The organism is Prauserella alba (genome assembly GCF_024171735.1).
In the GTDB taxonomy this organism is placed as follows: Bacteria; Actinomycetota; Actinomycetes; order Mycobacteriales; family Pseudonocardiaceae; genus Prauserella; species Prauserella alba.
Genome location: NZ_JAMTCH010000004.1, coordinates 916,991 through 973,936, shown reverse-complemented (window position 1 = coordinate 973,936; position 56,946 = coordinate 916,991). Strand labels below are relative to the sequence as shown.

Annotated in this window: 49 protein-coding genes, 2 tRNA genes and 3 pseudogenes (1 of these 54 running past the window's edge); 30 read left to right on the top strand and 24 right to left on the bottom strand. The window is 70.2% G+C overall.

Going from position 1 to position 56,946, the window contains the following annotated elements; translation table 11 throughout:
* Both LY12_RS13365 and LY12_RS13360 read left to right on the top strand, forming a co-directional pair.
* On the top strand, positions 1-1,587 hold the 3' portion of the coding sequence (locus tag LY12_RS13365) for an alkaline phosphatase D family protein (protein ID WP_253856487.1). The gene continues 39 nt to the left of window position 1, outside the view; 1,587 of the gene's 1,626 nt are visible here — the last part of the coding sequence; its start codon lies off the left edge, out of view; its stop codon occupies positions 1,585-1,587.
* A gap of 115 nt (positions 1,588-1,702) precedes the next feature.
* On the top strand, positions 1,703-2,311 hold the full coding sequence (locus tag LY12_RS13360) for a CGNR zinc finger domain-containing protein (protein WP_253856486.1): 609 nt from the start codon (positions 1,703-1,705) through the stop codon (positions 2,309-2,311).
* A 40-nt stretch (positions 2,312-2,351) separates the two neighbouring features.
* On the opposite strand, the gene lexA is transcribed toward LY12_RS13360, so the two are convergent.
* Positions 2,352-3,023, bottom strand: coding sequence for a transcriptional repressor LexA (gene lexA / locus LY12_RS13355; protein ID WP_301302496.1), 672 nt, complete (start codon positions 3,021-3,023; stop codon positions 2,352-2,354).
* Between the two features lie 640 nt (positions 3,024-3,663).
* On the opposite strand from lexA, the gene LY12_RS13350 reads away from it, so the two are divergent.
* Together LY12_RS13350 and LY12_RS13345 are read left to right on the top strand one after the other, a co-directional pair.
* The gene (locus LY12_RS13350) at positions 3,664-4,866 is read left to right on the top strand and encodes a DUF6292 family protein (RefSeq protein WP_253856484.1); all 1,203 of its coding nucleotides are present in this window, start codon (positions 3,664-3,666) and stop codon (positions 4,864-4,866) included.
* A gap of 909 nt (positions 4,867-5,775) precedes the next feature.
* Entirely contained in the window at positions 5,776-6,930 is a 1,155-nt protein-coding gene (locus LY12_RS13345; RefSeq protein ID WP_253857369.1) for a DUF222 domain-containing protein, read from the top strand.
* A 363-nt stretch (positions 6,931-7,293) separates the two neighbouring features.
* Here LY12_RS13345 and fgd read toward each other — a convergent pair whose 3' ends face one another.
* Entirely contained in the window at positions 7,294-8,298 is a 1,005-nt protein-coding gene (fgd, locus tag LY12_RS13340) for a glucose-6-phosphate dehydrogenase (coenzyme-F420) (protein WP_253856483.1), read from the bottom strand.
* A gap of 133 nt (positions 8,299-8,431) precedes the next feature.
* Positions 8,432-9,340, bottom strand: a complete 909-nt coding sequence (locus LY12_RS13335) for a LuxR C-terminal-related transcriptional regulator (protein ID WP_253856481.1) — start codon at positions 9,338-9,340, stop codon at positions 8,432-8,434.
* Here LY12_RS13335 and LY12_RS13330 point away from each other — a divergent pair.
* Together LY12_RS13330 and LY12_RS26260 are read left to right on the top strand one after the other, a co-directional pair.
* Positions 9,339-10,678 (top strand): annotated as a pseudogene (locus LY12_RS13330) (AMP-binding protein); the annotation flags it as partial. The gene LY12_RS13335 and the pseudogene LY12_RS13330 sit on opposite strands and share 2 nt — an antisense overlap.
* A 75-nt stretch (positions 10,679-10,753) precedes the next feature.
* A complete protein-coding gene (locus LY12_RS26260) occupies positions 10,754-11,206 on the top strand; it encodes an AMP-binding enzyme (protein ID WP_344072002.1) in 453 nt (150 codons plus the stop codon).
* Positions 11,207-11,251: 45 nt separating this feature from the next.
* Here the strand turns inward: LY12_RS26260 and LY12_RS13320 are convergent, their stop codons facing one another.
* A complete protein-coding gene (locus tag LY12_RS13320) occupies positions 11,252-12,733 on the bottom strand; it encodes an amidase (RefSeq protein ID WP_253856478.1) in 1,482 nt (493 codons plus the stop codon).
* Between the two features lie 266 nt (positions 12,734-12,999).
* Between LY12_RS13320 and LY12_RS13315 the strand changes: the two genes are divergently transcribed.
* The 4 genes from LY12_RS13315 to LY12_RS13300 all read left to right on the top strand — a co-directional run bounded on the left by LY12_RS13315 (position 13,000) and on the right by LY12_RS13300 (position 20,102).
* Entirely contained in the window at positions 13,000-17,472 is a 4,473-nt protein-coding gene (locus LY12_RS13315; RefSeq protein ID WP_253856474.1) for a WD40 repeat domain-containing serine/threonine protein kinase, read from the top strand.
* A gap of 147 nt (positions 17,473-17,619) precedes the next feature.
* A complete protein-coding gene (locus LY12_RS13310; protein ID WP_253856472.1) occupies positions 17,620-18,075 on the top strand; it encodes a hypothetical protein in 456 nt (151 codons plus the stop codon).
* Positions 18,076-18,081: 6 nt separating this feature from the next.
* The gene (locus LY12_RS13305) at positions 18,082-18,912 is read left to right on the top strand and encodes a hypothetical protein (RefSeq protein WP_253856470.1); all 831 of its coding nucleotides are present in this window, start codon (positions 18,082-18,084) and stop codon (positions 18,910-18,912) included.
* A 26-nt stretch (positions 18,913-18,938) separates the two neighbouring features.
* Entirely contained in the window at positions 18,939-20,102 is a 1,164-nt protein-coding gene (locus LY12_RS13300; RefSeq protein WP_253856465.1) for an outer membrane protein assembly factor BamB family protein, read from the top strand.
* Positions 20,103-20,337: 235 nt separating this feature from the next.
* Here the strand turns inward: LY12_RS13300 and LY12_RS13295 are convergent, their stop codons facing one another.
* Complete coding sequence (locus LY12_RS13295; RefSeq protein ID WP_253857365.1) at positions 20,338-20,874, bottom strand: hemerythrin domain-containing protein; 537 nt, start codon at positions 20,872-20,874, stop codon at positions 20,338-20,340.
* 176 nt (positions 20,875-21,050) lie between these two features.
* On the opposite strand from LY12_RS13295, the gene LY12_RS13290 reads away from it, so the two are divergent.
* Positions 21,051-21,518: a MaoC/PaaZ C-terminal domain-containing protein gene (locus tag LY12_RS13290; RefSeq protein ID WP_253856463.1), complete on the top strand. Its 468-nt coding sequence runs from the start codon at positions 21,051-21,053 to the stop codon at positions 21,516-21,518.
* Positions 21,519-21,750: 232 nt separating this feature from the next.
* Here LY12_RS13290 and LY12_RS13285 read toward each other — a convergent pair.
* Positions 21,751-21,823, bottom strand: a tRNA-Arg gene (locus tag LY12_RS13285).
* A 167-nt stretch (positions 21,824-21,990) separates the two neighbouring features.
* Here LY12_RS13285 and LY12_RS13280 point away from each other — a divergent pair.
* The 8 genes from LY12_RS13280 (at position 21,991) to LY12_RS13245 (ending at position 29,557) form a co-directional block, all read left to right on the top strand.
* Positions 21,991-22,641 (top strand): response regulator, encoded by a 651-nt coding sequence (locus tag LY12_RS13280; protein ID WP_183782855.1) that lies wholly within the window; start codon positions 21,991-21,993, stop codon positions 22,639-22,641.
* 120 nt (positions 22,642-22,761) lie between these two features.
* Entirely contained in the window at positions 22,762-23,451 is a 690-nt protein-coding gene (locus LY12_RS13275; protein ID WP_253856461.1) for a response regulator transcription factor, read from the top strand.
* Between the two features lie 101 nt (positions 23,452-23,552).
* Entirely contained in the window at positions 23,553-24,890 is a 1,338-nt protein-coding gene (locus tag LY12_RS13270; RefSeq protein WP_253857363.1) for a HAMP domain-containing sensor histidine kinase, read from the top strand.
* Positions 24,891-25,044: 154 nt separating this feature from the next.
* Positions 25,045-25,842 (top strand): DeoR/GlpR family DNA-binding transcription regulator, encoded by a 798-nt coding sequence (locus LY12_RS13265; protein ID WP_253856459.1) that lies wholly within the window; start codon positions 25,045-25,047, stop codon positions 25,840-25,842.
* Entirely contained in the window at positions 25,839-26,966 is a 1,128-nt protein-coding gene (gene galT / locus LY12_RS13260; protein WP_372493508.1) for a galactose-1-phosphate uridylyltransferase, read from the top strand. Before LY12_RS13265 ends, galT begins: the two co-directional genes overlap by 4 nt.
* Positions 26,967-27,044: 78 nt before the next feature.
* Complete coding sequence (locus tag LY12_RS13255) at positions 27,045-28,595, top strand: S1C family serine protease (protein ID WP_253856458.1); 1,551 nt, start codon at positions 27,045-27,047, stop codon at positions 28,593-28,595.
* 130 nt (positions 28,596-28,725) lie between these two features.
* Entirely contained in the window at positions 28,726-29,226 is a 501-nt protein-coding gene (locus tag LY12_RS13250) for a MogA/MoaB family molybdenum cofactor biosynthesis protein (RefSeq protein WP_253856457.1), read from the top strand.
* Positions 29,227-29,245: 19 nt separating this feature from the next.
* Positions 29,246-29,557, top strand: a complete 312-nt coding sequence (locus LY12_RS13245; protein WP_253857455.1) for a hypothetical protein — start codon at positions 29,246-29,248, stop codon at positions 29,555-29,557.
* A gap of 24 nt (positions 29,558-29,581) precedes the next feature.
* On the opposite strand, the gene mscL is transcribed toward LY12_RS13245, so the two are convergent.
* Together mscL and LY12_RS13235 are read right to left on the bottom strand one after the other, a co-directional pair.
* Positions 29,582-29,989, bottom strand: coding sequence for a large-conductance mechanosensitive channel protein MscL (gene mscL / locus LY12_RS13240; protein WP_253856456.1), 408 nt, complete (start codon positions 29,987-29,989; stop codon positions 29,582-29,584).
* Between the two features lie 33 nt (positions 29,990-30,022).
* On the bottom strand, positions 30,023-30,697 hold the full coding sequence (locus LY12_RS13235) for an SAF domain-containing protein (RefSeq protein WP_253856455.1): 675 nt from the start codon (positions 30,695-30,697) through the stop codon (positions 30,023-30,025).
* Between the two features lie 297 nt (positions 30,698-30,994).
* Here LY12_RS13235 and LY12_RS26115 point away from each other — a divergent pair, with 297 nt between their 5' ends.
* Complete coding sequence (locus tag LY12_RS26115; protein ID WP_308292130.1) at positions 30,995-31,234, top strand: hypothetical protein; 240 nt, start codon at positions 30,995-30,997, stop codon at positions 31,232-31,234.
* A gap of 14 nt (positions 31,235-31,248) precedes the next feature.
* Here LY12_RS26115 and LY12_RS26110 read toward each other — a convergent pair.
* Positions 31,249-31,389 (bottom strand): annotated as a pseudogene (locus tag LY12_RS26110) (FmdB family zinc ribbon protein); the annotation flags it as partial.
* Between the two features lie 142 nt (positions 31,390-31,531).
* Positions 31,532-32,143, bottom strand: a complete 612-nt coding sequence (locus LY12_RS13225) for a 5-formyltetrahydrofolate cyclo-ligase (protein WP_253856446.1) — start codon at positions 32,141-32,143, stop codon at positions 31,532-31,534.
* A gap of 166 nt (positions 32,144-32,309) precedes the next feature.
* Between LY12_RS13225 and LY12_RS13220 the strand changes: the two genes are divergently transcribed.
* The 4 genes from LY12_RS13220 (at position 32,310) to sepX (ending at position 36,372) form a co-directional block, all read left to right on the top strand.
* Positions 32,310-33,212, top strand: a complete 903-nt coding sequence (locus LY12_RS13220) for a UTP--glucose-1-phosphate uridylyltransferase (protein ID WP_253856444.1) — start codon at positions 32,310-32,312, stop codon at positions 33,210-33,212.
* Positions 33,212-34,495 (top strand): molybdotransferase-like divisome protein Glp, encoded by a 1,284-nt coding sequence (gene glp, locus LY12_RS13215; RefSeq protein ID WP_253856442.1) that lies wholly within the window; start codon positions 33,212-33,214, stop codon positions 34,493-34,495. Before LY12_RS13220 ends, glp begins: the two co-directional genes overlap by 1 nt.
* Positions 34,496-34,514: 19 nt before the next feature.
* Positions 34,515-35,183: a GNAT family N-acetyltransferase gene (locus tag LY12_RS13210; protein ID WP_253856440.1), complete on the top strand. Its 669-nt coding sequence runs from the start codon at positions 34,515-34,517 to the stop codon at positions 35,181-35,183.
* A 199-nt stretch (positions 35,184-35,382) separates the two neighbouring features.
* On the top strand, positions 35,383-36,372 hold the full coding sequence (sepX, locus tag LY12_RS13205) for a divisome protein SepX/GlpR (RefSeq protein ID WP_253856438.1): 990 nt from the start codon (positions 35,383-35,385) through the stop codon (positions 36,370-36,372).
* Positions 36,373-36,454: 82 nt separating this feature from the next.
* Here the strand turns inward: sepX and LY12_RS13200 are convergent, their stop codons facing one another.
* From LY12_RS13200 to LY12_RS13165, 8 genes are read right to left on the bottom strand one after another with little or no spacing between them, the layout of a single operon-like run.
* The gene (locus LY12_RS13200) at positions 36,455-37,702 is read right to left on the bottom strand and encodes an MFS transporter (RefSeq protein WP_253856436.1); all 1,248 of its coding nucleotides are present in this window, start codon (positions 37,700-37,702) and stop codon (positions 36,455-36,457) included.
* 34 nt (positions 37,703-37,736) lie between these two features.
* The gene (locus LY12_RS13195; RefSeq protein WP_253856434.1) at positions 37,737-38,747 is read right to left on the bottom strand and encodes a pyridoxal-phosphate dependent enzyme; all 1,011 of its coding nucleotides are present in this window, start codon (positions 38,745-38,747) and stop codon (positions 37,737-37,739) included.
* Positions 38,668-39,660 (bottom strand): GHMP family kinase ATP-binding protein, encoded by a 993-nt coding sequence (locus tag LY12_RS13190; protein ID WP_253856432.1) that lies wholly within the window; start codon positions 39,658-39,660, stop codon positions 38,668-38,670. The genes LY12_RS13195 and LY12_RS13190 overlap by 80 nt, the downstream gene beginning before the upstream one ends.
* Entirely contained in the window at positions 39,657-40,454 is a 798-nt protein-coding gene (locus LY12_RS13185) for a Rossmann-like domain-containing protein (protein WP_253856430.1), read from the bottom strand. The genes LY12_RS13190 and LY12_RS13185 overlap by 4 nt, the downstream gene beginning before the upstream one ends.
* A complete protein-coding gene (locus tag LY12_RS13180; protein WP_253856427.1) occupies positions 40,451-41,173 on the bottom strand; it encodes a methyltransferase in 723 nt (240 codons plus the stop codon). Before LY12_RS13180 ends, LY12_RS13185 begins: the two co-directional genes overlap by 4 nt.
* Before the next feature lie 57 nt (positions 41,174-41,230).
* Positions 41,231-42,223, bottom strand: a complete 993-nt coding sequence (locus LY12_RS13175) for an ABC transporter substrate-binding protein (RefSeq protein ID WP_253856425.1) — start codon at positions 42,221-42,223, stop codon at positions 41,231-41,233.
* Positions 42,220-43,017, bottom strand: a complete 798-nt coding sequence (locus tag LY12_RS13170) for an ABC transporter ATP-binding protein (RefSeq protein ID WP_253856423.1) — start codon at positions 43,015-43,017, stop codon at positions 42,220-42,222. Before LY12_RS13170 ends, LY12_RS13175 begins: the two co-directional genes overlap by 4 nt.
* A 1-nt stretch (position 43,018) precedes the next feature.
* Positions 43,019-44,125, bottom strand: a complete 1,107-nt coding sequence (locus LY12_RS13165) for a FecCD family ABC transporter permease (protein WP_372493507.1) — start codon at positions 44,123-44,125, stop codon at positions 43,019-43,021.
* Between the two features lie 351 nt (positions 44,126-44,476).
* Here LY12_RS13165 and LY12_RS13160 point away from each other — a divergent pair.
* Positions 44,477-44,549, top strand: a tRNA-Ala gene (locus LY12_RS13160).
* Positions 44,550-44,644: 95 nt separating this feature from the next.
* Here the strand turns inward: LY12_RS13160 and LY12_RS13155 are convergent.
* From LY12_RS13155 to LY12_RS13140, 4 genes and pseudogenes are all read right to left on the bottom strand, one after another.
* Positions 44,645-46,246, bottom strand: a complete 1,602-nt coding sequence (locus LY12_RS13155) for a succinic semialdehyde dehydrogenase (RefSeq protein ID WP_253856422.1) — start codon at positions 46,244-46,246, stop codon at positions 44,645-44,647.
* A gap of 113 nt (positions 46,247-46,359) precedes the next feature.
* Positions 46,360-47,328, bottom strand: a pseudogene (locus LY12_RS13150) (alpha/beta hydrolase).
* A gap of 74 nt (positions 47,329-47,402) precedes the next feature.
* Complete coding sequence (locus LY12_RS13145) at positions 47,403-48,110, bottom strand: type 1 glutamine amidotransferase domain-containing protein (protein ID WP_253856420.1); 708 nt, start codon at positions 48,108-48,110, stop codon at positions 47,403-47,405.
* Positions 48,111-48,149: 39 nt separating this feature from the next.
* The gene (locus tag LY12_RS13140) at positions 48,150-49,067 is read right to left on the bottom strand and encodes an acetoacetate decarboxylase family protein (RefSeq protein WP_253856418.1); all 918 of its coding nucleotides are present in this window, start codon (positions 49,065-49,067) and stop codon (positions 48,150-48,152) included.
* A gap of 392 nt (positions 49,068-49,459) precedes the next feature.
* On the opposite strand from LY12_RS13140, the gene LY12_RS13135 reads away from it, so the two are divergent.
* Complete coding sequence (locus LY12_RS13135; RefSeq protein ID WP_253856416.1) at positions 49,460-50,419, top strand: NAD(P)H-quinone oxidoreductase; 960 nt, start codon at positions 49,460-49,462, stop codon at positions 50,417-50,419.
* Positions 50,420-50,451: 32 nt separating this feature from the next.
* Here LY12_RS13135 and LY12_RS13130 read toward each other — a convergent pair whose 3' ends face one another.
* Positions 50,452-51,324: a MurR/RpiR family transcriptional regulator gene (locus tag LY12_RS13130; protein WP_253857357.1), complete on the bottom strand. Its 873-nt coding sequence runs from the start codon at positions 51,322-51,324 to the stop codon at positions 50,452-50,454.
* A gap of 148 nt (positions 51,325-51,472) precedes the next feature.
* Here LY12_RS13130 and LY12_RS13125 point away from each other — a divergent pair, with 148 nt between their 5' ends.
* Both LY12_RS13125 and LY12_RS13120 read left to right on the top strand, forming a co-directional pair.
* Positions 51,473-52,708, top strand: coding sequence for a metal-dependent hydrolase family protein (locus LY12_RS13125; protein ID WP_253856414.1), 1,236 nt, complete (start codon positions 51,473-51,475; stop codon positions 52,706-52,708).
* A gap of 111 nt (positions 52,709-52,819) precedes the next feature.
* Positions 52,820-54,196, top strand: a complete 1,377-nt coding sequence (locus tag LY12_RS13120) for a sodium:solute symporter family protein (RefSeq protein ID WP_253857355.1) — start codon at positions 52,820-52,822, stop codon at positions 54,194-54,196.
* 160 nt (positions 54,197-54,356) lie between these two features.
* On the opposite strand, the gene LY12_RS13115 is transcribed toward LY12_RS13120, so the two are convergent.
* Positions 54,357-54,962 carry a TetR/AcrR family transcriptional regulator gene (locus LY12_RS13115; protein WP_253856412.1) on the bottom strand — a complete coding sequence of 202 codons (606 nt, stop codon included), beginning with the start codon at positions 54,960-54,962 and terminating at the stop codon, positions 54,357-54,359.
* Positions 54,963-55,026: 64 nt separating this feature from the next.
* Here LY12_RS13115 and LY12_RS13110 point away from each other — a divergent pair, with 64 nt between their 5' ends.
* Together LY12_RS13110 and LY12_RS13105 are read left to right on the top strand one after the other, a co-directional pair.
* A complete protein-coding gene (locus LY12_RS13110; protein WP_253856410.1) occupies positions 55,027-56,316 on the top strand; it encodes an NADH:flavin oxidoreductase/NADH oxidase family protein in 1,290 nt (429 codons plus the stop codon).
* A gap of 305 nt (positions 56,317-56,621) precedes the next feature.
* Positions 56,622-56,795 (top strand): hypothetical protein, encoded by a 174-nt coding sequence (locus tag LY12_RS13105; RefSeq protein ID WP_253856408.1) that lies wholly within the window; start codon positions 56,622-56,624, stop codon positions 56,793-56,795.
* The last annotated feature ends 151 nt before the right edge of the window (positions 56,796-56,946 follow it).

The following is a 56,946-nucleotide window of genomic DNA, read 5'->3' as shown; positions in this document are numbered from 1 at the left end:
AGCAACCGGCCGGCTGCCTCGGGGCCGGTCTCCCGCCGCGGCTTCCTCGGCGGCATGGCCGGTGTCGGCGCCGGTGCCGTGCTGCTCGGCACGGGCACGTCCGCCGGGCCCGCCGCCGCGGCGTCGTCCCGCCGCGTGACCGATCCGTTCCAGCTGGGCCTCGCCTCGGGCGACCCGCTGCCCGACGGCGTCGTGCTGTGGACGCGCCTGGCGCCCAAGCCGCTCGACTTCGACGGCGGCATGCCCGGCCGCATCGTCCCCGTGGAGTGGGAGATCGCGCTGGACGAGAAGTTCAGCAAGGTCGTCGACCGTGGCACGGAGCGGGCTCTGCCGGAGGAGGCGCACACGGTGCACGCCGACGTGCGCGGCCTCGAACCGCACCACGAGTACTTCTACCGCTTCCGCGTCGGCGGGGAGATCTCGCAGACCGGCCGCACGCGTACCGCGCCCGCCCCTGGCACGTCGCCGGAGCTGCATTTCGCGTTCGCGTCGTGCTCCAATTGGGAGCAGGGCTACTTCACGGCGTACCGGCACATGGCCGAAGAGCGGCCGGACCTGGTGTTCCACCTCGGTGACTACCTGTACGAGTACGCCGCGGGTGTGAACGGTGACGTGCGCACCCACGCGGGCGACGAGATGAACGAGCTGGGCGAGTACCGGCAGCGGCACGCGCAGTACAAGACCGACGGCGACCTGCAGCTGGTGCACTCGGTGTCGCCGTTCGTCGTCACCTGGGACGACCACGAGACCGACAACAACTACGCCGACCTCGTCCCGGAGAACGACGACCCGGACCAGGGCAACGGCAGCCGGAAGGCGTTCGCCGAGCGGCGCGCCGCCGCGTACCAGGCGTACTGGGAGCACATGCCGCTGCGCCGGTTCCGCAAGCCGGTCGACACGCACCTGCCGCTGTACCGGCGCTTCCGCTACGGCGACACGGCCACGTTCAGCGTGCTCGACTCCCGGCAGTACCGGGACGACCAGCCGTACAACGACACCTCGCAGGTGTCGGGGCCCGACCAGTGGAAGACGAACATGCTCGGCGACGAGCAGCACACCTGGCTGGAGAAGGGCTTCGAGAACTCGCGGTCGACGTGGAACGTCGTGCCGCAGCAGATCTATTTCGCCAGCATGGACGAGGTGGAGGGCGAGGACCCGGGCGGCTACAACGACGGCTGGGACGGCTACCGCGCCTCCCGCGACCGCATCCTCGGCTACGTCGAGGAGCACGGCATCGACAACGTCGTGGTGCTCACCGGCGACGTCCACAAGCACTGGGTCAATGACCTGCGCCGCGACTTCGAGAAGCCCGACACCCCGGTGGTGGCCAGCGAGTTCGTCACCACGTCGATCACGTCGAACGGCGACGGTACCGGCAGCAACGACCCGGGCGACGTGATCACCGCCGAGAACCCGCACACGAAGTACCACTGCGATCGCCGCGGCTACGTGTCCTGTCACGTGTCGAAGGATCGCTACGTGGCCGACTACCAGGTGGTCGACTTCGTCTCGAAGAAGGACGCGGCGCTGCGCACCGATGCGTCCTTCGAGATCGAGGCAGGTACGCCGGGCGTGCGGCGGCGCTGACTCGGGCCGGTGGCGGCCGCTGTCTGCCTCCCCCTGCACGGCAGACAGCGGCACCGGAGAAGCCACGTTAGCCGCCGGCAATTAACGGGTCAATTCCGATATGTAGCATTATCGGATGGGCGAGCTGGGGCCGTTGGTGGGAGAACCACTGGCACTGGATCTGGTCAACACCCGCGCCCGGTTGCCGGACCAGGAGTTCGACTTCCTGGCGGATCTGGCCGCCATGCGGCACTGGCTCTCGTGTGAGCAGGACCTACCGGCCCACGGCCGACTGACCACAGTGGCCGAGTCGCACCTCCGATCGCCGACGCGTGCGGATCTCGAGGCGGTCCGCGACCTCAGGGATCACGCCGCGTCGGCGATCGCGCGTGCTCGCCGCGGTGACCCACCGGCGACGCGTGACCTGCGCGCGATCAACGACGCGATGCGAGCCGCTCCGCTGCGACGTGAGCTCGTCAGGGACGGCGAGGGACGGCCCAGGCTCTCGGTCGCACACGACGGACCGCGCGGCACGCGTATCGCCGCGGCGCTGGCCGAATCCGTCGCGGAGCTGCTCGCCGACGAGCGGGTGGAGACCGTACGCAACTGCGAGGCGGACTTCTGCATCCTGCTGTTCCTGCCCGCGCACCCGCGACGCCGTTGGTGCAACCCGGCGATCTGCGGCAACCGCGTGCGCGTGGCCCGGTTCCACGAACGCCGCAGGTCTCGCTCCGGTCAAAGCTGACCCGTGACCGGGTTGCCGGGTCCCGGACGCCGCGGGTTCGTCAGACGTTACGCAGCACCGAGACCACGACGCCGAGGATCACGGCCTCGTCGCCGTCGATGACGTCGTAGTCGGCGTTGCGCGGTTCGAGGAGCACGTGGCCGCCCCGGTTGCGGTACACCTTCACGGTCGCCTCGTCATCGAGCATGGCGGCGACGATCTGCCCGGAGTGGGCCTCGTGCTGGCGGCGGACCACGACGATGTCGCCGTCGCAGATCGCAGCGTCGATCATCGACTCGCCGCGTACGCGCAGGCCGAACACCGTGCCGCGGCCGGTGAGTTCCCTGGGCAGCGAGAGCATGTCGTCGGCGTGCTCCTCGGCCAGGATCGGCGTACCCGCGGCGATGTCGCCGACGACCGGCACGGGCACCGAGGCTTCTGCGGACTCGGGTTCCGCGGTGCCGCGCAGGAACGTCCGCACGTCGATGGGGCGCGACACCGACGGGCTGCGGCGCAGGAATCCCTTGTCCTCCAACGCCGCGAGATGTTTCGAGACCGAGGACGACGACCGCAATCCGACCGCCTCGGCGATCTCCCTGGTGGTGGGTGCGTAGCCGTCGGCCACGACGCGGTCGCGAATGGTGGCCAGGATGTGCTGCTGCCGTTCGGGTAGCGCGGACGCGTCGAGGTCGCCGAAGAGGTCGTGGTCGCCGTGGGTCGTCACGCGCCGCATCGTAACCGCCGGTGATCGCGTCCGGACGTGCCGCCGTCGACATCACGGGCGATACCAGGGACACGTGCCCGCCGCGTGGAGCGTCCGAGTAACTACCCAGTGTTGCTGGTGTGCATTCTATGCGCCGGGGTGAAATGTAAAGACCGATGCTTGATCGATGGTGACCGAACACCGTCCAGAAGGTTCATAATCGAACTGAAGAAGTTTCTTCCATCGCGACTTCCGGTGATTTCTCAACAGTTTGACTTAGTGCACACTGCGGTGCCTCACCTGCGAAAACTACTCGCGAGATACGTCTGAACGGGTGATGCACGACCGGGCGAATCCGACTATCTTGAACGAGGCGTGGCTGCTGTGGTGTCAGCGGCCAGGCGAACGTATACCGGCCGAACGTTGATCGATTGTCGATCGAATGAGTCGGCTTTCGAAGGGGCGTCGTGGGTAGCCGTTCACTCGTAGGGGGCTGTTCGGTTTCACGACACTTCATGGCCCGAGGGGGAGCAGTACATCTATGAGTCATGAGATCGTGATCGGCTCGGGGCGCGGCAACGCGGAGCAGGGGATTTCAGGGAACGCCAGGCAGGGGTACACCAGGCCGGAAAGCACGGAGCCGAGGCACGACGAGGTGTCACGCCTTCCGATGCCGGGGCATCGGAAGGCGGGGCGCGGAGCGGCGGCGCCGCTCGACAGGGCGCTCGAGCGGACACCCCACGAGCGTGCGCTGCACGAGACAGCAGCGCACGACACGGCGCTGTATGAGACGGCGCTGCATGAGACGGCGCTGCACGGGACGGAGCTGCACGGGACGGAGCTGCACGGGACGATGCCGTACCAGGCTTCGCGTCACCAGGCGGCTCAGAACCAGACGGCCCAGAATCAGAAAACCCAGCACCAGACGGCCCGGCACCAGAAATCGGAATATCGGAACTCCCCGAGGGCGCAGTACCGGAGTTCGGAGTGCGGCGACGGCGAGCCGGTGGGACAGTCCGTGCGGGTTCGTCGGGTCCGGCACGGGCAGGGCGTGGAGATCTGTGAGATCGGCGGGGAGCTCGACCTGCTCACCGTGCCGATCGTGCGCCGGGAATTGGACAGTGCCGCCGACCAGGGCGGGTACCGGCTGGTGGTCGACATGTCGGCGGTCGAGTTCTGCAGTGTGGCCGGTGTCGAGCTGTTGCTGCGTGCGGCCCGGCGTGCGACCGACGGGCGCGGCAGTGTCGCCGTGGTCGCGGGCAGGCAGGTGCGCCGGGTCGTGCAGCTGGTCGCACCCGAAGGGCCGATCGTGTGGTTCGACTCCGTGTGCGATGCCGTGCACCATGCGGCAGGCGACCGGAACATGGCCACGAGCGGGTTGGCCGGCATCGACCTCGACAGCACCCAGCGTGGGCTGCGCCGGTACGTCGAGGTCGTCGCAGCGGGGCTCGGGCTCGAAGCGGCCGCGGCGTGGTCCGACGTCGACGATCTCACCGCCACGGCCTACATCGCGCTCGACGGGGAGCTGCCCGGTCTGGAGGGTCGCGAGGTGGCGCTCGTCTGGGACGGTCGCACCGGCTGGGCCGTGGGTGCGGAGACGCACTCCGGCGAGGATCTCGTGATCCGCGCCTGGTACGGCACCGAGCTGCTGCCGGAGCCGGACGCGGTGGTGCGTTTCGTGAAGGACCTGACCGCGGACAGGCGGGTCGGCCTCGACGTGCCGCCGGAGCCCAGCGGGCATCCGCACTCCGCTCAGATCGTGCGAGCCCGGTTGCAGGCCGCCGCATGGTCGGATCGGGAGCCGCACCTTCCCGATGTCGACGTGCCGGCACAGGGGTCTGCGTCCCCGCTGTGGCCGGAGGGCATCGGCTGACGCGTGGATGTCGGCCGGTATGTCGTGTCCGCCGACGACGATCCGCCGAAGCGGAATCGGTCACGGGGATGAACGGTCGGATGCCGCCCGGGTGAGGAGCACACGGGCCGCGTCTCCTTGGATAGCAACGCCCCACGGCAGGTCTGTGGGATCGGTACCCCTCGACGTCGGCTGCCTCCTGTGCCGGCGTGACCTGTATCCGGCACGTATCCGCTGTCGCCGGACGGCACGTCGCTGTTCGCAGTCAGGCTGCAGCCGGTTCGGGTCTCGGGGTTCGCAGGCGAGGTACCCACACAGCTCCGTCTCGTGGTGGTGTGGTGTTCACTCCGGTACTCGAAACGCCCCGCCGTTCGGTGGTAGACGGCGAACGGCGGGGCTCGGTGGTAGACGGCGAACGGCCGGGCGTGTTCGGCCGGTGATGAACTCCGGAATCGACTCGCGTTTCCCCGTGCTCGCGGACGAACGGCATGAGCGTCGCGCGGATCTCGGCCGCGGTCGCGTGGTCGACAATGCCGTTGCCGTGCTTGCGTAGCTCGGCGAAAGCTTCCTGGTCGGTGACGATGTGCCCTTTGGTTCAAGTACGTACCGCGGTCCGTGGCGCATTCCGTGGGATTTTGGCCAACGGGGTCGAACCGAGGTGGTCGACCTTCGTCGCGGCCTTTTCGCTGCCAGGGCCAGCCACACTTCCGGAGCGCGTTGTCGGGCCGGTGTTCAGGTCGAGGTGTAGGTCGCGGTGCAGGTCAATCTGTAGGTCGAGGTGTCCGGCGCCGGATCGATCGGCCACGCGCTGGGCCGGACCGGAGTTGTCGCTTCAGTCGAGCTTTCGGTTCGGGTGACCGGCGTCGGTTCACTCCATCGTGTCCTGGTGTATTCGATCATGGGTTCGATAGTGTGGGTGTTGTGGATGGCATGGGGGACGACAGAGTTGGTGACGGCGGTGTTGGTGACAGGATCGAGCAGTTGCGGGGCTTGCGGGTTCGGCGGGCGGGTCTCGACGCTGAAGAGCTGGCTCTACTGGCCGACCTCTCGGCGGTGGTGGGTGACGATCGTGGGTTGGCGGAGGAGCTGACCCCGGTGTTGCGGGTCTCGATCCGTGAGGTCGAACGTCGTATCGCCGACGGCAAGTCGTTGACGCGGCGGATGCCGCAGCTGCTCGCATCGATGCGCGCCGGCGAACTCGGGGCGTACGGAGCGCGGCGGGTGTTGACCGTGGTCGATCCGCTCGATGATGACGCGGCCCGGCAGGTCGACGGTCTGCTGGCCGACAAGCTGGCGGAGGCGCCGGAAACGGCGTGGCAGCCGGGAAACCTGGCCCAACGGGCACGCCGGTTGGTGGAGAAGGTCGACCCCGGCGGGCACACCGAACGGGCGCGGCGGGCGCGGGTGGAGCGGAAGTTGGAGCTCACGCCGGGCGAGCATGCGATGTCTACGTTGGAGGCGAGCCTGCCCGCGGAGGTTGCGGCGGCCTGCTATTCGCGGGTCGATGGGATGGCACGGTCACTGCGTCATGGTGGCGACGGGCGCACCCTGGAACAACTGCGTGCGGACGTGACCGCGGATCTGCTGCTGGGGCGTCATCCGGGCGTGACGGCGCCGGAGGCGGCGGCCATGGTCTATCTGCACCTTCCGGTGGATACGGCCCTGACGATGTCTGATGAGGGGTGCGAGCTCGACGGCTACGGACCGATTCCGGCGCCGATCGCGCGGGAGATCATGACCAACGCCCGCAGCACCTGGCGGGCCGTGCTGTGCGACCCCGGCACGGGTGAGCCGGTCGATCTGGGTCGTACTCGGCGGCGGCCCAGTGCGGTGATCCGGGATCTGGTGCGGGTGCGAGACCGGGAATGCGTCATGCCCTGGTGCCACCGACCCGCCCGGCTGGAACACCGAGTACGACCCGGCCCGCGGCATCAGCCGGGTCACGACGCCACACGGAGCGACCTACACCGGCCGCCGCGAACCCGTCCTCACCCCGCCACGACCACACCAGGCGAACGCACAGCCCGCCCACCCCGGCGACTCCAACCGCCCCGCCGATCCCAGTCGCCCCGATGGTCCCGGTAACCGCGGCGACGTCGGCCGCCGTGGTCACCCCGCCGATCCCGGTCACGCCGGCGACCCGGCGCCGTTCCGCGCCCAACCGGAGCGGCAAACCACCGGCCCGGAACGGCGGAACGACGACAGCCCACCGTTCTAGGAACAGCCCGGAAACGGGTACCGATGTTCGGATGCGGAGGAGTTGTGTGTCGCCGGCAACGTGTGGGCGGGAATCCGGGCCCGACCCTCATGTCGCCGATGCCGATGCCGATGCCGATGCCGTTGCCGATGCCGTTGCTGTGGCTGTGGCCATGGGCGTGCGCGTCGGCGTGCGCGGACTCGTGCGATCGATATCGACCGCCCGTGGTGTGCTGTTGCCGGCTGTGGAACTCAGGCCAGGGCGCGTAGCCGTGGCAGGACGTCCTCGCTGAGCTGGCCGAGGAAACGTTCCTGGTCGTGGCCGGGCCCGTGGAACACGAGGTGGTTGAAGCCGGCGTCGAGGTAGGGCCGGATCTGCTCGACGGCATGGTCGGGGTTCGACGCGACGATCCAGCGCTTCGCGATCTGCTCGATGGGCAGCTCGTCGGCCAGCTGTTCCATCTCCTCGGACGAGGTGACGCTGTGCTTCTGCTCCGGGGTGAGCGACAACGGGGCCCAGAACCGGCAGTTCTCCAGTGCCCGGTCCGGATCGCGGTCGTAGGACATCTTGATCTCGATCATCCGGTCGATGCCGGCCGCGTCGCGTTCGGCGGCTGCCGCGCCGTCGGCGACGGCGGGCTGGAGCTTGTCGGTGTAGAGCTCCATGCCCTTGCCGGAGGTACAGATGAAGCCGTCCCCCGCGCGGCCCGCGTACTTGGCCACGACCGGTCCGCCCGCCGCGATGTAGACCGGGACGGGAGTGTCCGGCCGGTCGTAGATCTTGGCGTCGACGAGCGTGTAGTAGTCGCCCTCGAACGAGACGTTGTCCTTCGTCCACAGCTCACGGATCAGCCGCACCGACTCGCGCAGCCGGGCGAAACGCTCCTTGAACTCGGGCCACTCGCGCCCGGACACGGCGATCTCGTTGAGCGCCTCGCCCGTACCCACCCCGAGGATGACGCGGCCGTTCGACAGCAGCGACATCGTGGCGAACGCCTGCGCGATCACGGCGGGGTTGTAGCGGAACGTGGGCGTCAGCACGCTGGTGCCGAGCTGCACGCGATTCGTGCGCTCCGCCACCGCCGACATCCACGACAGCGCGAACGGCGCGTGCCCACCCTCGTGCCGCCACGGCAGGAAGTGGTCGGACACCATCGCCGAATCGAGACCCAGCTCCTCGGCGCGTACCGCGAACTCGACCAGGTCCCGCGGCCCGAACTGCTCCGCGGACGCCTTGTAACCGACTTTCAGATCCATCGAGAGCCTTTCGACCTAGACCACCGCACTGCTGACACCGTCCAACGTAATGATCTTCGCGGCACCGTGCGCGAAACGCACGTCACAGAGCCGCCACTCCCCGCAGGCACGGCTGCCTCGGTGCGCCCCGCCGTCACGGCAGCAACCCGGCGTCCCGCGCGAGCGAGACGGCGTGGGTGCGGTTCGCGGCGCCGAGTTTGCGGGCGATGCTGCGCAGATAGGCCTTGACGGTGTTCGGCCGTAGTCCGAGCTCGGCGGCGATGTCGCCGTTGGCCGCCCCGGTGGCCACGAGCCCCAGCACGTCGAGTTCCCTGGCCGACAGCACGTCGGCGGTCGCAGGCTGTGGTGCGCCGTCGTCGTCGCCGGCCGTGATGCGGTGCAGCCGCTGCGAGACCTGCCGGAGCCGGGTGCGGGCGTGCGGGTCGTCGACCATCGCGATCGCCTCGTCCAGGTCCCTGCGCGCGTCGGCGACCGCGCGCTGATCGCGGGCCGCGGCCTCGTCGTAGGCGGCCGTGCGCCTCCGTACCTCGACGCCGACGGCCAGATCGCGTTCGATACGGCGGGTGTGTTCGACGGCCCGCGCCACGACGCGGTCGCCGATCGCCACGTCGTCGCGCTGCGCCAGATACAGCAGACCGACGACCATCGCCTCCGTCCGGATGGGCACGGCGAACACGGTCTCGATGCGTTCCGGTGCGACGGCGCGGTCGTAGGCGTGCACGATGTGGCCGGTGTTGAAGTAGTCGCGCACGACCAGTGGCCTGCCCGTCGCGAACACCTTGCCCCCGAGGCCGTATCCCGCGCGGACCTGCAGGTCACGCAGGGTGTGGCCGAGGTGTCCGTCGAGGTGCCGGATGGTGATCGCGTCCCGCGACCCCGGCGCGAGGCTGCCGCCGAAGGTCAGGTCCACCGCGCACGAGCGACGCAGCGAGCGCACGCTGGGTGCGAGCAGCCGGTCGAGTTCGGCCAGCAGGTCGCCGGGGATCGCCGCGGGGCCCGCCCCGTGGCCGCCACCGGGGAGGGCGGGATACGTGCCGGGCATGGTCACCACCCTTCCTCGCACGAGCGTCGTCGGGGCGCGGGCCCCGTTACCCACAAAAGAACGTAGCCCGAACCGCCCGTTGTGGCGATCGTCTGGTGACACCGGGAAGCGCCCGGCCTCGCGCCTGCCACGGCGCACCCCGCACGGAACGCGCAGCGCACCAGCAGTGCAGCGCACGACAACGGAGTCGAGGAGAAACATGGGCACCACACCTGCGACGACCGAACCGGAAGACCGGCAGGCAGAGCACCGGCAGGCAGAGCACCGGGAGGCGCAGTACCGCGCCGGCGACGCGTGCGCGGCGGAGCTGCTCTGCGACCGGCATCCGGCCGATGCGATCGCGTTCCGGGTGGTCGAAGCGGACCTGACCACCCGGGACCTCACGTTCGGCGAGCTGACCGAGCGGTCGCAACGGGTCGCCGCGATGCTGGCGGACCTGGGCGTAGGGCGTGGCGACGCCGTCGGGGTGCTGATGAGCAAGTCGGCGGAGCTGCCCGCGGTGCTGCTCGGCATCTGGCGGCTCGGGGCGGTGCACGTACCGCTGTTCACGGCCTTCGCCAAGCCCGCAATCGACATGCGGCTCGACGGCAGCGGTGCCCGCGTGGTCGTCGCCGACGCTGATCAGGCACCGAAACTCGCCCAGGAGGACCCGAGGCTGCCCGCCGAGCGGCGGGTCGTCCAGGTCGGTGGTGAGCCGCCGGCGGCGCCGGGCTGGTACCGGTTCGAGGACCTCGTGGCCACGGCGTCCCCGGAGCCGGTCGAGCCGGTCCGCGTGGGAGGTGACGGCACGCTGATCCTGCTGTTCACCAGCGGCACGACCGGAACGCCGAAGGGTGTGCCCGTGCCGGTGCGGGCGCTCGCCTCGATGGAGCGGTACCTGCTCGACGCGCTCGACGTGCGGCCCGAGGACGTCTTCTGGAACGCCGCGGACCCGGGCTGGGCGTACGGGCTGTACTACGCGATCCTCGGACCGCTGGCGCTGGGCAGGTCGAGCATCCTGCTGCACGCCGGGTTCTCGCCCGCCCTGACGTGGCGCGTCCTCGACCGGTTCGGGTCACGAACTTCGCCGCGGCGCCGACGATCTACCGCGCGCTGCGGGGCGAACCGCCGGAGCAGACCGCCCCGGTGCGGCTTCGCTGCGCGTCGTCGGCGGGTGAACCGCTGACGCCGGAAGTGGTCGCCTGGGCCGTCGACACGCTCGGGGTCGAGGTGCGTGACCACTACGGGCAGACCGAACTGGGCATGGTCATCGGGAACGCGTGGCGGCAGGAACTCAGGACCGAGGTCACGCCGGGGTCGATGGGTTACCCGCTGCCAGGCTGGGCGTGTGGCGTGCTCGCCGACGAGGTCGACGAGGTGGTGCCGGACGGCACGGTCGGCAGGCTCGCCGTCGACACGCACGCCAGCCCGTTCATGTGGTTCGACGGCTACGCGAACGCCCCGGAGCGCACGGCGCAGCGGTTCAGCGCGGACGGGCGCTGGTACATCACCGGCGACACCGCCTACCGGGATTCCGACGGCAGGCTGTACTTCTCGTCCCGCGACGACGACGTGATCATCATGGCCGGTTACCGCATCGGACCGTTCGACGTGGAGAGCGTGCTGGTCGGCCACGAGGCGGTGCTGGAGGCGGCCGTGATCGGCGCTCCCGACGAGCTGCGAGGTGAGGTGCTGGAGGCCTACGTGGTGCTCAAGCCGGGCACCGAACCGTCGCCGGAACTGGAGCAGCAACTGCAGCAACGGGTCAAGCGCGAGTTCGCGGCACACGCCTACCCGCGCCGCGTGCACGTCGTCGGCGAGCTGCCGAAGACGCCGAGCGGCAAGATCCAGCGGTTCAAGCTGCGGCAGGAGCGAGCAGGGAACTGACGGTCGAGCCGGGCCCGCCGGTCGGCGGGCACGCGGCCCGGCGGATCAGCGCAGGCGCGGCAGGTGGCCGTCCCACGGTGCGGCGACCTCGAGCGTGCGGGCGAGCCGGAGCAGCAGCCCCTCGCTCGCGAGCCTGCCGACGAACTGCACGCCCAGCGGCAGCCCCTCGGGGGTGAGGTGCAGTGGCAGGCTGATCGCCGGACGGCCGGTCATGTTGGCCAGCTGCGTGTAGGGGACCCAGCCGAGGTTGTTGCGGACGACCTGGTCGACGATCCCCGTGCGGCGCAGCACGCCGAAGCTCTTCGTGCGCATCATCGCCTCGGCCAGCCACTGCATCGGCGCCGGCATGTTCAGCGAGCCGGTTCGGATCGGCGGTTCACCGAGCGACGGGGTGAGCAGCAGGTCGTGGCCGGTGTGGAAGCGGGCGAGCGCGGCGACGTGGTCACGGCGGCGTTCCTGCGCGGCCTGCAGTTCGGTGGCGGAGAACCCGCGGCCGAGCTCCGCCATCATGCGGGTGTCCTGTTCGAACGCATCGTCCCCTGCGCCGGTCTCCCGCTTGATGCGGGCGATCTCGTTGGCCTGGCGGACGAACCACACGGTGAGGAAGTCCTGGCCGAGCTGCCGGTCGTCGTAGGGCGGCTCGACCTCCTCGACGTGGTGGCCGAGGTCGGTGAGCAGCTGGGCGGCGTGTTCGACGGCCCGCACGGCCTCGGGGTGGACGTCGTCGCGCAGCGAGGAGGCGGCCGTGTAGCCGATCCGCAGCGGCCCCGTCGGCTCCTCCAACCGCGAGAGCAGCGGCCGGTCCGGGACTGCGGGGTCGTACGGGCTCATGTCGTCGGGGCCCGCCAGCACGTCGAGCATCGCGGCGGTGTCCCGCACGGTGCGCGAGACGACGCCCTGGGTGGCGAGACCGCCGAGCGGTTCGCTCTCGTCGGGACCGGAGGGGACCATGCCGCGGCCGGGTTTCAACCCGACGAGGCCGGTGCACGCCGCAGGGATGCGGATGGAGCCGCCGCCGTCACTGGCCCCTGCGACGGGGACGATCCCGGCCGCGACGGCCGCGGCGGAGCCGCCCGACGAACCGCCGGGGGTGCGGTCCAGTGCCCACGGGTTGCGGGTGGGGCCGAACAGCACGGGTTCGGTGACGCCCTTGGCCCCGAACTCCGGCGTGTTGGTCTTGCCGAACACGACCAGGCCCGCGTCGAGCCACCGCTGCACCACAGTGTCGTTGCGCTCGGCCTTCGTCCCGGCGAGCGAGCGGGAGCCGTCCGCCGACGGTTCGCCCGCGAGCTGCTGGTGGAGGTCCTTGAGCAGGAACGGCACTCCGGCGAACGGCCCGGACAGCTGTTCGGTGACGCGCCGGTCGGCGTACTCGTCGAGCCGGGTGCAGATCGCGCCCACCCGCGGGTCGACCGCGTCGGCGCGGCTTCTCGCCGCGGCCAGCAGGTCGTCCGGTTTCACCTCGCCCGAGGCGACCAGTTCCGCGAGGCCCAGCCCGTCGTGTGCGAGGTAGTCCTGCTCGTCCACGGCTTTCTCCTTCTGCTGTCCTGGGGTGCCCACCGGCGATCATGCACCGTCGGCGCGGGTGGCCACCGCCGACCCGAGGCAAGGGTCTCAGGATCGCGTGCCGATGTACTCCGCAGTACACGTCGGGTGGTGCGGTTCGCCGTGATCGAGACGGAGCCGTGATGCAACGGTCGTTCCGATCGATACGCCGACTCGGCCCCGGGATGTCCCCGGTCCCGCTATCGTACAAATCCGACTGTCGTGATCATGGCGAACGAAAGGTGCACGTGGAGCTGTGCGGGGGCCGTTACCGGGTCGGTGAGCTGCTCGGCCGGGGCGGGATGGGCGAGGTGTACCGGGCCGTCGACACCGTGACCGACCGGCCGGTCGCGTTGAAGCTGCTTGCGGCCTCGGCCGACGAGCACCACGCGGCCCGGTTGCGGCGGGAGGCGGAGCTGGCGGCGCGGCTGGCCGACCCCCACATTGTCGAGGTGTACGGCACCGGGTCCGACGACGACGGTCGCCGGTACGTCGCCATGCGCCTGGTCGAGGGAACGGACCTGCGGCGGCTCCTCGCCCACGGCCCGCTCGAACCCCGCCGTGCGCTGCGGCTCCTCGAACAGGTGGCCGCCGCACTCGACACCGCCCACGCAGCGGGGATCGTGCACCGGGACGTGAAGCCGTCCAACATCCTGATCGGTGCCGGCGACGGCGCCCACCTCACCGATTTCGGTATCGCGCGGCAGTTGGAGTCCGACGACAGCAGGCTCACCCGCACGGGCAGCTACGTCGGCTCGCTCGACTACATCGCCCCGGAACAGCTGCGGGGCCAGGACGTCACCGGCGCCGCCGACGTCTACGCGCTGGCCTGCGTGCTGTACGAGTGCCTCACCGGCAAGGTGCCGTTCCCCGCCGACGATCCGGCCGAGAAGCTGGCGGCGCAGCTGAACGACCCGCCCGCCGCGCCGTCGGTGTTCGACCCGACCGTCCCACCGGCGCTCGACATGATCGTCGCCACCGGGATGGACAAGGACCCGTCCCGACGGTTCGCGACGGCCGGTGAGCTGCTGGCCTCGGCGATCGCCGCGTTCGCCGGCGACGAGCCCGCCGACCCGGCGCCCGGTGCCGACGTCACCGCGCCCGGTGGTCCGGCGGACCCTGCGCGCGAGGCGCTCATGCGGGCGATCGTGACCGTGTCCGCGAGGCGCAGGGAACCCGCTGTAACCGGCACCTCCGATTCCCCGGACCCGATCGAGGTGTGCCCGTATCCGGGGTTGCGCAGTTTCGGCACCGGCGAGTCCGCCTGGTTCCACGGCCGCGACGCCGAGATCACCGACCTGCTCGTCCGGCTGACCGCCCACGGTCAGGGCCCGGGGCCGCTCGTGATTGTGGGTGCGTCGGGTGCCGGCAAGTCCTCACTGCTGCGCGCAGGCCTGTTCCCCGTGTTGGACGAGGAGCGGGTGCCGTGGCAACGCATCGTGCTGACGCCGGGGCAGCAGCCGGTCGACACGCTCGCCGTCCGGACCGCCGCGGTGACCGGTGCCGACCCGGCAGCGCTCGCCGCGTCGATCCGGCGGCACCCGGAGTCCTTCGGGCGGCACTGCGGTCCGGACGCGGCCGGAGCGCCGCCGATGATCGTGGTCGACCAGCTGGAGCAGCTGTTCACCGACGGGGCGAGCCACTCCGAGCAGGTCGCCTTCGCGACGGCGCTGGCCTGCGCGGGGCCCGCCGTGGTGCTGCTGGCCGTGCGGGCGGATCACGTGCCCGACTGCATCGCGCTGGAACCGCTGCGGAACTCGCTCGACCACCCGTTCGTCGTCGGTCCGCTCGGCATCGCGGAACTGCGGCAGGCGATCACGGCGCCGGCCAGGGACGCCGGGCTGACGGTGGAGACCGGGCTGGTGGAGCGGCTCATCGCCGACGCGGGCGCGCGGGACGGTTCTCCCGGTGAGCACGGTGTGCTGCCCCGGTTGGCGCACGCGTTGCGGGAGACGTGGCACAACCGGTCGGGCGGAGAACTGACGCTTGCCGGCTATCAGGCCACCGGTGGTGTCGACCGCGCCGTCGCGGTGAGCGCCGACCGGCTGTACCAGCGCTCGGACGCGTCTCGGGCGGAGGCGCTGCGGACGACGTTGCTGCACCTGGTGAAGGTGCAGTCCGACGGCGGTCTCGCGCGGCGCCGCGCCGATCGCGCCGACGTGGACGAGCAGGCGCTGTCGGACCTGCTCGCCGCTCGGCTGGCCGAAGTGGACATCGAGGGGGTGCGGCTTTCCCACGACGCCCTGCTGACGGCCTGGCCACGGCTGCGCGAGTGGGTAGAGGCCGAGCGGCAGGACATCCTCGTCCGGCAGCGGCTCGACGAGGCCGCAGCCAACTGGCGGGACGGCGAGCAGGACCGCGGCGATCTGTACCGCGGAGCCCGGCTGGCCACCGCGCTCGAATGGGCCGACGGCCGGGAGTTGACGGAGAACCAGCGGGCGTTCCTGCACGCGAGCCGCCGCGAACAGCAGCGGTCGACGCGACGGTTGCGGGGCGCGGTCGCCGGGCTCGCCGGACTGCTGGTCGTCGCGCTCGTCGCGAGTGCGCTGGCCGTGAGCGGGTGGAACGACGCCGACCGGCAGGCGCAGGTGGCCTCCTCCCGGCAACTCGCCGCCGAATCGCGAGCACTGTCCGAATGGGACCCGGTCGGGGCGCGCCAGGCCGCGCTGCGCGCATGGCGGGCGGCGCCGACGGCCGAGGCCCGCGGTGCGCTGCTGTCGGCCGACGGGCTCACCCGGCTCTCCGGGTTCGACTCCGGTCTCGACCCCGCCACAGCCGTGGACGTGAGCGGCGACGGCGAACGCATCGCGGTCGCCGGAACGGGCGGCGAGTCCGGCGCAGGGGAGGTTGTCGTTCGCGACACCGCGTCCGGTGAGCAGACGACGCTCGACACGAACCTCGAAGAAGGGACAGTGCAGACGGTGCGCTTCTCGCCCGACGGCTCGATGCTGGCCGTGGCCGCATTCGGCGACGGCGTGCGCGTGTGGGACGTGGCGAGCGGCGAGGCGGTCACGCCGATCCTGGCCGAAGCGGGCACGGTGAGCGGGCCCATCGCGTGGCATCCGGACGGCAGCGGTCTCGTGGCGCAGGCGATCGACGAGACCTCCCGGATCGGCGTGTGGGACCCGCGCACCGGCCGGCACCGCGGCTGGCTCGGCGAGCCGGCGGACGAGTTGGCCTACTCACTCGCCTACGACGGGTCCCGTCTGGCCGTCGGCCGCATCGACGGCAGCGTCGTGCTCTGGGACACCGCCTCGGGGAAACGCCTGCTTCGCAGTACCGCGCACGGCGACGCCGTGGGAGACACCGACGGCGGCATGCCGGTCGTCGTCGCGTTGTCGGACGAGCTGCTGGCGTCGGCGAGTCAGCACGACGACGTCATCCGCCTCTACGACCGTGGCGACGGCTCGGCGGCGGGCCGCATCACCGATCGCACCCGATCGTCCGAGGATGCGGCGCAAGGGCCGTCGATCATGACGTTCTCCGGTGATGGGACGGGACTGCTCACCGCCACGGGCGGGCGGGTGATCGTCTGGGACCCGGTGGAGCGCACCCGGCTGGGCGAACTCGCCTCGGGGAAGGGCGGCGGCACCACCGGCGGAATGACCGTTTCCGCGCTGGCGGTCACGGCCGATGCGGCGGAGACCGTCGCGGTGCGCAACGAGGGCCGCGTCGTCACGTGGCGGCGCAGTACACCCTCGTACGAGGCGCCCCGCGGCGCGGTTCTCGATGTCGCCTTCGACCCGGCTGGCCATGAGGCCACTGCGGTCGACGGGGCCGGTCGAGTGCACGTGTGGGACCGCCGGACCGGCCGCGCGGCAGGTGACCCGCGCGCGCTGGAGTCGGCGGGCATGGCGGTGGAATACGCGCCCGACGGCACCCGCGTCGTCGGGGATGTCGACGGCACACTCACCGTCACACCGCCCCACGGGCGGCAGGCGACGCTCGACCTGGGCAGGCACTGGTTCGGCGGCGAGCTCGCGATCTCGCCGGACGGCTCGCTGCTGGCGGCGGCGAGTGAACACCCGAGTGGTCCGAACAACCCGGGCCGCGTCCACGTGTGGGACCTGCACAGCCGCGAACCGGTCGCGGTGCTCGAACTCGACGCGGGCACGGCGTCGGCGCTCGCGTTCAGCCCGGACGGCGGCCGGTTGTCGGCGGTCAGCAGCAGCTCGGCGCTGCCGGGCGACGTCGAGGGTGCCGGCGCCGAGGGGGACGGTGCGGGCACGGCCGTGACGTTGACGACCTGGAGCACCGGCGACTTGGACGCGGCCCCGGACACGGCGCGCATGGCGGACGACATCGTGGATGCCGTCTACGCGCCCGGTGGACGGAACCTCGTCGCGGCGTCGGTGACCGGCCGTATTCAGGTTCGGGACGCCTCGGACGGGACGTTGCGGCGGGAGTTCGGTACGCACCCCTCCGCCGTGCGGACGCTCGCGCTCTCGCCGGACGGCACCACGGTCGCGACCGCGGCCACCGACGACAGCGCCGTCCGGCTGTGGAACCTCGACGACGGCGAACTCACCGCCAGGCTCACCTCGGGCCGGGGCTTCGAGGTCAACGCGCTCGCGTTCTCCCCGGACGGTTCGATGCTCGCGCGGGCGGGCACGGACACCGCGGTGGCGGTGTGGCGGGTCGACGCAGCCGCCGCGGCCCGCCGGATCTGCCGTGACCTCGGCGCAGCGGGATCGGCCCCAGACAGCTGCCGCAACGACTGAAGCAGCACAGGTGAACAGCAGGAACGCCGTGGGTCCGGAACGTTCCGCTTCCGGCGGACCGCCGGTTCGGCGATCGTTTGCCCGGCGATGGAACACCGCGGCGGCGCAGGGCCGCCCGCGTTGTCGGGTGATGGAAGGCGGGTCGAGATGACAGGCGAAGGCGAGCTCCAGGGCCGGCGCGAGGAGTCGCGGTGGGATCAGCTGCGGCGGCAGCATCGGTTCACCCCGGCGCTGGTGATCGCACTGGTGGTGCTCACGGTGTTCAACGGCTACGCGTTGGTGGCGAGCGTCGTGTCCGTGGCGGACGAGTTCGAGCACGGCAGGGAGCTCGACGACCTGATGACCCAGCTCGGCCTGCTCGCGCTGGTCGAGGCGGTCGTGTGCCTGGGTGCGCTGGCCGCCGTGTGGCTGCGCCGGATGCGCGGCGTGCACGTCTACGTGGGGGCCAAGGCCGTGGTCCTCGTGATCGGTGTCGCGCTCGCCCCGGAGGCCATCACGATGTTCGTCGTGGTGCCGCTGCTGCTGGGCGGTGTCCTGTGGGTCGCTGCGAGCCAGGCGGGCTGGCGTGCCGACGGGTTCGGCCGTCCGGTCGACAGGGCGTGACGCCGCATGCGGGTCATCGTGCGCTCGCCGGAGCTGCACCCGGTGGCGCTGTCCGCGGGTGAGCGGCTGGTGTTCGGCCGTGCTCCGCACCGCGGCGGCCGCAGGCCGGGCCGGTACGCGGTCGCCGTGCCGGGATGCGGGCCGCACGTGTCGCGGGTGCTGGGCGATGTGCTGGTCGAACCGGCGGGGGCGCGGCTCACCTGGCGGGGCGGGAACGAGGCGATGCTGTCGAGTCTGTTCGACGCGCCGGGCGGTGCGCGCCGGGTGGCGCTCGTCGACGGGATGTCGGTCGTCCTCGACGAGGGGAAGAACGAACTGATCGTGTTCGCCGGACTCGACGCCGCGGGCGGGCCGAAGGACCTCACCCTCACGTTCGTCGTGTCGGCCGCCGGACGAACCAGGGAGCTGACGGAGTTGTCCGGCAGTGACCTGCCGGTTCCCGAGGCCGCGGTGCCGACGGCGGAGGCGCCCGAGGTGCTGAGCCGCTACTCGAAGGTCTGGTACGTGGCGCTCGCGTTGACCGAACCGCTGCTCGCGGGCACCGATGACGAGCAGAGCGTGCCGACGCATCAGGAGATCCACCGGCGGATCGGCCACTGGCGGGGTGGCGACGCCTGGAATCTCGCCGACCCCAGACGGGTCGACGAGGCGATCAAGAAGGTCTCCCGTATCGCGTTCGGCGAATCGCTCGATCCGTACGGGGCCGCGCGGGACGGCAGGTTGTTCAACGCCCGGTTCGCCGTTGCCAAACGGGCCGCTCAGCGCAGGCTCGTGACCTCTGAAGATCTCGACGAAGTGGAGCGCGCGGCGCGGCGACGCTCCGACGGGCGGCCGTGACCGCCTGTCCATACGGAAGGAACCTCATGGGAATCGCTAGCTGGGGCCGCCGCGGTGCGGCGGGTGTGTTGGGGGCGGCGCTGCTCGTCGCGGCCGGGTGTTCGGGCGAAGGGGGAAGCAGTGGCACTGCGGCCGAGCCGGTCACGTTCGAACCCGGGCCGAAAACCACGGTGGCGGACGTGGCGCCGGAAGGCGACTGGCCTGCCGCGGCACTGCACGGCGAGCAGGTGTACCTGAACAGGCCGGGCGCACTGGTGGTCTACGACGCCACCAGCGGCGAGGAGACGGCACGGGTGGAGCCGGAAGGGGAGCCGCTGTTCGACTCGGTGGATCCGACCGAGCACTACCGGTCGAATCCGGTGGTTGCCGACGTGGACGGGGAGCCGACGGTGCTGGTCGGCTTCGCCGTCGAACCGTCGGGCGCCACGCAGCTCGACGTCGAGATCGTCGCTCTCGACGCCGCGACCGCGGAGGTGCGGTGGCGGGTCACGATCCCCGAGCCCGCGGCGGCGCCGGTCGTGCCGCAGAAGGACGCGTCCGTCCGAATCCTGGGTGTCGAACGGGGCGTTGCTGTGATGACCGTGGCCCACGACTCGGCGACGCAGGTGACGTTCGGGTTCTCGCTGACCGAGCGGGAAGTGCTCTGGGAGGACGACGATGCCAGCGCCGTCGGCCTCGGCTCCGGTGTCGCCGCGGGGTTCGGTGCCGAGACGCTGACCGGCATCGACGTCGAGACGGGGGAGCAGGTCTGGCGGAGCGAGGTCGATCCGCAGCGGATCGGGGGCGCCGGGTCGTGGGTTCTCGTGACTGATGACAACGACAGGACCCGGCTGATGTCGATCGCCGACGGAGCGGAGACGAATGTCGACGAAGACTTGCTCTCCGAGGACACGTTCTGTGCCGTCGACGATCACGCGTCCGTTGTCGTCTGCGCAGCGGAGGACGGCGCGGCGCTCGCGCTCGACAGCGACAACGGCGAGGTCCTGTGGTCCGACGCCGAGTTCCAGGGCAAGGTCAGGGGCTTGTGGCGCGGCGCGGTCTACGTGGAGCGCGGCGACTCGGCCCTGGCGCTCGGTGCGCGCACCGGCGAGGTCGTCGTCGACGACACGGGAGTGGCACCGGCGGTCGTGAACGACCACGTCGGTCTGGACCAGCAGGGCAGGGACGTCAAGTTCTACCCCGCGCAGTGAGCGATCCGGCGTCGTGAGCGACCGGGTGCAGTGAGGCCGGTGCAGTGGGACCGGTGCAGTGAAACCGGCGCAGTGGGAACTTCGGGAACGTGCCTGCGGGACATGAGTGCCGCAGGCACGTTCCTGTTCATGGGTCGGCGAGCAGGGGGCGTCGACGCGTGTTCGCCCGCGGCCGTGCCGGCGTCGGCGGTTCCCGTGTCGTTGCCGGCGGTGCCGGGCGCCGGCCGTGCCGGTGTCAGTCGTCGAGGTGGCCTTCGCGGCGGGCCTGCTCGACGATGCGGCGCACGTTCTCCACGTCGCCGCAGTCCTGGTTCAGCAGTTCGGTGCGGCGGGCGGCCCATTTCTCGCCGAGGTCGAACCGTGTCCGCTCGGCGACTTCGGTGCGGGCGGCTGCCAGGATGCTGAGTTCTTCCTCGGCGAGGTGGTGTGCGACGAGGTTGCTCAGCTTCTCGACCGCTTCGACGAAGGTCGGCGTGTCCGTTCCTTTCAGGTCCAGCACCCGGAGGAGGGCCTCGTTGCCCTCGGCGTGCTCCTCCTCGCCGTGCTCGACCTCGTGTTGCCCCACGTCGTCGGCCTTGCGCCGCAACACGGGGTAGACGACCTCCTCCTCGGCGAGACTGTGGGCCACATGGACCGCGGCGAACGCGCGCCGCAGCTCGTCCCGGTCACCCTCGCCCATGCGCAGCTGCCGCAGGAGCTGCTCGAACCTCCGATGGTCGTCGACGATGAGGTCCACGATGTCGCCGTGGGTGGGCCTGCCCAGATCGATCATGTTCACGGCGTCCTTCCTACCGCGCGCGGTCCGTGTTCGCACGCGGCAGTGGACCGCCGGTCCGGCGCGGCTGTAACGAGGAACGGCCGATACTCGGGTGCGGGTGGCCCTTCAGTGCATGGTTGGTTCGGTCGGCGCCCTGTGGCGGGTTCGGGGCCTGTGGTTGGGTTCGGGTCATGACGACGACGGATGCGACCCGGTGGGGCGATGAGCTGGAGCCGGGGACGCGGTTCACGACTCCGCGGCGGACGTTGATCGACGCCGACATCGCCTGGTTCGCTGGCTGGAGCTGGGACGCGAACCCGGTGCATACGGACGCCGTCGACGCGGCGGCGGGCCAGTTCGGTGCTCCGATCGCTCACGGTGTCATGGGACTGTCGGTGGCCATGGGGCTCATCTCCCGGATGGGCACATTCGAAGGCAGCTCGGTCGCCCTGCTCGGCGTCGAGGAGTGGCGGTTCACCGCGCCGCTGCGCTCCGGCGACACGGTGCACGTCGAGTTGGAGATCCTCGGCGCCCGGCTGAGTTCGTCGTCCGAGGGATGGGTGGTCGACCGGAAGGCCGAACTGATACGCCACGACGGGGTCGTCGCTCAGTCCGGGCGGATCCCGCTGTTGATGCGACCACGCCCGTCGACGGTCTGATCGAATCCGTGGAAGCGCCGGCCACGGTGCTGGTGAGGTCTGGGCGTTCACCGGACATCCGGCTGCGACCGATGCGCTCGAACGGCCGTCACCACATGGGACCCGGCCGCCACCACGCCTTCCGCTACCCAAGCCACGGCCGCGACCCCGGGCCCCAACCGCCCACACCAACAAGAAAACGGGCCGAACACGCAGGTTCGACCCGTTTCCGATCTCCTGAGAGATCACAGGGCGCCCCCGGCAGGATTCGAACCTGCGACACCCGCTTTAGGAGAGCGGTGCTCTATCCCCTGAGCTACGAGGGCAAGGCCGTGTGGCCCGCGCACAGCCTACCCGTACCCGGGTGAATGTTGCGAAGTGGACCATACGGAAGCAAACGATCACTTACTCTGGGCGCACTACCGACAGGTAGCACCCCTGTATCCGACGGCGAAGACCTTGTCCATCCCGTCCCCCCTCCGGGAGGCAACCGTTGATCACAGTCATGTTGGCCGATGACGAGGAGCTCGTGCGCCAGGGCCTGCGCGCGATGCTTTCCGCCGCCCCAGACATCGAGGTCGTCGGCGAAGCGGCCGACGGGAGATCGGCCGTGGAGACGGCCAGACGGCTGCGCCCCCAGGTCGCCCTCCTGGACATCAAGATGCGCCAGCCGGACGACGGCATCCGCGCACTGCGCGCGATGCAGGGCCTGCCCGAGGCGCCCCGGATGGCGATGCTGACGACGTTCGACGTCGACGAGTACGTGAGCCTGGCGCTGCGATTCGGCGCCAACGGCTTCCTGCTCAAGGACATCGAACCCGGAGTGCTGGTGCGCGCGGTACGCGACCTCGCCCGCGGCGGCGCCGTACTGGACCCCAGCGTGGCGGCGCGGATGGTGGACGCCCAGCGGGACGAGGCCCGCGCGGCGGCACCGGCGCGGCGGCTGCTGGCGTCGTTGTCGGAACGCGAACGCGAAGTCGTGTCCCTCATCGGCCAGGGCATGTCCAATGCCGAGATCGGCGGCAAGCTGCACCTGTCGGAAGCCACGGTCAAGGGCTATGTGTCCGCGGTGCTGTCGAAGATCGGCGCGGCCAACCGTGTGCAGGCGGCCCTGCTCGCCTACCGCGGCGGCCTCGTGGACTGAGCGGCCAGGCCGGCGGGGAGCGGTCCACACCGGATGCCGGTCCGATACGTGATCGGGCCGACACCCGGGCGGGCGCGGGTGTTCAGCCGCGTCTCAGGCATGCGCGACACACTGGGTGCCATGCGCATACTCGTTGTCGACGACGACCGGGCCGTGCGGGAGTCGCTGCGGCGTTCCCTCGAGTTCAACGGCTACCAGGTCGACGTGGCAGGCGACGGTGCTCAGGCGCTGGAGAAGGTGTCGAGCGACCGGCCCGACGCGATGGTCCTCGACGTCATGATGCCCAGACTGGACGGGCTCGAGGTCGCGCGCCGGTTGCGCGGCACGGGCGACGACCTGCCCATCCTCGTGCTCACCGCGCGGGACGCCGTCTCCGACCGGGTGTCCGGCCTCGACGCGGGCGCCGACGACTACCTGCCGAAGCCGTTCGCGCTGGAGGAGCTGCTCGCCAGGCTGCGGGCACTGTTGCGGCGCGCCGCCGCCGAGGCCGAACCGCAGGGCGCCGGTGCGCTGGTGTTCGGCGACCTGACCCTCGACCCCGACACCCGCGAGGTGCGGCGCGGCGACCGCGGGATCAGCCTCACCCGCACCGAGTTCACGCTGCTCGAGCTGTTCATGACCTACCCGAAACACGTCCTGACGCGCACGCGCATCCTCGAAGAGGTCTGGGGATTCGACTTCCCCACGTCGGGCAACGCGCTCGAGGTGTACGTGGGCTATCTGCGCCGCAAGACCGAGGCCGACGGCGAACCACGGCTGATCCACACTGTCCGCGGTGTCGGATATGTGCTCAGGGAGACGCCGCCGTGACCGGACCCGCCCAGCCCGGCATCGGGTCGGCCGACGGCATCTCGCGCGACGGAGCGGGACCGGAACGGACGCCGAAACGCATCTCGCTGCGCACCCGCGTCATGCTGCTCGCCACGCTGTGCGTCGGCGGCACCGTGGCGCTCGTGTCGCTCGTGACGTACCTGACCGTGCGGGACAACGTCTACGAGCAGTTCGACAGCTCGCTGACCCAGCGGGCGCACGCCGCCGCCCAGAGCGTGCCCGTGGCGTCGCAGTTCCAGAATCTGCCCGCCGCCCTGTTCGCCAGCGGTGACATTCAGATCGGCCTGCTCGAAGCCGACGACACGCTCGTCGCCCCGCGCGGTGCGGCGAAACCGCCGACGAGCGAGGCCGAGCTGGCCGTCGCCCGCGGAGGCGCGGAATGGTCGCTGCGCACCGACAAGGCGAGCGGGATCCGGGTCGTCGCCGTCCAGTCCGGCCGTGGCCAGGCGCTGGTGCTGGGCCAGTCGTTGGCCCAGACGGAACGAACCCTCGGCGACCTCGCGCTCGTGCTGATGTTGTTCGGCGGGATCGGCGTCGTGGTCGCCGCGGGCGCGGCCACGGCCGTCGCCCGGACCGCGTTGCGGCCGGTGGAACGGTTGACCTCCGCGACCGAGCGCGTCGCCGACACGATGGACCTGCGGCCGATCCCGGTCACGGGGGACGACGAGCTCTCGCGCATGACACAGAGCTTCAACACCATGCTCGGTGCCGTCGCCGAGTCGCAGGCGCAACAGAGCAGGCTCGTTGCCGACGCGAGCCACGAACTGCGCACCCCGCTGACGTCGCTGCGCACCAACCTCGAACTGCTGCTCTCGGCGGGCCGCAGCGGCGCGCCGCAACTCGACGAGACGATGCGCAGCGAGATCGAAGCCGACATTCGCGGGCAGCTCGACGAGTTGACACAGCTCATCGGCGACCTCGTGGAGCTGGCGCGCGACAGTGGGCCGCAGGAGATGATCGAGCGGGTCGACCTGGCCGAGGTCGTCGAACGGGCACTCGACCGGGCGCGCAGGCGCGCGGGCGACACGGAGTTCGACGTCCGCCTCGAGTCGTGGGAACTGACTGGAGACCCGGGCGTACTGGAGCGCGCGGTGCTGAACCTGCTCGACAACGCGGTCAAGTTCTCCCCTGCAGGCGGAACCGTGCACGTGGGGCTCCGGCCGCTGGGTGACGGCACCGCCGTCGTCGAGGTCGCCGACCGCGGCCCCGGGATCGCCTCCGAGGACCTGCCTCGCGTGTTCGACCGCTTCTACCGCTCGGCCGAGGCGCGGACGCTGCCCGGCTCCGGACTGGGTCTTGCGATCGTCCGCCAGGCCGCGCAGCGTCACGGTGGCGGTGCCTTCGCACTCTCGCGCGAAGGCGGCGGCACGATCATGACGATCCGTCTCCCGGGGCGCACCGCCGACCCGGACGAATAGTCGTGCGGGCGCTGCCGACGACTGCGTACACGTCTCGGCAGGACGGCCTCCGACGATCCCGCCCCACCGGACTGTTGAATGATGTAGGATTTTGTTCAGTTGGGTTCGTTTTGTGGGCGTCGGTGGTGGCCGGCGCCGGACGGTGGGAGACGGTGTGCTGGCGCGGCAGCGACAAGCGATCATCCTCGAGGAGGCACGGCGCAGCGGCGCGGTCCGCGTGAGCGACCTCGTCCAACGACTCGGCGTCTCCGACATGACAGTGCGCCGCGATCTGGACGTGCTCGCGGGCCGCGGACTCGTGGAGAAGGTGTACGGCGGTGCCACGACCATCGGCGATCGCAGCACCGACGAGCCCGGTTTCGAGGCCAAGTCGGTGCAGCAGCAGGACCACAAGGAGGCCATCGCCGCGCGAGCCGCCGAACTCGTCCACCCCGGCAGCGCGGTCGGTCTGTCCGCGGGCACGACCACCTGGACGTTCGCCCGCGCGCTCGCCGGCATCGCCGACCTGACCGTGGTGACCAACTCGGTGCGGATCGCCGACGTGCTCCACGAATCGCCGCAGCCGGGCCGCACCGTGATCCTCACCGGGGGTGTCAGGACACCGTCCGATGCGCTGGTCGGGCCGGTCGCGGTGCAGAGCATCCGCAACCTCCATCTCGACATGGTGTTCCTCGGCGTGCACGGCATGGCCGACGGTCCCGGCTTCACCACCCCGAACCTCACCGAGGGGGAGACCGACCGTGCACTGATGGAGGCCGCGCGGAAGCTCGTCGTTCTCGCCGACCACACGAAGTGGGGCACGGTCGGCATCTCCACGATCGCCGACCTTGCCGACGCGAGTGTCGTCGTCAGCGACGCGGAGCTGCCCGACGACGCGCGGACGACCCTGTCCGAACACGTCGGCGAGTTGATCATCGCCGACGTTCCGTCGAATCCGGAGGCCGGCGAATGAGCGTGCTGCGGAAGACGTCGCGCCGCCTGGCCGACGGCCGGGAGATCGTCTACTTCGACGACACGCCGGACGCTCCGGAGCGCGTGGCCGTCGACACCCGCGACCTTCCCGAGGTGACCGCGGCCTCCGAGATCCGCCGCGACCCGTTGACCGGCGAGTGGGTGGCAATGGCCGCGCACCGGCAGACCCGCACCTACAAGCCGCCCGCCGACCTGTGCCCGCTGTGCCCGGGCTCGCCCGGCGCGCCGAGCGAGGTTCCGGAGCCCGACTACGACGTCGTCGTGTTCGAGAACCGGTTCCCTTCGTTCGCCGAACGGGTCGACGACACGGGCGAGGGCACGGTTGACGGGGCGGGCATCGTGCCCTCGGCCCCCGGCAGGGGCCGGTGCGAGGTCGTGTGCTTCACCAGCGATCACACCGGTTCGTTCGGCAGGCTGAGCCCCGAGCGGGTGCGGACGGTCGTGGACGTGTGGGCCGACCGCACGGCGGCGCTGTCCGAGCGCGACGGCGTGCGGCAGGTCTTTCCGTTCGAGAACCGCGGTGAGGAGATCGGGGTGACGCTGTCGCACCCGCACGGGCAGATCTACGGCTACCCGTTCGTCACCCCGCGCACCGAGCGCATGCTGGCGACGGCCGAGGCCTACCGCGACCGGCACGGCCGCCACGTCCTCGGTGACGTCCTCGCGGCCGAACGCGACTCGGGCGAGCGGGTCGTCGCCGAAGGCGAGCACTGGACCGCGTTCGTGCCGCCCGCCGCCCGGTGGCCGGTGCAGGTGCAGGTCGTGCCGCACCGGCAGGTCGCCGACCTGACCGAGCTGACCGGGGCGGAACGGGACGACTTCGCGCGCGTCTACCTGCAGGTCCTCGGCCGGTGCGACGCGTTGTACGGCAAACCGCTGCCGTACGTCGCGGGGTGGTACCAGGCGCCCCGCGGCACCGATCGTGAGCTGTCGTGGCTGCACCTCGAACTGCTGTCGGTGCTGCGTTCCGCCGACAAGCTCAAGTACCTGGCGGGTTCGGAGTCCGGGATGGCCGTGTGGATCAACGACGCGACCCCGGAACAGATCGCCCGGCGGCTGCGCGCGGCGGGCGGAACGGACCACGGGCAGGGGTCAGCGGGCTGAGGCGCGGTTACGCGAACCCACGGCGGGCCCACAGCCGGATTTCAGCGATCTCTCAGGACCATGACCCATGATGGGGGCATGAGCGAGAACGACCCCACCTTCTCGGACAACACCGACTCGGACAACACGGCGACTCCCTCGTCCGGCTTCCCCTCGCAGGCCGGGCCCGAGCAGTCCCACGGTGCGGCGGGCACGACGCCCAGTCCGTGGTCGGCGGAGGGGGCTGGGCAGGCCGACCACACTCGGCCACCGCAACAGGCCTCGCAGCAGCCACAGCAGCCCGGGCAGCAGTCCCCACAGGCGCACGAGCAGGACGTCCGGTACCCGCAGGGCCAGCACGCGGCCCCGGCGGCGGGGTACGCCGGTGGTTCGCAGTACCCGCAGCCGGCGCAGGAACAGCACGCCGGGCAGCAGGGCGCGTACGCCAACCCGTACGCCCCACCCGGCGCGCAGGCGTACCCCGGTGGGCCGGACACGGGGGAGGCCGCCGGACCGCAGGGACACGGCGTCCCCGGGATGGCACCGGTCCCATCGGGGCAGGCGAAACCCCGGCGGGGTGCCACGACCAAGCTCGTCGTCGGCGTGGCCGTACTCGCGTTGCTCGTGGGCGGCGGTGCCGGCACTCTCGGCGGTTACCTCGCGGCCGACGGATCGTCGGGCTCGTCGGTCAGCTCGCTCGACCAGCAACGGCCCGCCGAACAGACCGGCAGCGCGCCCAAGGGCTCGGTCTCGTCGGTGGCGCAGAAGGTCAGCCCCAGCGTGGTGCAGCTCAAGACCGTGAGCTCGCAGGGCGCCGGTGAGGGCTCCGGCTTCATCATCAGCGACGACGGCTATGTGCTGACCAACAACCATGTGATCGCCGGTGCCGCCGAGGGTGGCCGGATCCAGGTGGTCTTCAACGACGGGCAGACCACGTCGGCGACCGTGGTGGGCCGCGATCCGACGACCGACATCGCGGTCGTCAAGGCCGAGGACGTGAGCAACCTGCCCGCCGTCGAGCTGGGCCGCTCCGACGACCTGCGGGTCGGACAGCAGGTGGTGGCGATCGGCTCGCCGTACGAGCTCGCCGGCACGGTGACCTCCGGCATCGTCAGCTCGTTGCACCGGCCGGTGTCGGCAGGCAGCCAGGGTGATCAGACGACGGTGATGGACGCCATCCAGACCGATGCCGCCATCAACCCGGGCAACTCGGGCGGACCGCTCGTCGACATGAACGGCCGGATCATCGGGATCAACTCGGCGATCTACAGCCCGTCCACGGGCTCCTCGTCGCAGGAGAGCGGCAACGTCGGCATCGGGTTCGCGATTCCGATCGACCAGGCCCGCCGTACCGCCGACGACATCATGCAGGACGGCCACGCCACGCAGACGTTCATCGGTGCGATGGTGCGGGACGCCAGGCAGGGCGGTGCCGCGATCGCCGAGGTCGAGCCGGACAGCCCCGCCGACAAGGCAGGGTTGAAGGGCGGCGACGTCGTGGTGAAGATCGGCGACCGCCGCGTCGAAGGCTCGGACACGCTCGTGGCCGCGATTCGCACGCGCGCACCCGGCCAGCAGGTCACGCTCACCCTCGAAGGCGGACGGACGGTCGACGTGACGCTCGGCGGCCAGCCGGTGCGGCCGAACTGACCTCACAGACGCTCGGCCGCCGCGGGCGGCCGAGACCAACAGCCGCAGGCCGCGGCGCCATGCGCTGCGGCCTGCGAACGCCGAGCGCGGCTCACGCGCATCCGGCGGACGGACCATTACGGTAGGGATCATGGAACGGAGTGCACAGCGGCTCGGCCGCGCGCTGGTGGTCGTGGTCGACGACCGCACCGCCCAAGGGGAGACCGAAGATGCGATCGGACCTCTCGTCACGGAACTGCTCGAGGAAGCGGGCTTCATCGTCGACGGGTCCGTGGTCGTCCGCGCCGACATCGTCGAGATTCGCAACGCGCTCAACACGGCGGTGATCGGCGGTGTCGACCTGGTGCTCACGGTCGGAGGCACCGGCGTGGCGCCCCGGGACGTGACGCCGGATGCGACCTCGGGCGTGCTCGACCGCCCGGTGCCGGGCATCGCCGAGGCGTTGCGTTCCTCCGGTCTGGCGGCGGGTGCCGTCGACGCGGGGGTGTCACGCGGGCTCGTGGGCCTGTCCGGCAGCACCCTCGTGGTCAACCTCGCCGGATCGCGCCCCGCGGTGCGGGACGGCATGGCGACGCTGTCGACGTTGCTGCCGTACGTGATCGGCGAGTTGTCCGGCCTCACCGGCGAGTGATCCGGGAGAAGCCACCACCATGACAGGCCCCTCGGTACCGGAACCCGCCGCGTCCGATCCTGCCGTGTCCGACCCCGCCGCAGCGTCGGACACGGCCACGCCACCGGGCACCTCGCTGTCTGCGGAAGTGCCGCCTCCGGACGCGGCGACCCGGGACGTGGCCGAGCGTTCGGCGGCGATCCGCCGAGCGTCGGCCGAACGCCGGCGGATCGCCGAGGTGTTCGGCGAGGTGCTGCCCGAGACGACCGCGGACGAGCGGGACCAGCGGCGGGGTCCCGCCACGTCCGAGGGCTGGTACCTGGAGAACCGCCCGCCGCATCACGACCGGTGACGTCGACGCCGGCGGCTCGGCCGCTCAGTTGCGCGGGTCGCCCTGTCGGTCCCGGAGCAGGTCGCGGATCTCGGTGAGCAGCTCCGTGTCGGTCGGGGCGAGCTCTTCGGCCTCCTGCCCGCGCTTGCGGCGTTCCTGCATCTTCTGGAACGGAACGACGACCAGGAAGTAGACGACTGCGGCCACGATGACGAAGTTGACCGCCGCGTTGATCACTGTCCCGAAGTCGAGGAACGTGCTCGGGTTCTCCTCCAGGACCCGCACCCCGAGACCCTGAGCGCCCTCGCTGCCGCCCATCGCGTTGATCAGTGGCTGGATCAGACTTTCCGTGAATGCCGTGACGATCGCGGTGAACGCCGTGCCGATCACGACTGCGACGGCGAGTTCGACGATGTTGCCGCGCATCAGGAATTCCTTGAAGCCCTTCAGCACCTCGCGCTCCCTTCCACATTGGACATCCCCCGACTAGCGGGACGTCGTTGACGAGCGGAGCGTAACCGTGACGGGCCGGTCTGCGGCCACGGCGGCGAGTCGGGCCGCGGGCTCCGGCCGGGCCGCCACGAGGACGAGCGGCGCGTCGGACGACGAGCCGGGCGAGGCGCTGCCGGGCGAGTCGGGCATGAGGACCGACAACACGGGAACCTCGCTGGCCAGGACCTGTTTCGCAGGCACGTCCGCGGTGCCGGCTCCGGGCACGACGATGTCCACATGCGATCCGGCGTGCAGCAGTGAAGCGATGTCCGGATCATTCAGTCTGACCGGAACGGTCACGGTGCCGTTGGGTGTGGGCGTGCGGTCCAGCAGCCGGGCATCCGTGACAGGTTCACCCTCGCGAGCGACACCCACCAGGTGTTGGCCGGTGACGGCGTCGGGTTTTCGCAGGGCACCGGACGGCCGGAGGTCGACGGGGACGTCGACGACGCGGACGTCGCCGGCTCGCAGCGTGCTGCCGAGCGAGACGTCACGGGCGAACACGAGCGTCGGCAGGGTCGTGTCGTCGCCTGCTGCGGCGGGGCGTGCGGCGATCAGCACCGCGAGGAGGAGGAGTGCGGCGGCCATTACTCGGCGCAACACGGGCACGGGCCGTGCGCGCAGTGCGGCCGCCAGCTGCGTGACACGGCGTGCGAAGGGAGTGGCCACGATGCCTCCTCGTCGATCGGGCCGGACGGGGTCGTCTCGGCCCGATCGACGTTAGGAAGGCGTGGCGCCGCCGCGGAAGTACCCGACGGCCGACCTGTGGATAACCGGGTGGTTGTGGACAACTGCCCCGCCGAGCTGTGTCGGCGGGGCATCAACCGACCGGGCAGCAGCCCCGGCGCCGACGGCCGGGCAGCAACCGGATCGGCTCACTCGTTCCCGCCGTTCGCCACGTCAGGAGGCTGCCGCGTCAGGAGGCGGCCGGTCAGGTGGAGGCGGTGTCAGGAGGCGGCGGTTCAGGTGGAGGCGGGTGCCGACGCGGAGGTCGACGTGGAGCTCGACGACGTCGACGAGCCGGAACCCGACGAACCAGACGAACCCGACGAAGACGAGGAGGAGTCGGACGACGAGGACGAAGCCGACGACGAAGCCGAGGAGTCCGCGCTCGAATCGGATGTCGTGCCGGACTCGGCCGACGACTTCGCGGGCGCCTGCGAGCCGTTCGAGCTCCCGTTGCCGGAACGCGAGTCGTTGCGGTAGAAGCCGCTGCCCTTGAAGATCACGCCGACGGCCCCGTACAGCTTGCGCAGCATGCCCTGGCACTCCGGGCATTCGGTGAGGCTGTCCTCGGAGAACGACTGGACCACCTCGAACTGGTGGTCGCACTGCTTGCAGGCGTATTGATAGGTCGGCACAGGTGCTCCTTCAGGCGTTGGCACTCGACTCCTAAGAGTGCTAACGAGATTGTGCTCTACCGCATTCCGGCGTGGCAATCAGGCCCAGGTCACACCGCGATCACCGGTCCGCCCTCGCCACCGGTCCCCGGGCCCGCCGAGGCTACGCGGCAGGCAGTGTGACCAGGCCGTTTCCGGGTGTGAGCACCGCGTGCATCCGGACGTCGTGAGTCTCGGCGGGCAGCCGGTCCACCAGTTCGTCGTCGCGTACGACCGCCACCAGCCGGGCTTCGGGACCGGTGAACACGAGTGACCGGTCGTAGAACCCCGCGCCCTTGCCGAGCCGCGCACCCTGCCTGTCGACGGCGAGCGCGGGCACGAGCACCAGCGCCGCGTCACCGACCGCCGCCGCGCCCAGTCGCGGGCCGCCCGGTTCGAGGATGCCGCGGTAGCGTCCCGGCACCAGGCTCGCCGTGCCCGTGTACTCGGCCCACTCCAGCGGGCCGGGATCGTCGGGCACGATCGGCAGCAGCACTCGGGCGCCGGCGTCGCGGAGCACGTCGAGCAGCCCGAGCGAGCCGGGTTCGGATCCGAACGGGACGTAGCCGCACACGGTCGGTGACCGCAGCCCGTCGAGCAGGCCGGGAACCGCAGCCGCGAGCGCGCCGGCCTCGGCGACCTGCTGCTGGGCCGACACGGCGGAACGGGCTGTGCCGATCGCGTGGCGCCACTCGCGCTTGTCCGCTTCTCCCGTCGGGTGCTGGGGCGTGTTCACGGCCTTCCTTTCCGGGCGGATCCCGTGTCGGTGGGAACGTCGAGCCGGCGACGCGCCGGTGAATGCGCCGCGAATGGGGCCTTGTGCGCATTTCCTCGTCGCCGACTGTCGCCGCCAGCCTGTCATTGTCGGCTTGTATCGCACGTTCAGGCTAGGCTTCACGCCTATGACCGGTCCCAATACTACGAACACCTTCCGCACGGCCATCGTCCCCGCGGCGGGCCTCGGGACCAGATTCCTTCCGGCCACGAAGGCCGTCCCGAAGGAACTGTTGCCCGTGGTGGACACGCCGGGTATCGAGCTGGTCGCGGAAGAGGCCGCCGAAGCCGGGGCGCGGCGCATGGTCGTGGTGACCTCGCCCGACAAGCAGGCCGTCGTCGACTACTTCCAGTCCCGCCCCGATCTCGAAGACGCCCTCGAGAAGAAGGGCAAGAGTGCACTGCTGGAGAAGGTGCGCAGGGCGCCGGGGCTGATCGACGTCGACGTGGCGATCCAGGAGGAGGCGCTCGGTCTCGGTCACGCCGTGGCGCAGGCCGGACCGGCGCTGGCCGACGACGACGAGGCGGTGGCCGTCCTCCTGCCGGACGATCTGGTGCTGCCCTCGGGCGTGCTGACGAAGATGGCCGAGGTGCGCCGGCGGTACGGCGGCAGCGTGCTGTGCGCGTTCGACATCCCGAAGGCGGAGATCTCCCCGTACGGCGTGTTCGACGTCAGCGACACCGACGACGGCGACGTCAAGCGCGTGCACGGCATGGTCGAGAAGCCTGCGCCTGCGGACGCGCCGTCGACCTACGCGGCGGCGGGCCGGTACCTGCTGGACCGTGCGATCTTCGACGCCCTGGAACGGATCGGCCCCGGCAGCGGCGGGGAGCTGCAGCTCACCGACGCCGTGGCGTTGCTGATCGAACAGGGGCATCCGGTGCACGTCGTCGTGCACCGCGGCTACCGGCACGACCTCGGGAACCCGGGCGGGTTCCTGCGGGCGGCCGTGGACTTCGCGCTGGCCGACGACGACTACGGTCCTGCGCTGCGTGACTGGTTGAAACAGCGAATCGAGAACGTCGACTGATGAGCGAACTCGAGCCGACCACCACGGTGACCGCCGTTCCGGATCTGCCCGCCGAGGATTTCCGGCCGGTCGCCGAGCAGCTGAACCGTGCCCTCTCGGCGGCGGTGCGCCCGAATCCGGTGCGGGTCGCGATCTCCGAGTCGCAGGGACTGCCGTGTGCCGAGGAGGTCGTCGCCGAACAGGCGCTGCCCAGTTTCGACCAGGCGGCCGTGGACGGCTACGCGGTGCGCAGCGTCGACGTGCGCACCGCGGGTGAGGAGCCGGTGCAGCTGCCGGTGGTCGGTGAGATCCAGGCCGGTTCGCGGCAGCCGCGGCGGTTGCAGCCCGGACAGGCGGTGCGGGTCGCCACGGGCGCACCACTGCCGACCCTCGCGGACGCGGTGGTGCCCACGGCGTTCACCGACGGTCATCAGGCGAACGTGACGGTGCAGCGGGCGGTCCCTTCGGCGGGCTACGTCCGCCGGACGGGCGAGGACGTGCAGATCGGCGACGTCGCGGTGCGTGAAGGCGACACGATCGGCTCGGCCCAGGTGGGCCTGCTGGCCGCGGTGGGCCGGTCGAAGGTGCTGGTCTACCCCAGGCCGCGGGTGTCGATCATCTCGGTGGGTGACGAACTCGTCGACGTCGACCGTACGCCGTCGGTGGGGCAGGTCTACGACGTCAACTCCTACGCGCTGGCGGCTGCCGCCCGCGATGCGGGAGCCGAGGTCAGCCGGGTGGGTATCGTGCCGCTCGATCCGAAACGACTGCGGGAGACGGTCGAGGGCAGGCTGCTGATGTCCGAGGTGGTCGTCGTCGCGGGAGGGGCAGGCGGAACGACCGGCAACGAGGTGTACGCAGCCCTGTCCGACCTGGGCGACCTGGACGTGCGCCGCATCGCCATGCACCCCGGTTCCGTGCAGGGCTTCGGCAGGCTCGGCCCCGACTCGGTGCCGACGTTCCTGCTGCCGGCCAACCCGATGAGCGCGCTCGTCGTGTTCGAGGTCATGATCCGTCCACTGATCCGCGCGGCTCGTGGCACCAGGAATCCGCACCGGCGTGCGGTCGACGCGCGGCTGTTGTCGCCGGTCGCCTCCACGGCGGGCCGCAAGGGGTTCCTGCGCGGACAGCTGCTGCGCGACGAGACCAACGGCGAGTACCTGGTGCAGCCGCTCGGCACCTCGGGTGCGCACCTGCTCGCCTCGCTGGCCGAGGCGAACTGCCTGATCAACGTCGACGAGGAGCTCACCGAACTGCCCGCGGGCGAGCAGGTCAAGGTGACCTTCCTGGCCCAGCGGGCCTGACCCGGGAGCGCCGCGGGCGATGTCGGAGGCGGAGCCGCTCGGCGAGTCACAGCACCCCGGTTGGCCCGCCCGCCCGGTGCCGCTGGTCGTCGACGGGGCCGAGGTGCGGCTCCGGCCGGTGCGCTGGCGCGATGCGAGTGCGTGGAGTCGGCTGCGACTGCGCGATCGCGATTACCTCGAACACTGGGAGCCGACGGCGGCCGGCGCGTGGGAGGAGCGCAACTCCGGGTGGGCGTGGCCGCCGCAGTGCACGTCGTTGCGCTCGCTGGCCCGTCGTGGGCAGTGCCTGCCGCTCGCGATCGTCGTCGACGGTGAGTTCGCAGGTCAGATCACGGTCGGCAACATCGTGCGGTCGGCGCTGCGGTCGGCGTGGGTCGGCTACTGGGTCACGTCCGACCTTGCGGGAAGGGGAGTCGCGACGGCGGCGGTCGCGATGGTGACGGACCACGCGTTCGGCCCGGGACGACTGCACCGGCTGGAGGCAACGGTGCGCCCCGCGAATGCGGCGAGTGTCCGGGTGCTCACCAAGGTCGGCTTCCGTAGAGAAGGCCTGTTCGAGCGTTATCTCAACGTGAAGGGTGAATGGCGCGACCATCTGGTCTACGCCATCACGGCGGAGGAAACAGGTGGCGGCCTGGTGGAACGCCTCGTAGCCGCAGGTCGTGCGGCGCACCTCCATTCGAGTTAATTGTCCGCGCTCCTGCTACCTGATCCAGTGACAGGAATCAAAGATGGCCCCGGCGCGTCTCCGGGTCTTCTGTTACTCCTGTGACTAACGTGGTGATTTGTCAGCGTGGAGACAAAGCGCTCTGCGGACAACGGGGAGTGGGGCGGCCCGAGGGCTGCGCGGCAACGCGAACGACCGACAGGTCGGGAGGTGACGGGAGATGCCAAGCTCGTTGATCATTATCGGGCTCGCCGCTGCGTGGCTTGTCGTTCTCGTTCCCATGGTGGCGCGGAAGCGCCAGGAGGTCACACAGACCAGCGATGCGGCGCTGGCGGGCCGGATCGTGCGGAGCGGTACGCGCAACAACGGGCGAAGGGAGTTCGCCATGACCCGGAACGCCGGCACCCGTGGTGGCCGTGGGGACGACGAGTTCGACGACTCCGTCGACTACGCCCACAGCGACACCGACGGCGACACCGAGGACGACGCTGTCGCCGGCATCGACGACTACGACTATGACTACGACGAGCCCGGCGAGGCCGACGAGCCGCCGGACAGCCGGGAGCGCCGGTACGCCCGCCGTGCCGACGCGGGTGAGTCCGACCTCGACGAGCCCGGCGCAGGCGGTCGTGGCGAGTCCGCACCGCGGCCCTACCGCCCTGGCCGAGGCGGGTTCGACCCGGAGGCCGCCGAGATGAACGCGCGCGCCAAGTACGCGTACCGCCAGCGGGTCGTGCTGTTGCTGCTGGTCGCGGCCGTCGTGAGCGCGATCGTCGCCGCGGCCGTGCTGCCGATGCTGTGGTGGTTGCACGGCGCCGTCGACGTCGCTCTCGTCGGCTACCTCGCGTACCTGCGCCGGCAGGTCCGCATCGAAGAGGAGATCCGCGAACGCCGGATGGCCCGCTACTCCGGCAGCCCTCGCAAGCGTGCCGCCGAGCCCGAATGGGACGACGAGGACGCAGCCCACCGTGACGTGCGCTCCCTCCGTGACGCCCGCGACTCCGCCGAGCTGCGCCACGACCGCGACGCCGACCGGTCCGAACCGCCGCGCCGCGACCGCCACGGCCCCGAACTCGTCAACGTCGAACGGCGGCGCGCGCCGCGGCCGCCACGGAACGCCGTCGTCGTCGACATCGACGACGAGGATCCCGCGTTCCACGAACTCGGCGACCCCGGCGAGCTGCCGTACCGGCGGGCCGTCGGCGAATAAGGACGAGCGAACGGGAAACGCCGAGGCCGAGGGGTGGCGGTCGTACCGCCACCCCTCGCACCGTGTCGGGGCAGGGTACGGCTCAGTCGCCGGTCGCGTCGCCGGTGCGGGAGAACCCGCGGGCGCCCGGCGCCAAGGCTGCGCAGGCCGGGACGGTGAAGCAGACGACGGCGGTGGCGGCGAGAACCGCGCCCGTGCCGAAGGTGCTCATGGCCGGTCCGATCAGCGCCAGCCCGACGGGGGCCAGGCCGTAGGACAGCAGGAAATCCAGCGACGACACACGTGCGAGCTTGTCGGGCGTGACCTCCCGCTGGGTCGCGGTGAACCACGGGACGTTGAACAGCTCGATCCCGATACCGGCCACCACGTACGCCCCGATCACCACCGCGGGGTGCAGCGGCACGAGCAGGCTGAGGGGTGCGAAGCCGTAGCAGGACAGGCCCGCCAGCGCCGCCCAGCCCTGCGCCCTCGGCCGCCATCGCGAAACGATCACGGCGCCGACGAGCGCACCCGCCGTGTAGGCCGTCAGTGCGCCCGCCAGCACCGCTTCCGTACCGTAGGTATCCCTGCTGACTAGGGGCAACGCGACGTTGGTCGCGGAGTAGCCGGTGGCGATGACGGCGGTGAGTGCGCCGAGCCCGGCGAGGAACCACGGGTGCCGCCGCGCCTCGCGTACGCCGTCGGCGAACTCGACGTGCAGGGGTGCGCGGGTGCGCAGTGGCTGCGGCTCCACGGTTCCCCGTGGCGGTGCGAGGGCTGCGGCCAGCCACAGTCCCGCGGTGCCGATCAGCAGCGCCGAGGTGCTGACGACGGTGGCCAGCAACGCCGTCAGGCCCGGTGCGACGAGTGTGGTCACGCGTACCGAGAACGTCGTCGCGGCGTTGGCCTGTTGGCGCCGCGGCTCGTTGACGACCTCTGCGGTCAATGCCTGGAACGCGGGCCGGCACGAGCCCTGTCCCGCGCCGACGACCGCCGCCGCGGCGGCCATGAGCGTGACCGAACCGCCGAGGCCGGCGGCGATGAGTGGCGTGGCGAGTGTGGCGGCCATCGCGGCCCACAGCACGACGGCGCGGCGGGAGTAGCGGTCCGCGAGCAGCCCTCCGACGGGTACCGCCACCACGAAGCCGACGGTACGTGCGGCCAGCACGATGCCGAGCCCCGCCGCGCTCAGGCCGCGGTCGAGCACCGCGAGGCCGAGGATGAACGGCAACGCCCACGTGGCGACACCGGACGCGGTCGTCCCGCACCACAGTCTGAGGAACGCGGGGTCGAGGAGGACGGAGCGCCGGCGCGCGGCGGTGCCGGACGTGCTGGGTGGTGGTGTGGACACGAGGTGGTGAACTCCCGGGTCGGTGGGTGCGGCCTCAGGCCGCGGCGGACTGTGGTGCGGGCACGCGATTCCATGCCATGCGGCACCACGGCAGGTCGAGCTCGTCCGTACCGGACACGTCGACGGGAGCCAACTCGGCCACGTCGACGGCCTCGCCGTGGCGGGTGAAGACCGAGTCGACATAGCGATGGCCGGTGTCGGGCGCGACGAACAGCACCGTGCGCCGCGTGTCGCGGAGGCGTTCCCACCGGGCCGCGAGGTACGCGGCGCCGCTGGACAGGCCCGCGAACGTGGCGTGCCGCCGCAGCAGATCCACCGAACCCGCCAGCGCGGCGGTGAATCCGACCCAGTGGACCACGTCGTAGAGCTCGTGATCGACGTTGCCGAAGGGAATCGAACTGCCGATGCCGGCGATGATGATGTCGGGGTCGGTGACGTGTGCGCTGCCGAACGTGACGCTTCCGAACGGCTGCACGCCGACGAGCGTCGCGCCCTCGTCGTCGCGGCGCAGATATCGCGCGAGCGCGCCGGTCGACGCCCCGGAGCCGACGCCGCCGACGATCGTCAGCGTCGCCGGGTCGACCTCGTGGGCGATCCGTTCGGCGACGGCTCGATAGCCCAGGTAGTGGATGCCGTCGTGATACTGCCGCATCCAGTGGTAACCGGGATTGTCCCGGAGGATCTGCTGGATGCGCCGCACCCGCCGATCCTGGTCGAGTTTCAGGTCGGTGGACGGCTCCATCTGTTCGAGCCGGGCTCCGAGTACGGCCAGCTGGGTGCGCACGCTCTCGTCGACGGTGGTGGAACCGACGATGTGGCACCGCATTCCGTGCCGGTGGCACGCCAGAGCGAGGGCGTAGGCGTAGATGCCGCTGGAGCTGTCGACGAGCGTGTCACCGGGCCGTACCGCCCCGGTGTCGAGCAGATGGCGGACGGCGGCGTCGGCCGAGACCACCTTCATGCTCTCAAAGCGCAGGCAGACGAGGTTGTCGTGAAGCCGGATCAGGTCGGGACGCCCGATGGCGTCGGCGACGTGGTCGTCCATGGTCACGCTCCCAACTGGTCGTACCGATGCGGAAGTGGCCGGTCACGGGGATACCGCTGCTTTCGAGGAGCCGAGCGGCGCGGCGGAGCCGGTCGTCGATGTCGGGTACTGCGGCGTCGAAGACGAGGCCGGCGACGTTGCCGCTGTGGGCGACCTGCACGCCGGCGGCCCCTTCGCGGTCGGCGATGCGTTCGAGCTCGGGCAGCTCCTCCTTCGGGAGGATGCGCTGGTTGTAGCGGGCGCTGATCGTGCAGACCCGTCCCAGTTGTGCGGCGTCGGACTCGGCCACGGCATTCCGCAGCAGACTCCGCAGGTGCTCGAATGCGTAGACCTCGTCCTCGGGCGGTGCTGCGCGATCGAACCCGAGCGTGTCGACGGGTTCGCCGCCACCGGTGATGCACCCGAGGATGATCACGGCCGGCAGCGCGGCCCCGAGTTCCTCGAGTACCCGGCCCTCGCGCTGGGCGAAGAGCCGCGGGCGTTCGTCGAGCATCACCGGATCACACGCGCGTTCGGCCTGCACCGCGAGCGCGGCGATTCGCTCCGGTGCGAGCGTGGTGTCGAAACTCGCCGCCACTGCGCGGATCGTGGCGATGGTGTCGCTTGTGGACGAACCCATGCCGATGCCGACCGGAACGTCGCCGTGCAGCCGGAGGTGACCGCCCGGCGTGGTCCGCGCAGCTCCGGCGGTGCAGAACGCGGCGGTGAGCCGTGCGGCGTCGAGCGCCTTCGTCCGGTCGCCGGGGGTGACCGTGAACAGGCCGTGTGAGTCGGGGCGGAACTCCGCGTGCGCCCGCCGGTGCAGTACGGGCACTGTCACCAGTGCCCGGCGCCGGTGGCCGCGGGTGTCGAGGAAGACGCCCTGGACGAGCTCGCCGTGGTGGCTGCACGCCTGCCCGTGACCGACGTTCATGCCAGCCCCTCCGCGCGGTAGCGATGCAGCACGGTCGGATCGGCGCTGAACTGGGAGAACGGGAACGGCTCTGCCGACAGTGCGGTGACGCCGTCGCCCAGGAACGCCCTGGCCACCGCCGACCCGCTCTGCGCGTAGACGATCAGCGGGATCTCGCGGTCGCGGCACCGGTCGAGGATCGGGTCGAAACTGCCGTTGCCGAGCGTCATGCCCGTGGCGACGACGGCGTCCGCGACGTCCAGGACATCGGACATCGAGTCGGTGACCGGCTGCCCCCACCGGGTTTCGCGCAGGTTCAGGTCGCACGGCAGGCACGTGCCGCCACGGTCCTCGATGGCGGCCACGAGCGGGTTCACGACGCCGATCAGTGCGACCTTCGTACCGCGTTCGACGTCGAGGAGCCCGGCGATGGCCGTGTCGCGCGCCTGTGCACGGACCTCGGGGGTGCCGGACGGCAACGTGACGGTGTCGTCGGCGGCATGGGGCTGTTGGTGACCGAGGTAGGCGTCGAGTGCCGCGATGCGCACAGGGAGCCGCGGGTCGGTCAACAGCTCGCTGAGCGGCCGGCCCGACATCTCGCCTGCGACGTCCGGGTCGAGTTCGCCGCTTTCGAACGCGCACGCGCCGAAGGCGCCGCCGACCCGCACGAGGACGTACTGGTTCAGATAGGTGACGTGGCCGCCGGCGAGCCGCGTGCCGTGGTGCAGCCAGAACACGCTGGTGGCCGTGAGCGAGGCCGGGTCCGGACCGTGACGACCCGCCGCGACGTCGGTGAACAGGTCCTCGACGGTCATGCCACGCCACCTCGCCTCAGCCGGAACAGGTAGGTCAGCACGCCGTCGTTCCAGTCGTGGCGGTGGAACACCTCCGCCTCGAAACCGGCTGTCACGGCATGGCGGATGATCGCGGGCATGTCGGCGGTGTTCGACACGACGACGAACACCTCACCGCCGGGCGCCAGCAGGTCGCGGTGTGCGAGCTGCTCGAAGAACGTGGCCAGCAGCGGTGCGCCGACACAGACGTTGCGGACCACGTCGGGGTCGGTGCTGACGGCCTGGCTGACCGCGGGCGGGTTGAACGTCACGACGTCGAGGCGGGTGCCCGCCGGCACGCCGTCGAAGACGTTCCCGGCTGCCGGGACGAACCGGGTGCCCTCCCGCTCACCGACGAGGCGTTCGTAGTTCCGCCGGGCGGTGTGGACGCTGTCGCCGTGGACGTCGAGGGCGTAGACCTCACGCGCGCCCCGCAGTCCGGCGACGGCGGTCTCCACGCCGAGCCCCACTCCCATCGCGGCGTAGGTCCGGCCGCGGACGTCGATGGTGTCGTCGAGCAGGCGTTCGTGGATCATGCGGCTGGTCGCGCCGGGCATGAACACACCGGGTGGAACGTCGAAGTCCCATCCGTTCCACGCGTAGGTGCGGTGGGTGTGCAGGTCGGCCTTCGGCTGGTTGAGGGCGATGATCCGCTCGGCCGGAAGCGGGGGCGGAAGCTGTTCGATCAAGCTCGAGGTCACGGCGGGCTCCAAGGTGTGGACGATCATCGGGTGTACGGAGCGGCGTTGCGGGGATCTTCAGCGTCCGATCCCGCGCAGGTACTCGGCGAGTTCCTCGGCGGCGTCGATGTTCCTCGGGCCGCTCACGGCCTCGCCGTAGTCGAGCACGTGGAAGCGGTCGTTGCGCACCGCTGGGGTCGAGGCGAGCGGCGGATGTGACTTGAGGAACGCGATCTTCTCCTCGACGGGCTGGTCGCCGTAGTCGACGACGGTGATGACCTCGGGATTGGCCTTGACCACGGGCTCCCAGCCGACGGTCGTCCACCGTTGCTTGAGGTCGCTGAAGATGTTCTCGCCGCCTGCGAGGGAGACGATCGCGTTCGGCGAGGCCTGGTTCCCGGAGGTGAACGGCTGGTCGGTCCCCGAGTCGTAGATGAACACCCTGGCCGGGTCGCCCTCGGGCCTGCTGCTGCGCAGCTGCTCGGCGCGCCGTTGGATGTCGGACACGAGCTGCTGCGCGCGGTCCTCGACGTGGAAGATCCGCCCGATCTGCCGCAGATCCGTGTAGAGCGCCTCCATCGGAGGCACGGTGACGGGGTTCTCCCCGTAGTTGAAACAGCTCTCGGTGAACTGGTACGAGCTGATGCCGACCTCGTCGAGTCGCTGCGGGGTGATGCCGCGCTCCTCGCTGAACCCGGATCCCCACCCGGCGAGCACCCAGTCGGCCTCGGCGTCGACGACCGTCTCGAAGCCCAGGACGTCGGTGGAGAGCGTCTCCACGGAACGGTAGTCCTCACGGTAGGGCGAGCGTTCCACGGCGGGGTCGGCGGTACTCGGCATGACGATTCCGCGCATCCGGTCGGCGAGCCCGAGCGCGAACATCTTCTCCGTGGCGCTCATGTCGTAGGCGACGGCGTTACGCGGCAGCGGATAGGTGATCTGCTTGCCGCAGTTCTCGACCGTCACGGGCCGGGGCCCTTCTCGGGCGTTCCGTTGCACGTCGGCTCCGCAGGCGGTGGTGAGCAGACAGGCGGCCAGCAGGACAGGAACGGACTTGGTCGTCGCTGTCACGGGTGTGTTCCTCCAGGGGTGGGTTCATCGGGACCGAGGTGATAGACGAGTTGGGGGACGCCGGTGACCGGGTGGCGGACGATGTCGGGCCGCACTCCGAAGGTGCGATCGATCAGGTCAGGGGTGAGCACATCGGACGGTGGGCCGTCGTCGGCGACCGTGCCGTCCCGGAGCACGGCGAGCCGGTCGCACGCGGCGGCCGCGAGATTCAGGTCGTGCAGTGCGACGACGACCGTGAGCCCGCACGTACGGAGGAACGACAGCAGCTCGACCTGGTGGCGGACGTCGAGGTGGTTGGTGGGCTCGTCGAGGACGAGCACCGCCGGTTCCTGTGCGAGAGCGCGCGCGATCAGTACGCGCTGACGCTCACCGCCGGACAGCGACAGCACGCCACGGTCGGCGAGATGGGTGACGCCGACGCGGTGCATCGCCTCGGCGCAGACGTCGCGTTCGCGCCGGCCGAGCGCCGCGCCGCCGCGGTGATGCGGGTAACGGCCGAGTTCCACGATCTCGGTCACGGTGAAGTCGAGCTCGGGACTGCCGTCCTGGGTGACGGCGGCCACGGCGCGTGCGCTGTTCCGCAGGGAAAGGCCGCCGATGTCGGATCCGTCGAGCAGGACCGTTCCCGTCGTGGGCTCCAGGGCGCGGTAGATGCACCGCAGCGCCGTCGACTTGCCGCTGCCGTTCGGCCCGACGAGTCCGACCACGTCGCCCGCTCCCACCGTGAGGTTCAGCCGGCGCACGAGGGCGGTGCCCGCGATCTCCACCGTGACGTCGTCGAGTGCCACGTCCATGTCAGCGCCCTCCGAACAGGTAGCCGCGGCGGCGGAGCAGGAGGACGAAGACCGGAACGCCCACCAACGCGGTGATGACGCCGAGGGGCAGCTCACGAGGGGCGAACATCGTCCGGGACGCGAGGTCGACCCACACCAGGAAGACGGCGCCCGCGAGCGGCGCGATCGTCAGCACCCGCCGGTGGCTCGCGCCGGCGACGATGCGCACGAGGTGCGGCATGACGAGTCCGACGAACCCCACGGCGCCGCTCACCGAGACGAGAGCTCCGGTGACGACGGCGGTGAGCAGGAAGAGCATGCGGCGCAGTCGCGTGGTGTCCAGGCCGAGTCCGGCGGCGGATTCGTCGCCCATGGCAAGGACGTCGAGCGAGGGGCCGCTCCTGAGTAGCGTCACGACGGCGACCACGACGGCTCCCGCGGCGACGGGCAGCGATTGCCACGTCGCGCTGCCGAGACTGCCCAGCATCCAGAACATCACCGACCTGGCCGTCTCCCCGAAGGGGGCGAAGAACACGATGACGCTCATCAGCGCCTGGAATCCGTAGGCGAGGGCCACGCCGGTGAGCACGAGGCGCAGCGGGGTCAGGCCCGCCCTGGTGTGCGCGGCCGCATACACCAGGGCGGAGGCGAGCAGCGCACCGAGGAACGCCGCGGTCGAGAGCGCGTAGACCCCGAGACCGGCGAACAGGCCGAACGACACCACCGCGCTCGCCCCCACGGATGCGCCCGAGGACACGCCGAGGATGAACGGGTCGGCGAGCGGGTTGCGCACCATCGCCTGTACCGCGACGCCGATGACGCTGAGGCCCGCACCGACGATCGCCGCGAGCACCACCCGCGGCGCGCGGACGTCCCAGACGATCGAGTACTGGGTGACGTCCTCGGCGCCGATCGTGCCTCCGGTCAGCGCTGCGCCGAGATAGCGCAGCGTGTCGGGGAGCGGTATGACCGCGGAGCCCAGTGAGATACCGGCGACCACCGAGCCGAGCAGGGCCACCGTGAGGACCGCCACGGCGGTGGCCGTACCCGACCGGGACGTGCCCGGCCGGGACGCGGGCGGACGTGCCGTTGCGGCATGCCCGACCGGCGTTCTCGTCGTGGTCGTCACGTCCGATCCTTCCGGGTCACGGTCGCTGACCTCCCGTCGCCGACTGCACGTCCGACGCCAGACAACCGCTGAGGACGCTGGACGTCGATGGGACGCCGACAGTACAAATGAAAATCATTTTCGTCTAGAAGTCGGCGTTGGTCGCGAGTGCGATCGCCGTCGGCTTCGGCGATGCGAACCCATGGATGGCCCGCCGTGGCCTGGGACGACGTTCCGGAAGATGTGTCGCGGTGACCCGGGTCTCACGCCTTCGGCCGCCGACCGTCCGCAGGTCGCGCGCGACGGACGCCGGGGCGACCCCCCGGCGTCGAGGGTCGTGTCCGCCTTGCTATGCTGGTCTCGCTTCACCAAGGGGCTGTAGCGCAGTTGGTAGCGCGTCTCGTTCGCATCGAGAAGGTCAGGGGTTCGATTCCCCTCAGCTCCACGCACAAAAGGTCCGCGCCCACAACGGGCGCGGACCTTTTGCGTTCCGCACGTTGATTACGGGGTGGACTCCGCAGGGTGCTCCCGGTTGACGTCTCAGCGGGCTCCTACTCGCTTGAGGGTCTTGAGCATGGTTGTCAGGACCTTGGCCCACAGGCTGTGGGGAATCCCGGCGGGCGGGGTGAAGCCCTGGATGCGTTGGTGGGCGACGGTCTGGGGCTCGGTGTATTTCAGGATCCCCTCGGCGCCGTGGCGGCCGATTCCGGAGTCGCCCATGCCGCCCATCGGGGCGTCGATGCTGCCCCACGCAGCGGCGAAGGCGTCGTTGACGTTGACGGTTCCGGCACGTATCCGGGCCGCCACCGCCCGTCCCCTGGGGCCGTTACGCGTCCAGACACTCGCGTTGAGGCCGTACGGCGTGGCGTTGACTCGTGTGATCGCCTCGTCGAGGTCCCGGTAGGGGTAGATCGTGACGACGGGGCCGAAGGTCTCGTGGTTGTAGAGCGTCATGTCGGGGGTGACGCCGGTGAGCACGGTCGGCTCGAAGAACAACGGTCCGAGATCCGGCCGCGACCGGCCCCCGGCCAGGACTGTCGCGCCCTTGCCGACGGCGTCCTCCACGTGTGCGGTGACGGTCTCGAGTTGGGCCGTCGTGGTGAGGCAGCCGACGTCGCAGCTGTAGTCGTACGCGGCGCCGAGACGGAGTTTCCGGGTGCGTTCGGCGAATGCGGCGACGAACGTGTCGAGGAGCGCTTCGGGCACGTACAGCCGTTCGATGGACACGCAGAGCTGGCCGGCCGACGGGAAGCACGCGGCGACGGCTCCGTCGGCGGTTCGGGAGATGTCGGCGTCGTCGAGTACGAGCATGGCGTTCTTGCCGCCGAGCTCAAGGGAGGCGCCGATGAGACGCTCGCCGGCGTCGCGGGCGATCCGACGGCCACTGTCGGTGGAGCCGGTGAACATCATGTAGTCGGCGCCCGCCATGAGCGCACCGCCGATGGAGCTGCCGCGCCCGATCACCATCTGCCACACGCCGTTGGGCAGTCCGGCTTCGTGCATGAGTTCGAGTGCCCACAGGGCGGTCAGCGACGTCTGGGTGTCGGGCTTCTGCACGACCGCGTTGCCCGCCATGAGTGCCGGGAGGGCATCACCGGCGGCCATGCTCAACGGGTAGTTCCACGGGGAGATGACGGTGACAACGCCCTTGGGATGGTGCAGCTCCGTGGTGTGGGTGAGCAGCGGGATCGCGCCGCGTCGCCGCCGGGGCGCGAGGAGCTTCGCGGCGTTGTTGGCGTAGTAGCGGGCGGTGATGGCGATGTCGGAGACTTCGAGAAACGCGTCGCGACGGGTCTTGCCGCTTTCGGCCTGCATCAGATCCAGCGCCTCGTGTTGGCGGGCCAGCACGAGATCGTGGAAACGCAACAGGATTCTCTTGCGTTCACCGATGGTCATGGCGGCCCAGCTCGTCTGCGCGGAACGAGCGCGCGTGAACGCCTCCTCGACGTCGGACGGTGTCGAGACCGGCAGGTCGGCCAACGGCGCACCGGTGTAGGGAGCCGTAGTGGTGACGCGCTCGGCGCCGGGCGTCGTCGTGACCCGATCGGCCAGGCGTCGCAGGGCCGCCGGGGTGATCGATGGCGGCAACGCACCCGGCTCCGTGGAGGCGAGGGTCGAGGTGTCGGCGGCTGCGGTGGTCATGGTCGGTCTCCGTGTGCGAAGTGTCGATCGGGACGGGGGCGTGCGCGACCCGTGCGGGTGCCCACCTCGATCCGTTCGTCGGGTGGGCACCCGCGGGCCGGTTACCGGTGCCGCTACTGCAGCGCGTTTCGCAGTGCGTCGATCGCGAGGTGGCGGGCGACGTTGGCGGCACGGGTGTCCCGCAGGCTGTCCAGGAGCAGGAAGTCGTGGACCATGCCGGCGACGCGGACGGAGGTGACGTCGACGCCGGCCTCCCGAAGCTTGTTGGCGTACTGTTCGCCCTCGTCACGCAGGACGTCGGCCTCGTCGGTGATGACGAGCGTGGTGGGCAGACCCTTGAGGTCGTCGAGCGATGCCTACAACGGCGAGGCGTACTTCTCGGCGCGCTGGGCCGGGTCCGTGGTGTACTGGTTCCAGAACCACTTCATGCCCTCGCGTGTGAGGTAGTACCCCTCGGCGAACTGGATGTAGGAGGGCGTGTCGAAATCCGCGTTGGTCACCGGGTACAGCAGCACCTGGGCGTTGAGGTCGATACCGCCTCGTTCGGAGTTCATCAGAGCGAACACCGTCGACATGCAGCCGCCGACGGACTCCCCGGTGACCGCGACGCGACTCGTGTCCAGGCCGTACTCCGCGCCGTGCTGCAGCACCCACTGGCCCACCGCGTAGTTCTGCTCGACCTGGGTGGGATAGCCCTTCTCCGGTGCGCGATCGTAGACCGGGAACACTCCGGCGGCGCCGGCACCGACAGCCAGTTCCCGGAAGAGGCGGTCGTGGGTCTTGTCGTCGCCGAAGACCCAGCCCGCGCCGTGGATGTAGAACACCACCGGAAGCGGGCCGGTCACGCCCTTGGGCCGGATGATGCGAGTGGGGACGGTGCCCCACTGCCCGGTGTCCACGTCGACCCACTGTTCGTCGACGTCCGGACGCGGCACGCCTTCGCCGCTCTGCAGATCCCGCAGGATCTGCCGACCCTGTTCCGGCGGAACTTCGTAGATGCGGGGGTGTGGGTCGGTCGCTTCGGCCAACTCTTTCGCGGCCGGTTCGAGGTACGGGGTGATGGGAGCTGGAATCTCGGTCATCGTTTTCTCCCTCTGCGGTGGCGTTGTTTTCCGGCGGGGAACCCGCGTCCGCGCCGGTGATTCCGGATCCGGGCTCACTCCTTTCGGGAAACGTCGGTGATGATGCGGCGTGCGAGCGCAGCCGACGAGCCAGGGTTCTGTCCGGTGTAGAGATTGCGGTCGACGACCACTTTGGACTTCAGCGGGAGGCCGGACGTGTAGTCCGCACCCGCCTCCTTGAGCCGGTCCTCGAGCAGCCACTTCGCCTTCCACGCGAACGGGTTGAGCCGCTCCTCGACATTCGACAGGCCGGTCATCGTGTAACCGGCGAACGGCCAGCTGCCGTCGGTGTTCCTGGCGGCCAGTGCTGCCGCCGGGGCGTGGCACAGCAGGGCGAGTGGCCGGGCCGCGTGGAGTCGTTTCGTCAGCAGCGCGCCGGATACCGGGTCCACGGCGAGGTCCTCCATGGGTCCGTGCCCACCGGAGTAGAAGACGACGTCGAAATCGTCAGGGTCGACAGCGGACAGCTCGGTCGGGGCGTTCAGCACGGGCGCGAGCCGGTCGAGTTGCGCCTTCAGCTTCTTGGCTGTGCGGGGCGGAACGCCGCCATTGATCCCGAGGCTGAGCTTGTCGACGACCGGCTGCGCGCCTGCGGGAGTGGCGAGCGTTACCTCCCACCCGGCTTCGCCGAACAGCGTGTAGGGAACGACGAACTCCTCCGCCCAGAACCCGGTCGGGTGCTGCGTGCCGTCCTTGAGCGTCCACACCCTGGCGGCCGAGAGAACCTGCAGAACCCTGGTCATCGCTGAACTCCTCCGTAGCTGTCGGTTGCGGCCGGCCGGTCAGGCCGCTTCGGGGACCGAGTAGGGAACGGGCAGGTGCAAGGCGAGTTGGCCTTCGGTGATCACGTCCAGCCGGATCGTGCGAATCGGCTCAAGAGAGCGCAGATCGTCGGTCATCCGGCCCTTACCGAGCTGCAGGTCGACACCGCGAGGAAGTGTCGCGCTGCCGGCTGAGAGCACGTTGGTCTGACTCAGGGTCGAGTGCCATGCCCCGGCCAGGGAGGTGTACGACGTGAGGCTCGACACGCGCTCGCCGCTGGGGTACCGATGCTGCGCGGGGGTCGGCGCGGAGAACGCCAGGTCTGTCTCGCCGGCGTCGCCCGCCACCCGTCCTGTGGCGCGGCGGGAGTCGATGTCCACGTCGAGTTCGGTCACCCATTTCGGAAATCCGTAGGCGTCGTGACCGCGGACCTGAGCGATGTCGGTGTTGACCGGAAGCGACAGCACGTAGGAGTCCAGATGGTCGTTCTTCAGGGCTGCGGCGAGGTCGACGGCCCGGAGCCGGCCGTGTCGGGCAGGCCGCACGGCGACACCGACGGCGGCCTCGGTGTAGAAGTCGATGTCGCACACCTCGTAGCGAAAGAAGATCACCGATGCCAACCCGACGCCCGGGACGACTTCCAGTGGCGCCAGCTCCCGGGGCAGCCGGGCGCGGATCGCACGGGAACGGGCCAGCATCGTCAGTCGCGCCGAGGACATGCGGTAGTAGAAGTTCGGAGTCAGAGTCGGACCGATCGGCGAATCGACCCTCGTCTTGGGTAGGCGCCGGAAGAAATCGACGCTGCTGACCCGGGGATCGCGAGCGACCTCGTCGAGATCGGGGTCCATCCGGTACCGGTCGAACAGGCCGCCCTTCGGCACCGTGACCGCACGGCCTCCCAGATCGACCTCGACCGCGTCCTGATGTGTCGATGCCATCGCGGGTTGCTCCCTCGCCTCAATGTGTACAGTGCTCACATACGTTAGCCCGAAAATGTAAGCACTGTCAACACCAAGGCTGAACCCGCCGACTCCGGCGTAAACACGACTGAGTGTCAGCCTTCGGCCGTGGTGGTGACAGCGTCGCTGACCTCGGTCATCCAGATACCCGAAGCCGACGGTGCTTATACGTCAACGCGTCACGGCGATTCGGATGCATCCATCGAGCACGCCGCCTCCTCGGTCCTGTCCACCCGGCGCTCGCGGCCCGATCCGGAGAAGCCGGGGCGCGATGCCATGTCCGGTCGGTACGTCATGTTGACAGTGCTCACTTTGTCGCCTAATGTGTGCACTGTCAACATCTTGTGGATCGCGCTTCGAACGGAGTCGTCATGAAGGCAGTCACGATCACGGAACCCGGTGGGCCGGAGGTTCTGGAGTGGACGCAGGTCGACGATCCGGTGCCGGCCAATGGGGAAGTCGTCGTCGATGTGGTGGCCAGTGCGTTGAACCGCGCCGACGTCATGCAGCGGACGGGCTTGTATCCGCTGCCGCCGGGGGCGTCGCCGTATCCGGGGCTCGAGGTTTCGGGACGCATCAGCGCTCTCGGTGAGGGGGTGACCGGCTGGCAGGTCGGCGACGAAGTCTGCGCGCTGTTGACGGGAGGCGGCTATGCGGAGAAGGTCGCCGTGCCCGCGGGGCAACTGCTGACGGTGCCGCAGGGGGTCGGGTTGATCGAGGCGGCAGCCTTGCCGGAAGCAGTCGCCACGGTGTGGTCCAACCTCGTCCTGGCCGCCGGCCTGAAGGAGGGTGAGACCTTCCTCGTGCACGGTGGCACCGGGGGTGTCGGTACCGCGGCGATCCAGATCGCCAAGGCACTGGGTGCGCGTGTCGTGACGACCGTCGGCGGCCCCGAGAAGGCCGAACGGGCTCGCGAACTCGGCGCGGACATGACCATCGACTACCGCACTCAGGACTTCGCCGAACACGGCCCCTACGACGTCATTCTGGACGTGGTCGGCGGCCGGTACCTCGAACGGAACGTCCGGGCACTGGCGGCCGACGGACGTCTGGTCGTCATCGGTCTCCAGGATGGGCTGACCGCGGAGCTCAACCTCGCGGAGCTGGTCTTCAAGCGCGCTTCCGTGCACGGCACGACGTTGCGTACGCGGCCCCCGGAGCAGAAGGCGGCCATCGTGGCCGATGTCCAGAACAAGGTCTGGCCGATGGTCGAGAGTGGAGCCGTTCAACTCGTGGTCGACCGGGTTCTTCCCATGGCGGAGGCCGGCGAGGCTCACCGGTTGATGGAAGCGGGCCTGCACATGGGCAAGATTCTGTTGGTGACCGGCTAGCGCTCTCCTCTCCGGGACCGGCGACGACGCCCCTACGGTGCCGGCCGGTCGCGGATGGGTTGATCTTCCATCAGGTCGAGCCGATGCCAGGCATCCTCGCATTCGGCCAGCGCGGCGCGTACTCCCTCGGTGTCCGACGCGGCGATTTCGGCGGCGATGGCGTGCGCGGTGGTCAGTGCCGCGGCCATCGACGGGAAGAGTGAGGAGCCTTCGCTGGGGACGACCACGACGTGGTCGCCGGCGGCCGCCAGGGGCGTGGAGCGCCGGTCGGTGATGACACAGATCGTTGCGCCACGGTCCTTCGCGAGCCGGGTGGCCTCGAGGATCTCTCGCGGCAGACGCCAGACGTTGACGACGAGGAGACAGTCGCCCGGGCCGAGCTTGAGGATCTGATTGACGCGGACGGTGCCGCCCGTGCCGTCACACGCGATGTCGATCCGCATGAAACTGGCCATGTGGGCGAGCACGATGCCGGGTGCCAGGAAGCTGCCGGACGCGATGATCAAGGTGCGTCCGGACCGGCGAATCGTGTCGGCCACCGCGCGGATGGTCTCGACGTCCACGGTCCGGGCTGCGAGGGCGATGTTGTCAGCATCCTGTTGGAAGGCCGACTGCACGGGATCGCCCGCTGAATCCGCGTGTTCGGTGAGGACTTCGCTCGCGCCGAGGCCCCCCAGATACCGGTTGCGGAGCTCGAGCTGGAGATGGGACCAACCGCTGAACCCCAGTCCCTGTGCCGTTCGCGTGACCGTCGAGATGTTCACCCCTGCTCGGTCGGCGAGGTCGCGCGCAGTGGCGTACGACGCGAATCGGGGTTGTGAGTTCAGCACCTGGACGACCCGCGACGCCTGCGTTCCCAGCGGGTTCTGACGAACGAACTCATCGATCCAGGTTTCAACGGACATCGATGCCCACTCTAAGCGGTCCCGGGGGCGGCGGAGGCATGGCGCAACGATCGATGCGCAACAACTATTGCAAATCACTGGTCATGCATCTTAATGTTGCGTCGATCGTGTGGTGACCACCACGTGCGGCGGACAAGGGAAGTGCCAGATGACCAGGTTGTTGCTCACCGAGGCGCACGTCCTCGACCCCGAGACGGCGGATCTTTCCGACAGCTCATGGATCGAGGTGGCGGGCGGCCGCATTGCGGATGTCGGCACCGGGCGGGCGCCCACCGTGCCCGACGGCGTGCCGGTACTGCGGCTCGGCGGGGCCACCGTGTTGCCCGGTCTGATCGATGCGCACGTGCACGCCGTACTGACCTCGGCCGACGCGCACGCGGTCGCCGGCTGGTCGCCGTCCTATCGGACCGCCAGAGCCACATCGGGGTTGGCCGCCATGCTCGAACGTGGGTTCACCACCGTGCGCGACACCGGAGGTGCCGACCACGGCCTGGCACAGGCGGTGGAGGAAGGGATCATCACCGGTCCCCGGATCGTGTACGGCGGCAGCGCCATCAGTCAGACCGGCGGACACGGCGACTTCCGTACCCGCGACGAGGACTCGGTTCCGTGTTGTCAGACCAAGGTCGGCGGAGGCCGGATCGCCGATGGTGTCGGTGAGGTGCGGCGTGTCACCCGTGACGAGCTGCGCAAGGGCGCCAGCCACATCAAGATCATGCTCTCGGGCGGGGTGGCCTCACCGAACGACGAGGTGAGCGCTGTGCAGTACTCCGAGGAAGAAATTCGGGCCTTCGTGGAGGAGGCGACGAACGCCAACCGGTACGTCACCGGGCACGCGTACCACGCCAGGGCGATCAACCGAGGACTGGCGAACGGCGTGCGGTGCATCGAACACGGCAACCTGCTCGACGACTCGAGCGTCGAACTGTTCCTGGAGCACGACGCCTGGCTGGTGCCCACGCTGATCACCTACGACCGCCTTGCCGCGGACGGACCGAAGTACGGTCTTCCGCCCGGCTCTCATCGCAAGGTCTACGAAGTGCTCGACGCAGGCCTCGGTGCACTGGAGAAGGCGCATCGAGCCGGGGTCAACCTTGCCTACGGCACCGATCTGCTCGGTGCGATGGGCGCCTACCAGCTCCACGAATTCCGCGTCCGCGGACAGGTCCAGCCCGCCGCCGACGTCGTCCGGTCGGCGACGGCCGACGCCGCCCGTCTGCTCGGGATGGAGGGTGAGGTCGGAGTGGTCGCCGGCGGTGCCCACGCCGACCTCCTCGTCGTCGACGGAAACCCGCTGGAGGACCTGGAGGTGCTCGTCAACTCTGCCGAAACCCACCGCTACGTCATTCAGGGCGGCCGGATCGTCGTCGGCCGATGCCCCTGACCGCCATCTGAAATCCGGCCAGGGCGATATCGACCTCGGGCCGATTCCGGGACCCTCGGAGGAACCGTGCAGACCGCTCATCTGGCCATTCTCATTGGCTACCTCGTTGTGATGCTCCTGATAGGCGCCTACTTCTCCCGGTCGAGCCGGGTCAGTACCGGCGACGATTTCATCTTCGCCGGGCGTGCCCTTCCGCGGCCGGTCCTGGTCGGTACGCTGTTGGCTACCTGGGTCGGGTCCGGAACAATCGTCGGCGGCGCGAATTTCGCCTACAACTACGGACCGCTCGCGTCGTTCCTGTTCTCCGCCGCCACCCCACTCGGCATCGTGGTGCTCTACTTCGCCGCGGCCAAGATCCGAGCACGGTCCACGTACACCGTGCCGGAGCTGCTGGAGGCGCGTTACGGCGTCGGAGTACGCATGCTGGGTGCGGTCGTCATCCTGCTCGCCTACGTCGGCATCACGGCTTACCAGTTCATCGGGGGCGGGCACATCATCAGCCTGCTGACGCCGCTGTCGCAGACGCAGGCCACCCTCCTGGTGGCCGGCGTCGTCACGTTCCTCGCCGTGGGTGGTGGCCTGCTCAGCGTGGCCTGGACCGATGCTGCCTCGGCACTGCTGATCGTGGTGGCGCTACTGGTCAGTGTGCCGATCGTGATCTCCCAGATCGGATCCCCCGCGGACTATTGGGACCAGCTTTCCGCATCGTCGCAATCGCTCACCGGTGGTCTTTCCACGATGCAATTGCTCGGGTACTTCCTGCCGCTGTTCTTGTTGATTCTCGCGGACCAGAATCTCTACCAGCGGTTGACCGCAGCGCGGGACCAGGGCACGGCGCGAAGCTCGACGGCCGGCTTCTTCTTCGGCGCGTTCGTCGTCATGATTCCGGTCGGCATTCTGGCGTCGGCTGCTTCGATCCTGCTCCCCGACCTGGAGACCGGGGACACCGCCGTCCTCTCCCTCGCCTCCGAGGGGGTCGTGCCGACCGTGATCGGCGGGATGGTCCTGGCCGGAGCTCTGGCTTTCATCGTCACCACCGGAACGTCGTTCATGCTCTCGGTCGCCGGCAATGTGGTCTACGACTTCTACGTACGGCACGTTTCCCGGGAAGTCTCGGACAAGGCGCGACTGAAGCTCCACCGGCTGACGGTCCTCGGCATCGCGGTGCTGGCCTACCTGCTGGGAAGCTTCTTCCCGAGCGTTCTGGAGCTGCAGATCCACTCGTACACGATCTACGGCGTGGCCGTCACCCCGGCGGTTCTGGCCGTGCTCTTCTGGCCGCGGGTGACCAAGGTCGGCGCGTTGGCGAGCATGGTCGTCGGCACAGCGGCGGTGCTGATCTGGGAGTTCGCGCTGGACAAGCCCCACGACTGGAACTCCGTGCTCATCGCGTTGCCGCTTTCCGTGCTCGCGCTCGTGGCCGGGAGCCTCACGAGCAGGCCGCCTGCGATCGAGCCGATGTCCGACGAGAGCGCGAGCGGCCGGTGAACGAACGCCGGCGGGCGTGAGGCCACCCGTCGCCGGCCGAGATCGCTGGCCGACTCAGGCGAGGTTCACATCGGCATCCCGTGCGACTCGTCCGCTCCGGGCGGCCACCAACGGCGGCCCGGAGCGACGGACGACACGAAGCGACCGAGCGGTATCGGGCTCAATCGGTGTCACGGGTGGCGGCCCCGGAGCCTCGGTGAGTCGAGAGGACGGCGTCGAACGAGGAGCGCACCCGTGCGGCGACCTCCTCGGATGAAGTAGCCGCGAATTTGCCGTCCAGGTGGAGGAAGGCCAGGCCGTGCGCCAGGCTCCACAGGGCGGTGCCGAGCGTCGGAGCGTCGGCGTCCGGAAAGACGGTGCCCACCGCGCCGGAGAGCAGTTCATGTAGCTCCGCTGCGGCTTGGACACGTTGATCGTTCGTGTCGTCGCATTCGTTGCCGAACATGAGCCGGAACACCGCGGGCCGGCTGAGCGCGAAGGAGACGTAGGTCACGGCGTTCTCGGCCAGGTCGGTCGCCGACGAGGGCGCATCTCGCCCTTCCGTCAGTGCCGTCTTCAGATCGCGGAATCCTTCGACGGCCACCGCGGACTCCAGGGCCTCGCGGTCCTCGAAGTGGCGGTACGGGGCCGTGGGGGAAACGCCCGCACGCCGTGCCACGGCGCGCATCGAGAAAGTCTCGCCCTGCTCCAGCATCTCCACCGCGGCCTCCATCAGGGCCGCCCGCAGGTCGCCGTGGTGATAACCACTCTTCCCCGAAGTTGACACTGCTAACTTCGCCTCCTAGCCTTATGTAAGCACTGTAAACATACCGGAAAGTCGGGAGAATGTCATGCCACCCGCCCTCTTCACCTCCCTGACGCTGCCGAACGGTTCGATCATCCCGAACCGGCTGGCAAAAGCGGCCATGGAAGAGAACATGGCCGGCGCCGGGCAGCTGCCGGACGAGCAGCTGCACACCCTTTACCGCCGCTGGAGCCAGGGCGGCGCCGGACTCATCATCACCGGCAATGTGATGGTCCACGCTGAAGCTCTCACCGGCCCCGCCGGGGTCGTCCTCGACGCGAGCACCCCGCTGGAGCCGTTCCGCGACTGGGCACTCGCGGCGAAGAGCGGCGGGTCACAGGTATGGATGCAGCTCAACCATCCCGGGCGCCAGGTTATGGCCACGATGCCCGGTGTCGCGTGGGGCCCGTCGGCGATCAAGGTGGACATCGGCAAACAGAGTAAACGGCTGGCGGAACCCGTCGAGATGACTCCCGAGCAGATCGAGGCGACGGTCGTGCGGTTCGCCGAGACCGCTCGGCAAGCCGAACTGGCCGGTTTCGACGGCGTCGAGATCCATGCCGCTCACGGCTATCTGCTCTCGCAGTTCCTTTCCCCGCTGGTGAACAAACGCACCGACCAATGGGGAGGAACACTGCAGAATCGCGCCCGCATGCTGCTCGACATCGTCCGCGCGGTCCGGCAGAACGTCGCCCCTTCGTTCGCCGTCGCGGTGAAACTGAACTCGGCCGACTTCCAGCGCGGCGGATTCGACGCTTCCGATGCCGGTGCGGTCATCGAGATGCTGCGCCCACTGGGCGTCGACCTGGTCGAACTGTCGGGCGGGAGTTACGAAAGTCCCGCGATGTCGGGCCGCTCCGCCGACGACAGGACGCTTGCCCGTGAGGCGTACTTCCTCGGCCTCGCCGAAGAACTCGCGCGTACCAGTGCTCTCCCCTTGATGCTCACCGGCGGTATCGTTCGCCGTCCGGTGGCCGACAACGTACTCGCCGGTGGCATCGATCTCGTCGGCATGGGCACGGCACTTGCCGTCGACCCCGATCTGCCGAACAAATGGCGCCACAGCGACGAGGCCGCGGTCGAACTCGCTCCGGTCAAGATCAAGGACAAGGCACTGGCTTCTGCCGCCGGGATGGCGCGAGTCCGGGAACAACTACGACGGATCGGCGCCGGCCGACCGGCGCGGCCGGCAGCTCATCCTGTCCTCGCCTTCGCCCGCGAATCCGCCCGGGAGCGACGCGCCCTGCGCCGTTACCGCAACTGGCTGAACAAGAGAGCCTCGGTCTCGTCCGGCGATTCGACGCCGACTCCGAACCCAGAAACGATGCGCTGGTAGGCGGCCGAAGTCGGCATCTCGTTCACTGTGGACGGACAGCACGCGGGCAGATGCCCGGCGTGACGGCGGTCCCCGGTATCGGCACCGTCAGCCACACCCTGGTCCGGTCTCCGGCCGGACATGCCGTCACTCGCCGATGCGACGACGTCGGGCGAGAGCGCCGCGAAAAAGGTGCTCGCGATTCTGAAAGGCTGATGTCGAAGAGTCGGAACTTGCCGGGCTGCAACGGAAGTCCTGCGGCGTGGTCAGCCGCACCATCCCGAAACGGCCCGGCCACCGTCGACTGGCGGATTCGGTCGCAGCTCTTGTCGCATCACGGCGCCATCGGCGCCACCGGCCATGGCCCCGAGCGTCAGCAGGCGGTGCGGCAGACCGCGGCCGACGACGAGGACGGAATGCCGGTCTGGGGCTGGATCGGTGTCCTTCTCTGTGGCGGTGCCGCCACGTTCGCCGCCGTGCGCAGGGGCGGCCGGACCTGACCGTGCTCGGAGACCGTGTGGGCCGGCCCTGCCGCGATGGCGGCGGCCGGCCCGCACGCCTTCGCCTGCGGGCCCGACGAGGCACCGCCGCTGCCGGAACGACCGACGAGGTCGCGCATCCGGTCCGGCGTTGACGCCGCCTACGTTCGAT

Bases quoted from the DNA above. Each gene is read 5' to 3' on its own strand.
- LY12_RS13360 (WP_253856486.1), top strand. From the start codon at position 1,703: ATGGGCGAGCTGGGGCCGTTGGTGGGAGAACCACTGGCACTGGATCTG.
- lexA (WP_301302496.1), bottom strand. From the start codon at position 3,023: ATGCGGCGCGTGACGACCCACGGCGACCACGACCTCTTCGGCGACCTC.
- LY12_RS13350 (WP_253856484.1), top strand. From the start codon at position 3,664: ATGCCGGGGCATCGGAAGGCGGGGCGCGGAGCGGCGGCGCCGCTCGAC.
- LY12_RS13345 (WP_253857369.1), top strand. From the start codon at position 5,776: ATGGGGGACGACAGAGTTGGTGACGGCGGTGTTGGTGACAGGATCGAG.
- fgd (WP_253856483.1), bottom strand. From the start codon at position 8,298: ATGGATCTGAAAGTCGGTTACAAGGCGTCCGCGGAGCAGTTCGGGCCG.
- LY12_RS13335 (WP_253856481.1), bottom strand. From the start codon at position 9,340: ATGCCCGGCACGTATCCCGCCCTCCCCGGTGGCGGCCACGGGGCGGGC.
- LY12_RS26260 (WP_344072002.1), top strand. From the start codon at position 10,754: ATGTGGTTCGACGGCTACGCGAACGCCCCGGAGCGCACGGCGCAGCGG.
- LY12_RS13310 (WP_253856472.1), top strand. From the start codon at position 17,620: ATGACAGGCGAAGGCGAGCTCCAGGGCCGGCGCGAGGAGTCGCGGTGG.
- LY12_RS13305 (WP_253856470.1), top strand. From the start codon at position 18,082: ATGCGGGTCATCGTGCGCTCGCCGGAGCTGCACCCGGTGGCGCTGTCC.
- LY12_RS13300 (WP_253856465.1), top strand. From the start codon at position 18,939: ATGGGAATCGCTAGCTGGGGCCGCCGCGGTGCGGCGGGTGTGTTGGGG.
- LY12_RS13295 (WP_253857365.1), bottom strand. From the start codon at position 20,874: ATGATCGATCTGGGCAGGCCCACCCACGGCGACATCGTGGACCTCATC.
- LY12_RS13290 (WP_253856463.1), top strand. From the start codon at position 21,051: ATGACGACGACGGATGCGACCCGGTGGGGCGATGAGCTGGAGCCGGGG.
- LY12_RS13275 (WP_253856461.1), top strand. From the start codon at position 22,762: ATGCGCATACTCGTTGTCGACGACGACCGGGCCGTGCGGGAGTCGCTG.
- LY12_RS13270 (WP_253857363.1), top strand. From the start codon at position 23,553: ATGCTGCTCGCCACGCTGTGCGTCGGCGGCACCGTGGCGCTCGTGTCG.
- galT (WP_372493508.1), top strand. From the start codon at position 25,839: ATGAGCGTGCTGCGGAAGACGTCGCGCCGCCTGGCCGACGGCCGGGAG.
- LY12_RS13255 (WP_253856458.1), top strand. From the start codon at position 27,045: ATGAGCGAGAACGACCCCACCTTCTCGGACAACACCGACTCGGACAAC.
- LY12_RS13250 (WP_253856457.1), top strand. From the start codon at position 28,726: ATGGAACGGAGTGCACAGCGGCTCGGCCGCGCGCTGGTGGTCGTGGTC.
- LY12_RS13245 (WP_253857455.1), top strand. From the start codon at position 29,246: ATGACAGGCCCCTCGGTACCGGAACCCGCCGCGTCCGATCCTGCCGTG.
- LY12_RS13220 (WP_253856444.1), top strand. From the start codon at position 32,310: ATGACCGGTCCCAATACTACGAACACCTTCCGCACGGCCATCGTCCCC.
- glp (WP_253856442.1), top strand. From the start codon at position 33,212: ATGAGCGAACTCGAGCCGACCACCACGGTGACCGCCGTTCCGGATCTG.
- LY12_RS13210 (WP_253856440.1), top strand. From the start codon at position 34,515: ATGTCGGAGGCGGAGCCGCTCGGCGAGTCACAGCACCCCGGTTGGCCC.
- sepX (WP_253856438.1), top strand. From the start codon at position 35,383: ATGCCAAGCTCGTTGATCATTATCGGGCTCGCCGCTGCGTGGCTTGTC.
- LY12_RS13195 (WP_253856434.1), bottom strand. From the start codon at position 38,747: ATGGACGACCACGTCGCCGACGCCATCGGGCGTCCCGACCTGATCCGG.
- LY12_RS13190 (WP_253856432.1), bottom strand. From the start codon at position 39,660: ATGAACGTCGGTCACGGGCAGGCGTGCAGCCACCACGGCGAGCTCGTC.
- LY12_RS13185 (WP_253856430.1), bottom strand. From the start codon at position 40,454: ATGACCGTCGAGGACCTGTTCACCGACGTCGCGGCGGGTCGTCACGGT.
- LY12_RS13170 (WP_253856423.1), bottom strand. From the start codon at position 43,017: ATGGACGTGGCACTCGACGACGTCACGGTGGAGATCGCGGGCACCGCC.
- LY12_RS13155 (WP_253856422.1), bottom strand. From the start codon at position 46,246: ATGACCACCGCAGCCGCCGACACCTCGACCCTCGCCTCCACGGAGCCG.
- LY12_RS13145 (WP_253856420.1), bottom strand. From the start codon at position 48,110: ATGACCAGGGTTCTGCAGGTTCTCTCGGCCGCCAGGGTGTGGACGCTC.
- LY12_RS13140 (WP_253856418.1), bottom strand. From the start codon at position 49,067: ATGGCATCGACACATCAGGACGCGGTCGAGGTCGATCTGGGAGGCCGT.
- LY12_RS13135 (WP_253856416.1), top strand. From the start codon at position 49,460: ATGAAGGCAGTCACGATCACGGAACCCGGTGGGCCGGAGGTTCTGGAG.
- LY12_RS13130 (WP_253857357.1), bottom strand. From the start codon at position 51,324: ATGTCCGTTGAAACCTGGATCGATGAGTTCGTTCGTCAGAACCCGCTG.
- LY12_RS13125 (WP_253856414.1), top strand. From the start codon at position 51,473: ATGACCAGGTTGTTGCTCACCGAGGCGCACGTCCTCGACCCCGAGACG.
- LY12_RS13120 (WP_253857355.1), top strand. From the start codon at position 52,820: ATGCTCCTGATAGGCGCCTACTTCTCCCGGTCGAGCCGGGTCAGTACC.
- LY12_RS13110 (WP_253856410.1), top strand. From the start codon at position 55,027: ATGCCACCCGCCCTCTTCACCTCCCTGACGCTGCCGAACGGTTCGATC.